The organism is Telluria sp. ZT3P39, from assembly GCF_059685935.1.
In genome coordinates, this window is the sequence record NZ_JCASIH010000021.1 from 1 (window position 1) to 56,034 (window position 56,034).

At 64.4% G+C, this 56,034-nt stretch carries 53 protein-coding genes, 6 tRNA genes and 1 pseudogene (1 of these 60 only partly in view); 15 read left to right on the forward strand and 45 right to left on the reverse strand.

Features of this window, described 5'->3' with window-relative positions; translation table 11 throughout:
* Positions 1-482: 482 nt before the first annotated feature.
* The 33 genes from AC56LR_RS17055 to AC56LR_RS17215 form a co-directional block, all read right to left on the reverse strand.
* On the reverse strand, positions 483-1,133 hold the full coding sequence (locus tag AC56LR_RS17055; protein WP_497132015.1) for an SGNH/GDSL hydrolase family protein: 651 nt from the start codon (positions 1,131-1,133) through the stop codon (positions 483-485).
* Between the two features lie 18 nt (positions 1,134-1,151).
* Entirely contained in the window at positions 1,152-1,727 is a 576-nt protein-coding gene (locus AC56LR_RS17060) for a hypothetical protein (RefSeq protein ID WP_497132016.1), read from the reverse strand.
* Positions 1,728-1,747: 20 nt separating this feature from the next.
* Positions 1,748-2,269, reverse strand: a complete 522-nt coding sequence (locus AC56LR_RS17065) for a YqiA/YcfP family alpha/beta fold hydrolase (protein ID WP_497132017.1) — start codon at positions 2,267-2,269, stop codon at positions 1,748-1,750.
* Positions 2,270-2,511: 242 nt separating this feature from the next.
* Positions 2,512-2,829 (reverse strand): hypothetical protein, encoded by a 318-nt coding sequence (locus AC56LR_RS17070; protein WP_497132018.1) that lies wholly within the window; start codon positions 2,827-2,829, stop codon positions 2,512-2,514.
* Between the two features lie 194 nt (positions 2,830-3,023).
* Positions 3,024-3,097 (reverse strand) — tRNA-Cys (locus AC56LR_RS17075).
* Between the two features lie 73 nt (positions 3,098-3,170).
* Positions 3,171-3,246: transfer RNA gene (locus AC56LR_RS17080), tRNA-Gly, on the reverse strand.
* A gap of 28 nt (positions 3,247-3,274) precedes the next feature.
* Positions 3,275-3,350: transfer RNA gene (locus AC56LR_RS17085), tRNA-Gly, on the reverse strand.
* Positions 3,351-3,405: 55 nt separating this feature from the next.
* Positions 3,406-3,481, reverse strand: a tRNA-Gly gene (locus tag AC56LR_RS17090).
* 71 nt (positions 3,482-3,552) lie between these two features.
* Positions 3,553-3,628, reverse strand: a tRNA-Gly gene (locus tag AC56LR_RS17095).
* 101 nt (positions 3,629-3,729) lie between these two features.
* Entirely contained in the window at positions 3,730-4,308 is a 579-nt protein-coding gene (pgsA, locus tag AC56LR_RS17100; protein WP_497132019.1) for a CDP-diacylglycerol--glycerol-3-phosphate 3-phosphatidyltransferase, read from the reverse strand.
* Positions 4,309-4,503: 195 nt separating this feature from the next.
* Complete coding sequence (locus AC56LR_RS17105) at positions 4,504-5,175, reverse strand: PEP-CTERM sorting domain-containing protein (protein ID WP_497132020.1); 672 nt, start codon at positions 5,173-5,175, stop codon at positions 4,504-4,506.
* Positions 5,176-5,487: 312 nt separating this feature from the next.
* Positions 5,488-7,380 (reverse strand): excinuclease ABC subunit UvrC, encoded by a 1,893-nt coding sequence (uvrC, locus tag AC56LR_RS17110; protein ID WP_497132093.1) that lies wholly within the window; start codon positions 7,378-7,380, stop codon positions 5,488-5,490.
* Positions 7,381-7,515: 135 nt separating this feature from the next.
* Positions 7,516-7,917 (reverse strand): holo-ACP synthase, encoded by a 402-nt coding sequence (gene acpS, locus AC56LR_RS17115; protein WP_497132021.1) that lies wholly within the window; start codon positions 7,915-7,917, stop codon positions 7,516-7,518.
* A gap of 10 nt (positions 7,918-7,927) precedes the next feature.
* Positions 7,928-8,695, reverse strand: a complete 768-nt coding sequence (locus AC56LR_RS17120) for a pyridoxine 5'-phosphate synthase (protein WP_497132022.1) — start codon at positions 8,693-8,695, stop codon at positions 7,928-7,930.
* A gap of 15 nt (positions 8,696-8,710) precedes the next feature.
* Positions 8,711-9,520 carry a DNA repair protein RecO gene (gene recO / locus AC56LR_RS17125; protein ID WP_497132023.1) on the reverse strand — a complete coding sequence of 270 codons (810 nt, stop codon included), beginning with the start codon at positions 9,518-9,520 and terminating at the stop codon, positions 8,711-8,713.
* A 32-nt stretch (positions 9,521-9,552) separates the two neighbouring features.
* The gene (gene era / locus AC56LR_RS17130) at positions 9,553-10,470 is read right to left on the reverse strand and encodes a GTPase Era (RefSeq protein WP_497132024.1); all 918 of its coding nucleotides are present in this window, start codon (positions 10,468-10,470) and stop codon (positions 9,553-9,555) included.
* Entirely contained in the window at positions 10,467-11,234 is a 768-nt protein-coding gene (gene rnc / locus AC56LR_RS17135) for a ribonuclease III (RefSeq protein WP_497132025.1), read from the reverse strand. The genes era and rnc overlap by 4 nt, the downstream gene beginning before the upstream one ends.
* Before the next feature lie 90 nt (positions 11,235-11,324).
* Entirely contained in the window at positions 11,325-11,699 is a 375-nt protein-coding gene (locus tag AC56LR_RS17140) for a DUF4845 domain-containing protein (protein WP_497132026.1), read from the reverse strand.
* 13 nt (positions 11,700-11,712) lie between these two features.
* Complete coding sequence (lepB, locus tag AC56LR_RS17145; protein ID WP_497132027.1) at positions 11,713-12,642, reverse strand: signal peptidase I; 930 nt, start codon at positions 12,640-12,642, stop codon at positions 11,713-11,715.
* Positions 12,643-14,436, reverse strand: a complete 1,794-nt coding sequence (lepA, locus tag AC56LR_RS17150; RefSeq protein WP_497132028.1) for a translation elongation factor 4 — start codon at positions 14,434-14,436, stop codon at positions 12,643-12,645. It lies immediately after the preceding gene.
* Positions 14,437-14,767: 331 nt separating this feature from the next.
* Positions 14,768-15,037, reverse strand: coding sequence for a glutaredoxin family protein (locus tag AC56LR_RS17155; RefSeq protein WP_497132029.1), 270 nt, complete (start codon positions 15,035-15,037; stop codon positions 14,768-14,770).
* Positions 15,034-16,494 (reverse strand): DegQ family serine endoprotease, encoded by a 1,461-nt coding sequence (locus AC56LR_RS17160; protein ID WP_497132030.1) that lies wholly within the window; start codon positions 16,492-16,494, stop codon positions 15,034-15,036. The genes AC56LR_RS17155 and AC56LR_RS17160 overlap by 4 nt, the downstream gene beginning before the upstream one ends.
* Positions 16,495-16,671: 177 nt before the next feature.
* Entirely contained in the window at positions 16,672-17,070 is a 399-nt protein-coding gene (locus AC56LR_RS17165) for a sigma-E factor negative regulatory protein (protein WP_497132031.1), read from the reverse strand.
* Between the two features lie 59 nt (positions 17,071-17,129).
* A complete protein-coding gene (gene rpoE / locus AC56LR_RS17170; RefSeq protein WP_489875497.1) occupies positions 17,130-17,732 on the reverse strand; it encodes an RNA polymerase sigma factor RpoE in 603 nt (200 codons plus the stop codon).
* A 61-nt stretch (positions 17,733-17,793) separates the two neighbouring features.
* Positions 17,794-18,276 carry a hypothetical protein gene (locus AC56LR_RS17175; protein WP_497132032.1) on the reverse strand — a complete coding sequence of 161 codons (483 nt, stop codon included), beginning with the start codon at positions 18,274-18,276 and terminating at the stop codon, positions 17,794-17,796.
* A gap of 167 nt (positions 18,277-18,443) precedes the next feature.
* Positions 18,444-19,691 (reverse strand): beta-ketoacyl-ACP synthase II, encoded by a 1,248-nt coding sequence (gene fabF, locus AC56LR_RS17180; protein WP_497132033.1) that lies wholly within the window; start codon positions 19,689-19,691, stop codon positions 18,444-18,446.
* 38 nt (positions 19,692-19,729) lie between these two features.
* Positions 19,730-19,969 (reverse strand): acyl carrier protein, encoded by a 240-nt coding sequence (gene acpP / locus AC56LR_RS17185; protein ID WP_020653257.1) that lies wholly within the window; start codon positions 19,967-19,969, stop codon positions 19,730-19,732.
* Positions 19,970-20,138: 169 nt separating this feature from the next.
* A complete protein-coding gene (fabG, locus tag AC56LR_RS17190) occupies positions 20,139-20,876 on the reverse strand; it encodes a 3-oxoacyl-ACP reductase FabG (RefSeq protein WP_497132034.1) in 738 nt (245 codons plus the stop codon).
* A gap of 35 nt (positions 20,877-20,911) precedes the next feature.
* On the reverse strand, positions 20,912-21,850 hold the full coding sequence (gene fabD, locus AC56LR_RS17195; protein ID WP_497132035.1) for an ACP S-malonyltransferase: 939 nt from the start codon (positions 21,848-21,850) through the stop codon (positions 20,912-20,914).
* 165 nt (positions 21,851-22,015) lie between these two features.
* A complete protein-coding gene (locus AC56LR_RS17200) occupies positions 22,016-23,002 on the reverse strand; it encodes a beta-ketoacyl-ACP synthase III (RefSeq protein ID WP_497132036.1) in 987 nt (328 codons plus the stop codon).
* A 24-nt stretch (positions 23,003-23,026) separates the two neighbouring features.
* Entirely contained in the window at positions 23,027-24,052 is a 1,026-nt protein-coding gene (gene plsX / locus AC56LR_RS17205; protein WP_497132037.1) for a phosphate acyltransferase PlsX, read from the reverse strand.
* A 200-nt stretch (positions 24,053-24,252) separates the two neighbouring features.
* Positions 24,253-24,435 (reverse strand): 50S ribosomal protein L32, encoded by a 183-nt coding sequence (gene rpmF, locus AC56LR_RS17210; protein ID WP_005666806.1) that lies wholly within the window; start codon positions 24,433-24,435, stop codon positions 24,253-24,255.
* Positions 24,436-24,666: 231 nt separating this feature from the next.
* Complete coding sequence (locus AC56LR_RS17215) at positions 24,667-25,164, reverse strand: YceD family protein (RefSeq protein ID WP_497132038.1); 498 nt, start codon at positions 25,162-25,164, stop codon at positions 24,667-24,669.
* A gap of 195 nt (positions 25,165-25,359) precedes the next feature.
* Between AC56LR_RS17215 and AC56LR_RS17220 the strand changes: the two genes are divergently transcribed.
* Both AC56LR_RS17220 and AC56LR_RS17225 read left to right on the forward strand, forming a co-directional pair.
* Positions 25,360-25,974, forward strand: a complete 615-nt coding sequence (locus tag AC56LR_RS17220; protein WP_497132039.1) for a Maf-like protein — start codon at positions 25,360-25,362, stop codon at positions 25,972-25,974.
* 23 nt (positions 25,975-25,997) lie between these two features.
* Complete coding sequence (locus AC56LR_RS17225; RefSeq protein ID WP_497132040.1) at positions 25,998-26,747, forward strand: SAM-dependent methyltransferase; 750 nt, start codon at positions 25,998-26,000, stop codon at positions 26,745-26,747.
* Positions 26,748-26,763: 16 nt separating this feature from the next.
* On the opposite strand, the gene AC56LR_RS17230 is transcribed toward AC56LR_RS17225, so the two are convergent.
* The 8 genes from AC56LR_RS17230 to AC56LR_RS17265 form a co-directional block, all read right to left on the reverse strand.
* Entirely contained in the window at positions 26,764-28,029 is a 1,266-nt protein-coding gene (locus AC56LR_RS17230; RefSeq protein WP_497132041.1) for an EAL and HDOD domain-containing protein, read from the reverse strand.
* A gap of 132 nt (positions 28,030-28,161) precedes the next feature.
* Complete coding sequence (locus AC56LR_RS17235; protein WP_497132042.1) at positions 28,162-29,424, reverse strand: 23S rRNA (adenine(2030)-N(6))-methyltransferase RlmJ; 1,263 nt, start codon at positions 29,422-29,424, stop codon at positions 28,162-28,164.
* 256 nt (positions 29,425-29,680) lie between these two features.
* On the reverse strand, positions 29,681-30,979 hold the full coding sequence (gene aceA, locus AC56LR_RS17240) for an isocitrate lyase (RefSeq protein ID WP_497132043.1): 1,299 nt from the start codon (positions 30,977-30,979) through the stop codon (positions 29,681-29,683).
* A gap of 372 nt (positions 30,980-31,351) precedes the next feature.
* The gene (gene clpB / locus AC56LR_RS17245) at positions 31,352-33,958 is read right to left on the reverse strand and encodes an ATP-dependent chaperone ClpB (RefSeq protein ID WP_497132044.1); all 2,607 of its coding nucleotides are present in this window, start codon (positions 33,956-33,958) and stop codon (positions 31,352-31,354) included.
* A 96-nt stretch (positions 33,959-34,054) separates the two neighbouring features.
* A complete protein-coding gene (gene crcB, locus AC56LR_RS17250) occupies positions 34,055-34,441 on the reverse strand; it encodes a fluoride efflux transporter CrcB (RefSeq protein ID WP_497132045.1) in 387 nt (128 codons plus the stop codon).
* Positions 34,426-34,914, reverse strand: a complete 489-nt coding sequence (gene moaE / locus AC56LR_RS17255; protein ID WP_497132046.1) for a molybdopterin synthase catalytic subunit MoaE — start codon at positions 34,912-34,914, stop codon at positions 34,426-34,428. Before moaE ends, crcB begins: the two co-directional genes overlap by 16 nt.
* Positions 34,911-37,547 (reverse strand): DUF349 domain-containing protein, encoded by a 2,637-nt coding sequence (locus tag AC56LR_RS17260; RefSeq protein WP_497132047.1) that lies wholly within the window; start codon positions 37,545-37,547, stop codon positions 34,911-34,913. The genes moaE and AC56LR_RS17260 overlap by 4 nt, the downstream gene beginning before the upstream one ends.
* A 66-nt stretch (positions 37,548-37,613) precedes the next feature.
* A complete protein-coding gene (locus AC56LR_RS17265) occupies positions 37,614-38,192 on the reverse strand; it encodes a hypothetical protein (RefSeq protein ID WP_497132048.1) in 579 nt (192 codons plus the stop codon).
* Between the two features lie 313 nt (positions 38,193-38,505).
* Between AC56LR_RS17265 and AC56LR_RS17270 the strand changes: the two genes are divergently transcribed.
* Entirely contained in the window at positions 38,506-39,210 is a 705-nt protein-coding gene (locus tag AC56LR_RS17270) for a hypothetical protein (protein ID WP_497132049.1), read from the forward strand.
* 42 nt (positions 39,211-39,252) lie between these two features.
* On the opposite strand, the gene AC56LR_RS17275 is transcribed toward AC56LR_RS17270, so the two are convergent.
* A complete protein-coding gene (locus AC56LR_RS17275) occupies positions 39,253-40,473 on the reverse strand; it encodes a winged helix-turn-helix domain-containing protein (RefSeq protein WP_497132050.1) in 1,221 nt (406 codons plus the stop codon).
* 124 nt (positions 40,474-40,597) lie between these two features.
* Here AC56LR_RS17275 and AC56LR_RS17280 point away from each other — a divergent pair, with 124 nt between their 5' ends.
* The 9 genes from AC56LR_RS17280 (at position 40,598) to AC56LR_RS17320 (ending at position 50,739) form a co-directional block, all read left to right on the forward strand.
* Positions 40,598-41,839: an exonuclease SbcCD subunit D C-terminal domain-containing protein gene (locus AC56LR_RS17280; RefSeq protein WP_497132051.1), complete on the forward strand. Its 1,242-nt coding sequence runs from the start codon at positions 40,598-40,600 to the stop codon at positions 41,837-41,839.
* Positions 41,836-45,597 (forward strand): AAA family ATPase, encoded by a 3,762-nt coding sequence (locus AC56LR_RS17285; protein WP_497132053.1) that lies wholly within the window; start codon positions 41,836-41,838, stop codon positions 45,595-45,597. Before AC56LR_RS17280 ends, AC56LR_RS17285 begins: the two co-directional genes overlap by 4 nt.
* 76 nt (positions 45,598-45,673) lie before the next feature.
* On the forward strand, positions 45,674-45,883 hold the full coding sequence (locus tag AC56LR_RS17290; RefSeq protein ID WP_497132055.1) for a hypothetical protein: 210 nt from the start codon (positions 45,674-45,676) through the stop codon (positions 45,881-45,883).
* A gap of 4 nt (positions 45,884-45,887) precedes the next feature.
* Positions 45,888-47,027, forward strand: coding sequence for a methyltransferase (locus AC56LR_RS17295; RefSeq protein WP_497132057.1), 1,140 nt, complete (start codon positions 45,888-45,890; stop codon positions 47,025-47,027).
* A gap of 44 nt (positions 47,028-47,071) precedes the next feature.
* Positions 47,072-47,148 (forward strand) — tRNA-Met (locus AC56LR_RS17300).
* 71 nt (positions 47,149-47,219) lie between these two features.
* Entirely contained in the window at positions 47,220-47,462 is a 243-nt protein-coding gene (locus AC56LR_RS17305) for a hypothetical protein (RefSeq protein ID WP_497132059.1), read from the forward strand.
* Positions 47,463-47,502: 40 nt separating this feature from the next.
* On the forward strand, positions 47,503-48,912 hold the full coding sequence (gene dbpA / locus AC56LR_RS17310) for an ATP-dependent RNA helicase DbpA (RefSeq protein ID WP_497132061.1): 1,410 nt from the start codon (positions 47,503-47,505) through the stop codon (positions 48,910-48,912).
* A gap of 175 nt (positions 48,913-49,087) precedes the next feature.
* The gene (locus AC56LR_RS17315; protein WP_497132063.1) at positions 49,088-50,215 is read left to right on the forward strand and encodes a serine/threonine-protein kinase; all 1,128 of its coding nucleotides are present in this window, start codon (positions 49,088-49,090) and stop codon (positions 50,213-50,215) included.
* Positions 50,212-50,739, forward strand: coding sequence for a TssQ family T6SS-associated lipoprotein (locus tag AC56LR_RS17320; protein WP_497132065.1), 528 nt, complete (start codon positions 50,212-50,214; stop codon positions 50,737-50,739). The genes AC56LR_RS17315 and AC56LR_RS17320 overlap by 4 nt, the downstream gene beginning before the upstream one ends.
* Positions 50,740-50,786: 47 nt before the next feature.
* Here AC56LR_RS17320 and AC56LR_RS17325 read toward each other — a convergent pair.
* Positions 50,787-51,234 (reverse strand): annotated as a pseudogene (locus AC56LR_RS17325) (IS5 family transposase); the annotation flags it as partial.
* A gap of 54 nt (positions 51,235-51,288) precedes the next feature.
* Between AC56LR_RS17325 and AC56LR_RS17330 the strand changes: the two are divergent.
* On the forward strand, positions 51,289-51,522 hold the full coding sequence (locus tag AC56LR_RS17330) for a hypothetical protein (RefSeq protein ID WP_497132067.1): 234 nt from the start codon (positions 51,289-51,291) through the stop codon (positions 51,520-51,522).
* A 213-nt stretch (positions 51,523-51,735) separates the two neighbouring features.
* The gene (locus tag AC56LR_RS17335) at positions 51,736-53,376 is read left to right on the forward strand and encodes a chymotrypsin family serine protease (protein WP_497132069.1); all 1,641 of its coding nucleotides are present in this window, start codon (positions 51,736-51,738) and stop codon (positions 53,374-53,376) included.
* 96 nt (positions 53,377-53,472) lie between these two features.
* Here the strand turns inward: AC56LR_RS17335 and AC56LR_RS17340 are convergent, their stop codons facing one another.
* Positions 53,473-54,048 (reverse strand): elongation factor P, encoded by a 576-nt coding sequence (locus AC56LR_RS17340; RefSeq protein WP_171081079.1) that lies wholly within the window; start codon positions 54,046-54,048, stop codon positions 53,473-53,475.
* 109 nt (positions 54,049-54,157) lie between these two features.
* Positions 54,158-55,348 carry an elongation factor P maturation arginine rhamnosyltransferase EarP gene (gene earP / locus AC56LR_RS17345; RefSeq protein WP_497132071.1) on the reverse strand — a complete coding sequence of 397 codons (1,191 nt, stop codon included), beginning with the start codon at positions 55,346-55,348 and terminating at the stop codon, positions 54,158-54,160.
* 430 nt (positions 55,349-55,778) lie between these two features.
* On the opposite strand from earP, the gene AC56LR_RS17350 reads away from it, so the two are divergent.
* Positions 55,779-56,034 carry the 5' portion of a hypothetical protein gene (locus tag AC56LR_RS17350; protein ID WP_497132073.1) on the forward strand. It continues 587 nt past the right edge of the window, so 256 of the gene's 843 nt are visible here — the first part of the coding sequence; it begins with the start codon at positions 55,779-55,781; its stop codon lies off the right edge, out of view.

A 56,034-nucleotide genomic window follows, 5' to 3' on the forward strand; every position in this document is an offset into this window, starting at 1 on the left:
GTAGAATCTTCCATGTGAGCCGGTTGCATGTTGATCTCCTAAGTCTAAGTTTCGAACTCTCAGGTTAGGACTCAATCTGCAAATCGGCTCACTTTCTTTTCATCATAGGATCTACGAGCAACCGGCGACTCTTAAATGATCGGCATTGCGCCATGCCCCGGAATACGCCACCGGATTTCCGCCCCCAGGCGATTTCGCCTGCGACCGCGATTTCACGACTTTCCAGGCGCCAGGCCGAGCGCATTCTGCTGCAGGCCGAGCAGCATAGCGCCTGCGTGCAATCGAGGCGATCCGCGCCTCGCTCCCCGACGCTGCCCCGGCGCCGGCCGATCCGGACGACGCCTTTTGGTAAGGCGGCCAGGTAGTGGCCTGAAGATCGCCCGGCTCAAGGCTCACACAGCCACACTGTTGCCTGCGAAAGATGATTGTGTACATCCTTATCCTGACGACCGTCTGCAGACCAAAATGATGGGCGGAAATATTCAGTGCAGGCCAGGTCCGAACATGACCGTTCGCAACGCTGCCGGGTCCTGCGAGCGCACCAGTTGCGCAATCGCGGCAGCGATCTTGCGCCCGCCCTGCTGCGACGGTTCGATCGGCGAAACGGGCGAATAATCGTCGGGGTGGTCGCAGACCAGGCGCAGATCGAGCACAGGCAGCCCCCGCGCTGCCGCTTCGCGCAAGATCACGTCGTTGAATACCGCCAGGGCGGTACGCAGGCCCGGCGACAGGCCCGGCACGCCGTCGTAGATGGTCGACACCGCCACCGGCAGGCCCGGTGCCGAGACCTCGTCGAGCATGCGGCGATACGCGACGCGAAATTCGCCTTGCCATGAGGCCAGGAGCTCTGCCGCCTCGAGCACCGACCCGACACGCGACTGCATGTAGCCGACCAGGCCCAGGACATCGTTGCCGCCACAGCTCACAAGGACGTTCGTGGACTGCGCCGGCCGATCCCGCAGGCGGCTTGCCTGGGCTTTCACGTCCGCCAGCACGTCGCCATCGCGGGCCAGCAGAATCACACGATGCCCGTCTCCCAGCATCGCCTGCAGTTGGGCCTGGACCTCGCCGCCTTTCGGCACGTAAGGGGCGTTGTCGAAGATCGAATCACCCAACAAGATAACGTGACGCATGCGAAGCTCCAGGACGCATTAAACCGGATGCAAGGTGTAGGCGTTGCCGTCGTCGATCTCGAAGAACAGTTCTCCGACCGCGGCATCCGGCCTGTCCTCCCACAAGGTGACGAGGGCGGCAAGTTCCATCACCAGTTCGCGCAGTCCGGCATTGCCGTCCATGGCCGCCTTCAATTCAGCGCGCGTCATCCCCGGCACGAACAGCGGCGCCAGCGCCAGCTTGCCCTCGAACCCGAGCGGGACCGGGCCGGCCAGTCGATCGTGGACCGCTTTCTGCAGCCGCTTGACGTCCGGGTGGTAGCGGGCATCGGCGACCGACAACTGGAAGGCCTTCGGTGCGTTGCGGCACTCGACCCGGCATGCGACGAAGCCCTGCTGCGGCTGTCCGACGCCGGCGGCGCCATCCAGGGCCAATGCGGCGGTCGGGCTGGCATACACGCTGTTGCGCCGGGAAGGCATGTCGTCCGGACGCGTGAACTCCCACAGGTTATCGACCAGATACGGGACGTTTCCCGGCAGGCGGGTGCCGGGGTGCCGCCTGTACACGCGCTCCGGATCGAAGCTGGCGTGAGGCACTGCGCGGAAGATTTTCATGGAGACTCCTGGAAAGATGGTCAAGACTGGCCGCGCGCTGCGACTCGTTCGAGAAAGGCGGCAAACAACTCGCACAACAAAGGAATGCGTGCGGTCAAGCGGTGGTCGCCCTGCACCAGGTGCAAGGTGCATTGCCGCAGGCGCGCAAAGCGAATCGCGCTGTCATACGGGATGACTTCGTCGTCCCAGCCGTGCACGATCTCGGTGTGCTCGCCCGGCACCACTGGTTCCTGGCTGGGATAGCCCGGCATGTACACCGCCGGCGCCAGCAGGAATACCCCGCGTACGGCGAGGCGTTGGGCGGCCTCGGCTGCCACCCAGCCACCCATGCTCGACCCGACCAGCACCAAAGGCCGGCGCTCGCCCGAGCAGGCGGCCAGGAGTTGATCCAGGCGCGCAGCGGGATCGGCCGTATGCGAATAATCGAGGCTGCATACCTCCCAGCCACGGTCGCGGGCGACGTCGGACAAGGCGGCGATCTTGCTGCCATGTGGTCCGCTTTCTTTGCCGTGTATAAAATGAACCAGGCCTTGTTCAGTCAATGCTGCCTCCATGAATAACGCGTTAGCGGTCAAGGCCCGTGCAGCTGGCCCGGTTCCGCCAGTTTATGCCGGCAGGCGACAGGCCGCGTCGCAAGGCTACCTGTTGACGATGTTCATCGAGTGCCGACGCCTGGAGACAAGCGTCAGCGTCAGCGCGTCCGGAATCGACAATCCATGCAAATCGAAGCCGGCCTGAAGTTCGGCGCTTGACGCACAGGCCCCGGCGCCGCAGGGTTTGTAGTTCACCAGACAAATTTCTTTTCTTGCGCCCAGTTGTCGAGGCCGGCCCTGACATCGCGCGCATCAGGATTCGCTCTGAACCGGAACACGGCTCGCCCTGCGTGTGGCTCCTCGGTCGCTATGCGAAAACCGAGAATTTCGCCGCCGAAGTGCGACAATTTGTCCTGCGCAGCGTGCAAATAAATTTTTCCACCGACGAGGCGTTGCGCGGTGTCTGGAACGATCGCCCAGAATCCGCTCTCCCACTCATTACGTCCCTTGTCCAGGCAGCTCAAATTTTCTGGAAAATCCCCTCTTTCGATGACGTGCAAAGCTGGCATGGCGATTCCTTTCCTGAGTGTGGACATTGAAGCGATCACGGCGTCGCGCCTACCGGGTCGCGGAATCAGCCCATCATACGCCGGTGACCAGGCGTTCTCGAAAGGCGCTGTGCCCGTTACATGTGGAAAACGCCCGTGGAAACGCGGCGGAGAAAACAAAAAGGGCCCCGGTCGGGGCCCTTCGCAGTAGGATCTGGAGGCGAGGACGGGAGTCGAACCCGTCTAGACGGCTTTGCAGGCCGCTGCATAACCGCTTTGCTACCTCGCCGGAGGTAATCTTGCTGCGCTGATGCGGCCGGTTAGCTGCCGTATCAACCGGGAAGGCGATCTTCCCTGAAATCTGGAGCGGGAGAAGAGTCTCGAACTCTCGACCTCAACCTTGGCAAGGTTGCGCTCTACCAACTGAGCTACTCCCGCTAAGGAGTCCAACTATGTGTAAAACCTTTGGAGCGGGAGAAGAGTCTCGAACTCTCGACCTCAACCTTGGCAAGGTTGCGCTCTACCAACTGAGCTACTCCCGCAATGGAGTCTTACTGATGCTGCTGCCAACTTCTGCGCCTGCTTATCGGAATAAACTGGAGCGGGAGAAGAGTCTCGAACTCTCGACCTCAACCTTGGCAAGGTTGCGCTCTACCAACTGAGCTACTCCCGCGTACAGAACAACGATTATCGCAGAACTTTGACATTTTTTCAAGATTACGGTGAATCGTGCAATCTGAAAACTGGAGCGGGAGAAGAGTCTCGAACTCTCGACCTCAACCTTGGCAAGGTTGCGCTCTACCAACTGAGCTACTCCCGCTTTGTCTACCATCCTGCTGCGATGTTGTCGCAACAGGCAGGCATTATAGAGATTCTATTCCATACGTCAAGGATGACGCAGAACATTTCTACAAGCCTCGTTTACAGGCTCGACGCCTTCTCCTTGATGAGCGGCCAGGCGCGGCGCAGGTAGTAGAACATCGACCAGACCGTCAGCACGCCGGCCAGCCACAGGAAGTATTCTCCCCAGTAGTGGGTATCGATCCCGAACAGCACGTCATGGTAGAGCAGCATCGGGATCGCGGTCATCTGGGCGGCGGTCTTGATCTTGCCGAGCGAGCTGACGGCTACCGACTTGGTCGCACCGAGCTGGGCCATCCATTCGCGCAGGGCCGAAATGGTGATTTCGCGGCCGATGATGATGAAGGCGATGATGGCGTTCACCCGGTCGAGCTGCACCAGCACCAGCAAGGCGCCGGCCACCATCAGCTTGTCCGCCACCGGATCGAGGAAGGCGCCGAAGGCCGAGGTCTGGTTCCAGCGCCGCGCCAGGAAGCCGTCGAACCAGTCGGTGATGGCGGCAATGGTGAACACCAGGGTCGCCGCCAGGTTGCGGTCGGCCAGCGGCAGCCAGTGGGTGGGAAGGTAGAAGACGCCTACAACGAGGGGAATCAGCGCTACGCGTAACCAGGTCAGGAGAATCGGGATGTTGAAAGGCATAGGAAAGCACTGATTACAGGAATGAAAGTTTGCGCCGCTAGTCTACATGGCTATTGCCAATTGGACTAGATGACGCGACCGTATCCCCGAGATTCCTGCCGATGTCCTGCCGCCCTGCCCGGCTTTCCAGAAGAATGCGAAAAAAAACTGCGCGGCAAGCCGCGCAGTCTCTCGTATCCGCCCTCTCGGGGCGGATTACCGTTTACGGCGACGCACGGCGACGGCAGCCATCATGCCCAGGCCGGCCAGCGCGAGCGAACCCGGCTCAGGAACATTGGCGGGCCGGACGTCTTCGCGCAGCAGTTTGATCGTGGCGGTCTGCATCCGGGTGCGTGCGTTCGACTGGTCGCGGCCGTCGAAGAACAGGTCATTCAGGGAAATCTCGTACTGGCCATAGGTGCCGAAGCCGACGGTCAGCGGCGTCCAGTCGATCGTGAAGTCGGTGACGTTATCCTGGGTCTGGCCCAGGTCTGCGACAGCGGTCGTGGTCACGATCTTGGTGCCGCCGCCAGCCGGGGCGGTGAAGGTAAAGGTCGCCGTCACGCCGAGGTTGTCCATTTCGCCGGCGGTGATGCCCGGCTGGTTGTTCGCCTCGCGGAAGATGATGTTGCCGATATTGAAGGTGTACGGCAGGCCGCCCACGGTCAGGTTGAAATTCTGGGTGAGGATGGCCGTGGTCGGGAACAGCACGTCCAGCAGGGTCGACGCATTGCTTTCGGTTGCTTCGACACCGTAGCCGGTGGCGTCGCCAGTGACCGTTGCTGCGGTGATGGTGAACGAAACAGGTGCTGCTTGCACTGCGCCCGCCGCGAATGCGGCAGCGGCAACAGTGGTGGTGATCAGGTTCTTGAGTAACGACGCTTTCATGGCACGATCCCTTTATGGTTATGAGTACTGCGTTGCTCTATAAGCATAGATCATGCCAAGAAGGAATAACCAGTAAATACAAGCACTTGTAAGTCGCAGCGGAAACCAGGACGCAAAATCGTCAAATTTGCCGACACCACCAAAAGGAAGAGAGAGTGTGAATTATGCTCATCGCATGAGTGGCGGGGGCATTGCCGGGGCTCAACTGGTGACGCCGGGCCTGGCGCGCCCGAGCATCGGCAGGAAGCGCATCCACGGGAAAGTGTCAGGGACTTCGTCAAAAAAGGGGCCGTGCTGGCGCCCCTGCTTCCTTCAATGCAGCTGCCGGTAGATCTCTTCGGCCAGCGTGCTGGAGATGCCTTCCACCGACATCAGGTCTTCCACGCTGGCATCCACCACCCCGCGCAGGCCGCCGAAGCGGGCCAGCAGGCGCTGGCGGCGCTTGGCGCCGATGCCTTCGATCTCTTCCAGGCGCGAAGCTTGCCGGGCCTTGGCGCGCTTGGCGCGCATGCCGGTAATCGCAAACCGGTGCGCCTCGTCGCGGATCATGGCGACCAGCATCAGCGCCGCCGATTCCTTGCCCAGCTCCTGGGGCGGGCGGGTGTCGGCGAAGATCAGGGTTTCCAGGCCGACCCGACGCGCCTCGCCCTTGGCCACGCCGACGATCATGCCGATGTCCAGGCCCAGTTCGACGAAGACCTGGCGCGCCATCTCGACCTGCCCCTTGCCGCCGTCGACCAGCACGATGTCGGGCATGACGCCCTCCCCGTTCGCCACCTTCTCGTAGCGCCGCTGAAGCACCTGGCGCATCGCCGCGTAATCGTCGCCCGGCGTGATGCCGTTGATGTTGAAGCGGCGGTATTCGCCGTTCTGCATCTGGTGGTGGTGGAACACCACGCAGGACGCCTGGGTCGCCTCGCCACCGGTATGGCTGATGTCGAAGCATTCGATGCGCAGGGTGTCCAGGTCTTCGCTGTCCAGCTGCAGGGCGTCGGCCAGCGCGCGGGTGCGCGCCTGCTGCGAGCCCTGTTCGGACAGCAGCCGCGCCAGCGCCAGCTCGGCGCCCTTGCCGGCCATCTCGAGCCACTGGCGGCGCTGCCCCTGCGGCTGGAAGATCAGGTTGATGCGGTGGCCGCACTGCTCGGACAAGGCCATGATCAGTTCGGGCTGGTCGAACTCGATGTTCAGGATCAGCGTGTTCGGAATGAACTGGCCGGAATAATGCTGGGCCAGGAAGGCGCACAGCACCTCGACGTCCAATGGGCATTCGCCCAGCGATTCGCCGACGTGCGCCGGGAAATAGGCGCGGTCGCCCAGGTGGCGCCCGCCGCGCACCATCGCCAGGTTGACGCAGGCGCGGCCGCCCTGCACCACCACCGCGATGATGTCGACGTCGGCGTCGCCCACGGTTTCCATGCTCTGGGCGTGCAGCACCTTGGACAGGGCCTGGATCTGGTTGCGGATGCTTGCTGCCTGCTCGAACTTGAGCTCCATGGCATAGGCCTGCATCTTCTGCTCGAGGTCGGCAAGCACCTCGGTCTGGCGCCCGCGCAGGAAGCGCGCGGCGTTTTCCACGTCGAGCTGGTATTGCTCGGGCGTGACCAGGTCGACGCAAGGCGCGCTGCAGCGGCCGATCTGGTGCAGCAGGCAGGGACGCGTGCGGTTGGCATACACGCTGTCCTCGCAGGTGCGCAGCATGAACACCTTCTGCAGCAGCTGCATCGATTCCTTGGCTGCCCAGGCGCTCGGGAAAGGACCGAAGTACTGGTTCTTCTTGTCCAGCGTGCCGCGGTAATAGCCCATGCGCGGGGCTTTGCCGCTAGAGATCTTGATGTAGGGGTAGCTTTTATCGTCGCGGAACAGGATGTTGTAGCGCGGCTTGAGCGACTTGATCAGGTTGTTTTCCAGGATCAGGGCTTCGGCCTCGCTGCTGGTCACCGTGGTTTCCAGGTTGGCAATCTGCCCCACCATCATCGCGATACGCGGGCTCGACTGGGTCTTCTGAAAATAGCTCGACACCCGTTTCTTGAGATTGCGCGCCTTGCCGACGTAGAGCACGTTCTGGTTGGCGTCGAGATAGCGGTAGACGCCCGGCAGGTCGGGCAGCTTGGCGACGGTATCGAGCACGCGCTCGCGCGCCGATTCGCTGGGCTTGACCGGCTCGGCGGCGTCTTCGTTCAATGTCGCTTTCAATTCTTCTTTCATGGCCTGCCAACTGTCCGGCCGCGCGCGGGGCGCGGGCACGGCCTTGCTCCTGGTGCTGGTGGTTCGGGGACGCGCCGGCTGCTCCTCCGGCGCGGATATGTGCTCTGCCTTGCCCACTGCTTTCCGTTTCAGCGACTAGGTCGCCAGGTCCTGGGTCACGATCACGAAAGCGACGCCGTAGTCGGCCTCGTCGCTGAGTGTCACCTGGGCGCTGAGGCCATAGTCTTGCATGAATTGTGCGAGCGCCCCACTGCAGACGATGATGGGCTTGCCGCCCGGTCCGTTCAGGACCTGGGCCGAGCGCCAGGTCATGGGCATGCGCATGCCCAGCCCGATCGCCTTCGAAAACGCCTCCTTGGCCGAAAAGCGGGTGGCCAAAAAGCGCAGGCCGCGCGTCGCGTTCCTGGCGCTGCGCGCGTGGTATTTTTCCAGTTCCTCCGCACCGAGGATTTTTTCGGCAAAGCGCGGGCCGCTGCGCGCCAGGGCCGCCTCGACGCGCGAGATCTGCACGATGTCGGTGCCGATGCCGTAGATCATTCCGGCTCCTTTACCGCGGGTACGACGTGCCCAGGCGCGCCGCGACCATGATCGCCTTCATTTCGCGCACGGCATTTTCCCAGCCCGCGAACAGCGCGTGGGCGACGATGGCGTGGCCGATGTTCAGCTCGTGGATGTCGGCAATCGCCGCGATCGGCTGCACATTCGTGTAGTGCAGGCCGTGGCCGGCGTTCACGCGCAGGCCGCGCTGCCTGCCTGCGTGCACCCCGATCTTGATGCGCTCGATCTCGCGCAAGGCCTCGTCGCCTTCGGCTTCCGCATAGCGGCCCGTGTGCAGCTCGATGACGGTGGCGCCCACCGCGCTGGCGGCCTCGATCTGGGCCGGGTCGGCATCGATGAACAGCGACACCCGGATGCCCTCTTGCTTCAGTTGTCTGGTCGCCGCTTCGACTTCCTTGAAATAGCGGATCACGTCCAGCCCGCCCTCGGTGGTGACTTCCTCGCGCCGCTCGGGCACCAGGCAGACGTCCTGGGGCCCCACCCGGCAGGCGAAGTCGATCATCTCTTGCGTGACGGCCGCTTCCAGGTTCATGCGGGTGGCCAGCATCGGGCGCAACGCAATGACGTCCGCATCCTTGATGTGGCGGCGGTCTTCGCGCAGGTGCAGCGTGATCAGGTCGGCGCCGGCCTGCTCGGCCAGCAGCGCCGCGCGCAGCGGGTCCGGATACGCGGTGCCGCGCGCATTGCGCACGGTGGCGATGTGGTCGATGTTGACGCCCAGGTCGATGACGGGGCCGGCGGGTTGCAGGAAGCTCATGGTCGGTTTTTCGATTTATAACTGCATCAGGTCGATCAGGATCTGGCGCGTGTTGAGCGGCGCGCCGCCCAGGTGGTGCGCCAGCAGGAAGCGCATCAGCTGCTTGCTCTGCGCCTGGGTGGCCGGGTCGGCGTAATCCTCGCGCTCCATGTCGAGCAGGGTCTTGCCCGTCACTACAGGCCAGACCTCGCCCATGGTCGCCGCGCGCGCGCCGCGTTCCGGATCCACCACATAGTCGCCAGAAGGAAGGACCGCCGAACGGGTGGTGGTACAACGACCGAGGTCGGCTGCCACGCCTGTTTCCTTAAGTAAGGCCCGTTCGAACTTTCGCAAGACGATGGGGACAGGTTCTCCGTGCGCGAGCTGGTTCAGGGTGGACACGTAATGGTCGAACAGGGCCGGATGCTTGTCGTCGCGCGCGATGAGCTTGACCAGCAATTCGTTGAGATAAAAGCCGCACAGCAGCGGGGTTTTTTCCAGCGGCAGCATGCCGCCCACCCATTCGGCGTCGATCAGGGTGCGCAACTCAAGCTTGCCGCTGAACGAGATAGACAAAGGCTGGAAGGTCTGCAGCACCCCGCGCAATTTGGAGAGCGGGCGCTTGGCGCCTTTCGCGACCAGGCCCACGCGGCCGTAGTCGCGCGTGAACATGTCCACGATCAGGCTGGTTTCCTTGTAGGGATAGCTGTGCAAAACGAAACCGGGCTGGCCGGTCACGCGGGTCTCGCGCAGCGGAGCGCGGCTGCGCCTGGCCGTTGCCGGGGCGGCCGACTGTACCTGGCCGGCTGCAGCGGGCGTGTCGATGGCGTCGTCGTGGCTGGGCATGCGTGGGGGTCGGTCCTCCGGCGCCTGTGGTCTTACTCGTAGCCGTAGGCGCGCAGGCCCGCTTCGTTGTCGGCCCAGCCCGATTTGACCTTGACCCAGATCTCCAGGTACACGGGGCCGCCGAACAGCTTTTCCATGTCCAGGCGCGACTGGGACGAGATTTCTTTCAGGCGGGCGCCCTTGTTACCGATGATCATCGATTTATGGGTGTCGCGCTCGACCAGGATCGCGCAGAAGATGCGGCGCAGGTTCCCTTCTTGCAGGAACTGCTCGATGATCACCGTGCTGGTATAAGGCAGCTCGTCGCCCAGCAGGCGGAACACTTTCTCGCGCACGATCTCGGCGGCGAGGAATTTCTCGCTGCGGTCGGTGATGTCGTCCGGGCCGAACACCGGCGCATTCTCCGGCAGGTGGCGCTTGATCTCGTTTTCCAGGGCATCGACCTGGAAACGCATCTTGGCCGACACCGGCACGATGGCCGTGAATTCGCGCAGCGCGGCGACCTTCTGGGCGAAGGGCATCAACACGGCCTTGTCCTTGACGCGGTCCGACTTGTTAATGACCAGCACCACCGGGACATCGGCCGGCAGCAGGTCGAGCACCTGCTGGTCGGCCGGGCCGAAGGTGCCGGCCTCGACCAGGAACAGGATCACGTCGGACGAGGTGAGCGTGTTCGACACGGTCTTGTTCAGCGTCTTGTTCAGCGCATTCGCGTGGCGGGTCTGGAAGCCCGGCGTGTCGACATAGATGAACTGGGCATCAATGCGGGTCTGGATGCCGGTGATGCGGTGGCGCGTGGTCTGAGCCTTGCGCGAGGTGATCGACACCTTGGCGCCGATCAGCACGTTCATCAGGGTCGACTTGCCGACGTTCGGACGGCCGACGATGGCGATATAGCCACAACGGAAATGTTCGAGGGTGCTGCCGGTGTCGAGACTATCGGTGTTCATGCTGACTTTGTTCCTGGTTGTTCCGGCGGCGTAGTAGCGTCCGTCTGGATGGTGGCGATGCCGGCCAGCTTGAGCTGGGCGGCACGCGGCTTGGCCTTGCGGGCGGCGGGCGACTTGACCAGGGCGGCCTGGGCGCCCTCGAGCGCCAGGCGGGCCGCGGCCTGTTCGCCGGCGCGGCGGCTGCCGCCGCGGCCGAACACCTGCACGTTCAGTTTCGGCACCAGGCATTCGACTTCGAATTCCTGGCTGTGGGCGGCGCCATGGGTGGCCACCACGTTATAGGTCGGCAGCGCAATGCGCTTGGCTTGCAGGAATTCCTGCAGCAAGGTCTTGGCATCCTTGCCAAGGGTGGCCGGGTCGACCGTGTCGAGCAGCGGGATATAGAAGGCGCGGATGGCGTCGCGCGCGGCATCGAAACCGCTGTCGAGGAAGATCGCGCCCAGCAGGGCTTCGAGCGTATCGGCCAGGATCGACGGCCGGCGGAAACCGCCCGATTTCAGCTCGCCCTCGCCCAGGCGCAGGAACTGCGACAGCTCGAGCTTCTGGGCGATCTCGAACAGAGATTGCTGCTTGACGAGGTTGGCGCGCAGGCGCGACAAATCGCCTTCGTCGAGGGTGTTGAAGCGTTCGTACAGGATCGAGGCCACGACGCAGTTCAGGATCGAGTCGCCCAGAAATTCCAGGCGCTCGTTATGCAGCGCGCTATGGCTACGGTGAGTCAGGGCTTGCTGGAGCAGGCCCGTATCCCGGAACGTGTAACCCAAGCGTGTTTGCAATAACTGGAGATTCATTGTGCTGTCGTGTGTTTGTCTAGCATCGTTTGCCGTCCTGTCGGTGGTGGTTCACCGCTTGCCTCATTCGGCAGCGCCCGGCTCGGTGCTGCCCGCATAGTCGATCACCAGGCTGACATTGCCCATCAGTGGCACCCGTTTCTCGTAAGCAAAGCTGATCTGCGTGTCGCCGCCGTCGCGGGTGATGACCAGGTCGCGGCCACGGATGGCGGTCACGTCGTTGACGCCGGCGCTCTTGTCGAAGGCTACCTGCATTTCGCGCGGCGTGCCGCCAGCTTCCTTGGCGCGCGCCATGGCGTCCTTGACCGCGCTGTATTCCAGGTAGGTCGGCACCAGCTTGAGCGCGAACACCACGGCCACGCCCAGCACCGCCAGCACGAAGATGAGGCCGGTCAGCGAGACGCCGGCTTCGCGAGTAAAGGATTGCTTCTGACGCATTGTGGTTCTCCGGTTACTGGATGCCGCCAATCCGTTTCGGATTGCCGAAATTCATCCAGACGACGATCGCCTTGCCAACAATGTTTTTGTCCGGTACGAAGCCCCAATAGCGGCTGTCGGCACTGTTGTCGCGGTTATCGCCCATCATGAAATAGTTGCCCTCCGGTACGATACAGGTAAATTTATCGTAGGAATAGTCACATGCTTCACGATGCGGGAAGTTCTCGACGGCGCCGAGGTCGAACACCTGCTTGCCGTTGGTGTTCAGGATCTGGTGCGGCACGGCCTTGCCTTCCCCGGCCAGGTTCTCGGTGAACTGCTTGTGGTAGACCGGATGCTGGTCGTCCAGGTAGTCGTCCATCGGGGTATAGGCTACCGGCTTGCCGTTCACGGTGAGGCGCTTGTTCTCGTAGCTGATGGTATCACCGGGCACGCCGATGACGCGCTTGATGTAATCCTGGCTCATGTCCTTGGGATACTTGAACACCATCACGTCGCCGCGCTGCGGGTTGCCGATGTCGATCACCTTCTTGTTGATGATCGGCAGGCGGATGCCGTAGGCGTACTTGTTCACGAGGATGAAGTCGCCCACCAGCAGGGTCGGCACCATTGACGAGGACGGAATCTTGAACGGCTCCCACAGGAAGGAGCGCAGCACGAAGACCATCGCGATGATCGGGAAGAAACTACCCGAGTATTCGATCCAGGTCGGCTGGCGCAGGCAGGCCGCCTCGATCTCGGCGCGCTTGCCGTTGCTGTCGACCTTGATGCCGTCGGCGGTCAGCTTGTTGGTGCGGGCATCGTATTCCGCCAGCGCGGCGTCGGCTGCGCGGCGGCGCTGCTTGGCGAAGATGAATACATCCAGGCACCAGATGATGCCCGTGATAACCATCAAGACGAACAGGATCAGGGCAAATTTGCCCAGGATGGGTTGCAGGTCCATTTATTTGTCTTCCACCTGGAGAATGGCGAGGAAGGCTTCTTGTGGGATTTCCACGGAACCGACCTGCTTCATGCGTTTCTTACCGGCTTTTTGTTTCTCGAGCAGCTTCTTCTTGCGCGAGATGTCGCCGCCATAGCACTTGGCCAGCACGTTCTTGCGCAGCGCCTTGACGTTTTCGCGCGAGATGATGGTCGCGCCGATCGCGGCCTGGATCGCCACGTCGAACATCTGGCGCGGGATCAGTTCGCGCATCTTGGCGGCGACCTGGCGGCCGCGGTAAGGTGCGTTGGCGCGGTGCACGATGATCGCCAGCGCATCGACCTTCTCGCTGTTGATCAGCATGTCGACTTTCACGACGTCGGCCGAACGGTATTCCTTGAACTCGTAGTCCATCGAGGCATAGCCGCGCGAGGTGGACTTCAGGCGGTCGAAGAAGTCGAGCACGATCTCGGCCATCGGGATTTCGTAGTGCAGCTTGACCTGGCGGCCGTGGTAGGCCATGTCCATCTGCACGCCGCGCTTGCCGTTACACAGCGTCATGACCGAGCCGACGTATTCTTGCGGCATGTACAGGTTGACGTCGACGATCGGCTCGCGCACTTCGTTGATCTTGGACGGTTCCGGCATCTTCGACGGGTTGTCGACGCGCAGGATCGAACCGTCGCGCATCTCGACCTCGTACACGACGGTCGGCGCCGTGGTGATCAGGTCCATGTCGAACTCGCGCTCGAGGCGTTCCTGCACGATTTCCATGTGCAGCAGGCCCAGGAAGCCGCAGCGGAAGCCGAAGCCCAGCGCCTGCGACACTTCCGGCTCGTACATCAGGGCCGCATCGTTCAGCTTGAGCTTTTCCAGCGAGTCGCGCAGCGCGTCGTACTGGTTCGCTTCGACCGGGAACAGGCCGGCGAACACCTGCGGCTGGACTTCCTTGAAGCCCGGCAGCGGGCTTGGGGCCGGACGGTTCGCCAAGGTCACCGTATCGCCCACTTTCGCAGCCGTCAGTTCCTTGATGCCGGCGATGATGAAGCCCACCTGCCCTGCGGACAGTTGCGGCAGCGAGACCGAGCGCGGCGTGAAGACGCCGATGTTCTCGACCAGGTTCACCGACCCGGTCGCCATCAGCAGGATCTTGTCTTTCGGGCGCAGGGTGCCGTTGACCACGCGCACCAGCATCACGACGCCGACATACGGGTCGTACCAGGAGTCGACGATCAGGGCCTGGAGCGGTGCATCGACATCGCCTTTCGGCGGCGGCACGCGCTTGATCAGGTCTTCCAGCACGTCTTCCACGCCCAGGCCGGACTTGGCCGAGCACATGACCGCTTCCGAGGCATCGATGCCGATGACGTCTTCGATTTCCTTCTTGGCGTTGTCCGGGTCGGCGTGCGGCAGGTCGATCTTGTTCAGGACCGGCACCACTTCCACGCCGAGATCCAGCGCGGTATAGCAGTTGGCCACCGTCTGGGCTTCTACGCCCTGCGATGCATCGACGACCAGCAGCGCGCCTTCGCAAGCCGACAGCGAGCGCGAGACTTCATAGGAGAAGTCGACGTGGCCCGGGGTGTCGATCAGGTTCAGGTTGTAGACCTGGCCGTCGCGCGCCTTGTATTGCAGCGCCGCGGTCTGGGCCTTGATGGTGATGCCGCGCTCGCGCTCGAGGTCCATCGAATCGAGCACCTGCGCATCCATTTCGCGATCCGACAGCCCGCCGCACAGCTGGATGATACGGTCGGCCAGGGTCGATTTGCCGTGGTCGATGTGGGCGATGATGGAGAAATTACGTATGTTGTTCATTAACAAAGCTCAAAACCAAAAAGGCCGCGGACAGTGCGGCAAGGCCACAATACGGCGCAGAACGCGGCACGGTGCGTGGCGCAATACGACGGATCAAATGCGAAAAGCGCTCCGTGGGGAGCATGCCGGTCCCCGGCCGAAGCGCTTCATCAAGCGGAAGAAAGGGCTTGCACACTGCAGACGCTTTTCCGACCCCGGTATTTTACCGGATTCCAGAGCGGAAAGCCCAGTTTAGGGCCGGGAAGGAGGCAGAAAGCCGGTTTTGGGCCGGGCCCGCGCGTATTTGCATGGTTTTGCGCCGGCTTTGGGCCGCCGGCGCCGCCAACAGGGCTCAGGCCGCTGCCGCGCAGCTGTCCGCCCAGGCGCGCGCCGCGGGCGCGTCGAGGAAGTAATGGCAGAGCTCCAGCCGGGCCAGGTCGCCGAACAGCACCGGCACCAGCTCGTCGAAACGCTCGACCAGCGCCGGGTCGGCGTCGACGTCGATGATTGCCACTTCGAAGCGCTCGCCCGGCCCCTGCAGGGCCAACAAGGCCTGGTGCAGGTCCTCGCACAGGTGGCAATAGCTGCGCGAATACAGGGTGAAAGGAATCACCCGCATCATGCGCGCGGCTTCACGACGACGTATTGCGAGACGTTTTCGCGGCGCACCAGCAGGGCCACCGGCTTTTTCGGGTCGAGCCTGGCCACCAGGGCGTTGAACTGCGCGGCGCCGGTGACCGGCGTGTTGCCGACCTGCGAAATCACGTCGCCCACACGGATCCCGGCCAGGGCCGCTGCGCCGTCGGCGTTCTCGACCAGCACGCCGACATCGACACCCAGTTCGGCGCGCTGGGCCGGGGTGATGTCGCCCACTACCAGGCCGAGCGCATTGGCGACACCCGGGGGCGCCCCCTTCTTCGGCGCCGGCCGGCTGGCGGCGATCTTTTCGTCCTGCAGTTCGACGATGGTCACCGGCAGCTCGAGCTGGGCGCCGCGGCGCCAGACGGTGACGCTGGCGCGGCTGCCCACCTTGGTGGCGCCGACCACGCGCGGCAGGTCGCGGGTGGTGTCGATGGGCTGGCCGTTGAACTTGAGGATGATGTCGCCGACCTTGATGCCGCCCTTCTCCGCCGGGCCGCCACTCTCCACCATGGACACTTCGGCGCCGCGCGCCTTGCCCAGGCCCAGCGACTCGGCCACGTCGCGCGTGACTTCGCTGATCTGCACACCCAGGCGGCCGCGCGTGACCTTGCCGGTGGATTTCAGCTGGTCGGCCACGCGCATGACTTCGTCGATCGGCACGGCGAACGAGATGCCGTTGTAGGCGCCCGAGAGCGTGGCGATCTGCGAATTGATGCCGATGACTTCACCGCGCATGTTGATCAGGGGCCCGCCCGAATTGCCCGGATTGACCGCGACGTCGCTCTGGATCAGCGGCAGGTATTCGCCGGTGTCGCGCGACTTGGCCGAGATGATGCCGGCGGTCACGGTATTGTCGAGGTTGAACGGCGAGCCGATGGCGACTACCCACTCACCGACCCGGATCTTGCTGGAGTCGCCGATGCGCAAATACGGCAGGTTGGTCGCGGTGAGCTTGAGCAGCGCGACGTCGGATCGGCGGTCGGCCCCCAGCACCCTGGCCTTGAATTCGCGGCGGTCGGTCAGCGTGACGGTGACCTCGTCCGCGCCCTCGACCACATGGGCGTTGGTCAGCACGAAGCCGTCGCCCGAGATGATGAAGCCCGAGCCGACGCCGCGCGTGACCTGCTGCTCTTCCGCGCCGCCCGGTGCCTGCGGCGCACCGCGGCGCCCGCGCGGGATCTGGCCCCCAAAAAAGCGGCGCAGGAATTCCTGCATTTCTTCTTCGCCCGGCACGCCCCCGTTGCGCTGCACGCGCTCGGTGGTGCGGATGTTGACGACGGCGGGACCGACCTTGTCGATCAGGTCGGTGAAATCGGGCAGGCCGGTGACGACAGGGGCCTGGACCGGGGCAGCCGCGATGGCAACGGGAGTGAACAAGGCGCTGGCGCCGGACATCAGCAGGCCTGACAGGATCAGGCTGGCAGTTTTACTGGTCATGGGGTCGAAGGTGAAGGCTGAGATTGACTTTATGGTAAGCCAAAACAGGGGAATTGTCGCGGGGTGCACGGTGAAGTAAGTAGGATGGTCGGCTCCGCCGACCGCGCGTTCAACCGGAATGCGCGTCGCCGCAATGCAAGCGTCATTCGAACGCGCGGGCGGGAGGACCCGCCCACCCTACAACTGCTTGGCAGCGGGGCCGGACTTGGCAGGCGGTTCAATCTCGACGGCTGGCTCCACCACTGCCACTGCCCCATTCACCGGGCCGTTGCCACTGACGACGGCCGGCGCGATGGCGGCCAGCGCGTCGGTTGGCAGCTCAGGCTTGCGCGGCTCGCGCCGCAGCGGGACGGATTCGGCGGCCAGGCGCTCGGCCAGCCGGGCGGCAAAGCCGGGCGACAGGGCCGGGCCGTCCGTTTCGGCGCGCAGGGTATCGCCGATCTCGTGATAGAGTCGCCAGGCCTCGATGCCGTCGCGCTCCCTTAACCCGGCAAGCGCCAGCTCGGCGTCGGCATCGGACAATTCGTCGTCCATGAAGGACGAAATCGTTTCGCGTATTTTTTTATTCGTGTCCATCTGGTTGCCTTGCCGCATCGGTATGTTCAAAATTACCCGCCCGTCTACGATCCCGCGACCTACCGGCGTTTGTCAACCGGGAAATCGAGCAAAGGGCGCAATTTCTCGGCAATGACTTCGCGCGCGCGGAAAATCCGGCTACGCACGGTACCTATTGGACACGCCATCACTTCAGAGATTTCCTCGTAACTGAGTCCTTCTATTTCGCGCAATACGATCGCCGTGCGCAGTTCCAGCGGCAATGCTTCCATCGCCGCGTTCACCGTATGGGCAATCTGCTTGCTCGCCAGCATTGACTCTGGCGTATTTATATCACGCAGGCTGTCTGCGTCCTCGAAGCCTTCGGCTTTTTCGGCATCGGCCTCGGTGGAGGTCGGCGCCCGTCTGCCTTGGGTGACAAGGAAATTTTTTGCCGTGTTGATCCCGATGCGATACAGCCAGGTGTAAAAGGCTGAGTCGCCACGGAAATGACGCAGGGCGCGATAGGCCTTGATGAAGGTCTCTTGCACCACGTCCTCGGCTTCGGCGGGATCGTGGACGAGACGCGACACCAGGCGCATCAGGCGACGCTGGTATTTCGCCACGAGCAGGTCGAATGCTCCCCGGTCGCCGGCCTGGACCCGTTCCACCAACAACTGATCACCCTCGCGTTCTGTCGTCACGGACCACGCCCCATCGGCTGCAGCGGTCCTCTTCCATAAGAGTTGGCCCGCTGCAATAAGTTCAAAGTATTTTGTGTTCTACGGATGAGCCGGCAACCTGCCCGCCAATGCCGCCAAGCGCCACCGCCAGGGCCCGGAATGCGCCAGGCTCCACACTGTCGGGCAGCACCACGACGACACGGCAGGCAATGCCCGCCGCGCCGTCCGCGCCCCCCAGCCGCAGCAGCAGGAGCCGCGGCCACAGCGTCGAACCAGGCAGAAGCGTCACCGGCACGCCGCCGGCTGCTTCCATCCCCACATCCTGTTGTACCGCCAGCCGTAGCTGGCCGGGTCCAGAAATATCAATCCGGTTCATCGCCGAAGCAAGCCACGCCGCATGCATCATGCATAGCCCGGCAAACAGCAGCGCGGCCGCCACAAGCGGCCCGCCGGCGAAGCGCGCGGGCGCTCCCGAACCCACGGCGAGCGCGGCCGCGCACAGGCAGGCGCCGAAGCCGGCGAGCAGCACACGCAGGCAGCGCGACGGCGCAACGACGACGGTCATCGCGATCGGCATAGGAGCGAAAAGAACAGGAGAAACCGGAAATGAAAGGACGCTGCCGGCCGGAGCCTCGAGCGGAAAATGCAGGAGAAGCGCAGGACCGAATGGTCCAGGCTGTCAGACGCCCATCCCGGTTGGACCGGGATGGGACCGCCCAAGTTCAGGCGAACTTACAGTTTTGCGAACACGAGCGTGCCGTTGGTACCACCAAAGCCGAACGAGTTCTTCACCGCGTAATCGATCTTCATGTCCCGCGCCGTGTTGGCGCAGAAGTCCAGGTCGCATTCCGGGTCCTGGTTGAAGATGTTGATCGTCGGCGGCGAGACCTGGTTATGGATCGCCAGCACGGTGAACACCGATTCCAGGCCGCCGGCGCCGCCCAGCAGGTGGCCGGTCATCGACTTGGTGGAATTGACCACCAGCTTGTTGGCGTGGTCGCCGAACACGCGCTTGATGCCGCGCACTTCGGCTGCATCGCCCAGCGGCGTCGAGGTGCCGTGTGCGTTGACGTAATGCACTTCGCTGGCGTTCAGGCCGGCGTTGCTCAGGGCCGAGACCATGCAGCGTGCCGCGCCACTGCCATCTTCGACTGGCGAAGTGATGTGGTTGGCGTCCGCGCTCATGCCGAAGCCGATGACTTCCGCATAGATTTTGGCGCCGCGTGCGACCGCGTGTTCGTACTCTTCGAGCACCATCACGCCGGCGCCCTCGCCCAGCACGAAGCCGTCGCGGTCCTGGTCCCACGGACGCGAGGCCGTAGCCGGGTCGTCGTTGCGGGTGGACAGCGCGCGTGCCGAGGCGAAACCGCCCAGGCCCAGCGGCGACACGGTCGATTCGGCGCCGCCGGCGATCATCACGTCCGCATCGCCGTACTCGATCAGGCGCGCCGACGCGCCGATGCAATGCAGGCCGGTGGTGCAGGCGGTGACGATGGCCAGGTTCGGACCGCGCAGGCCGAACTTGATCGAGAGATCGCCCGAGATCATGTTAATGATCGAGGCCGGCACGAAGAACGGCGAAATGCGGCGCGGGCCCTTGGCCGTATATTCTTCCTTGGTGGCTTCGATCATCGGCAGGCCGCCGATACCCGAACCGATGTTCACACCGATACGGTCGCGGTTTTCGTCGGTCACTTCCAGGCCCGAATCCTGCAGGGCCTGGATGCCCGCTGCCATGCCGTAATGGATAAAGCTATCCATGTGGCGGCCTTCCTTGCCCGGCAGGTAATCCTCGACGACGAAGTTCTTCACCTCGCCGGCGAATCGGGTCGTGAATTGCGACGCATCGAACTTGGTGATGTTGGCAATGCCCGACTTGCCAGCCAGCGCCGCATCCCATGCCTCGGCAATCGAGTTGCCGATTGGTGAAATGCAGCCCAGGCCGGTGACGACGACACGGCGGTTGCGTGAACGGCTCAAGCGATTCTCCCAGAAACTTTTAAAGCGCGAGCTACTACTTAGGCCTTGACGTGCGCGGTTGCGTAGTCGATGGCTTGCTTGACGGTGGTGATTTTCTCAGCCTGTTCGTCAGGGATTTCCATTTCGAACTCGTCTTCCAGTGCCATCACCAGTTCCACGGTGTCCAGCGAGTCAGCGCCGAGGTCGTCAACGAACGAGGATTCGATTTTGATGTCTGCTTCAGCAACACCCAGCTGCTCAGCGACGATTTTTTTAACGCGTTGTTCGATATCCGACATGTTATGGCTCCATTAGGTATGTGTTGCGGAAAGTGCGCGCATTTTATCAGGTTTGCGCGGTGAAAAACTACTTTCGGCGATTCCTGCTATTTCCACCGAAATTGCTGCTAAAAGATGTGAATACGCCGGTTCCACCGCAATGCCGCGATTGAAACCGCAGTGTGTCACATTAATTCATATACATGCCGCCATTCACGTGCAATTCGGTGCCGGTGATATATGCGGCCTGCGGACCGGCCAGGAAAGCCACCGCGTAGGCGATGTCTTCCGGCTGGCCCAGGCGGCCCAGCGGGATCTGTCCCAGCAGTGCTTCGTGCTGGCCTTCGCCCAGCCCTTTGGTCATGTCGGTGTCGATGAAACCGGGCGCCACGCAGTTGACGGTGATGTTGCGGCTGCCGATCTCGCGCGCCAGCGCGCGGGTCATGCCGGCCACGCCGGCCTTGGCGGCGGCGTAGTTCATCTGGCCCGGGTTGCCCGAGGCGCCCACCACCGAGGTGATATTGATGATGCGGCCCTGCTTGGCCTTCATCATCCCGCGCAGCACCAGGCGCGACAGGCGGCCCACGGCGTTCAGGTTGGTCGAGATGACGCTATCCCACTCGTCGTCTTTCATGCGCATGGCCAGGTTATCCTGGGTAATGCCGGCGTTGTTCACCAGGATTCCCAGGGACCCGAAGCCCTTCTGCACCTCGTCCACGACGCTGGCGCAGTTGGCGGCGTCGGTGACGTTCAGGACGAGGCCCTTGCCGCCGAATTCAGCCAGGTAATCGGTAATGGCCTGGGCGCCGGCTTCGCTGGTCGCGGTGCCGACGACTTTCGCGCCCTGGCGCGCCAGTTCCAGTGCAATGGCTTTGCCGATACCGCGCGAGGCGCCGGTCACGAGGGCAACTTGGTTCTGCAGGTTCATGCTTTTCCTCTTGTAATAATCTAGTTCGGGCAGGCTCAGGCCGCCTGCAGCGAGGCCAGCACGCGCTCGAGCGCGGCCTGGTCGACCAGGGCTTCGCACGCCAAGCCAGGGTCGATGCGCTTGGCCATGCCCACCAGGGTCTTGCTCGGGGCGCATTCGATGACCTGGGTGATGCCGCCGGCGGCCATCTTCTGCATGGTCTCGACCCAGCGCACCGGGCCGGCCGCCTGGCGCACCAGGGCGTCCTTGATCGCGGCGGGATCGTGCAGGATAGCCACGTCTACGTTGTTGATCAAGTCGATCTGCGGCGCGGAGAAAACGATGTTTTCCATGTAGTCGCGCAAGCGGTCGGACGCGGGCTTGAGCAGCGACGAGTGGAACGGCGCCGAGACGGACAGCTTCATGGCGCGCTTGGCACCTTTCGCCTTGGCGATCTCGCAGGCGCGGTCGATCGCCCCCGCATGGCCGGCGATGACGATCTGGGTCGGCTCGTTGAAATTGACGGCTTCCACGATCTCACCTTGCGCAGCCTCGGCGCAGACGGCGCGCACCTCGTCGGCCTGCAGGCCCAGCACGACGGCCATGCCGCCCTGCCCGACCGGCACCGCGTCCTGCATCGATTGCGCGCGGAAGCGCACCAGCGGCACCGCATCCTTGAACTGGATCACGCCCGCGGCCACCAGAGCCGAGTACTCGCCCAGGCTGTGGCCGGCGACCATCGATGGCGCCGGGCCGCCGGCGGCGATCCAGGCGCGGTAGACGGCCACGGCCGCGGTCAGCATGACCGGCTGGGTGTTGGTGGTGAGGTCGAGCTCTTCTTTCGGGCCTTCGGCGATCAGGCGCTTGATGTCGAAGCCGAGGGCGTCGGAGGCCTCTTGGACGGTCTGCTCGACGACCGGGTTGCCGGCGAAGCCGTTCAGCATGCCGACGGCCTGGGCGCCCTGGCCGGTAAACAGGAATGCGAATTTAGTCATTTTATTGTTCTCTATTCGGGTTGGTTTCGTAGGGTGGTCGGCTCTGCCGACCGCGCGTTCAACTCACGGATGCGATCTGATAACGCATGCACTGTCTGAACGCGCGGGCGGGAAACCCGCCCACCCTACGGATCGCCGCAACGCGAACGCCGCGGCACAAAACACTTACATGCGCGCGAGCACGGCGCCCCAGGTGAAGCCGCCGCCGACGCCTTCCATCAGGACATTGTCGCCCTTCTTGACGCGACCATCGCGCACGGCTGCATCGAGCGCCAGCGGGATCGAGGCGGCCGAGGTATTGCCGTGCTGGTCGACGGTGACGACCATCTTTTCCATCGGCAGGTCCAGTTTCTTGGCGGTGCCCTTCATGATGCGCAGGTTGGCCTGGTGCGGGATCAGCCAGTCGATGTCGGACGGCTGCATCTGGGCATGCGCCAGCGCTTCCTTCGCGACTTCTTCGAGCACGGTGACGGCCAGCTTGAAGACGGCCGGGCCGTCCATGTACAGGAAGCCGCTGCCGGCGATCGCGCCGCCGGCCAGGTTGCCCGGGATCGACAGGATGCCCGCATGGCTGCCGTCGGCGTGCAGCTTGGTGGCCAGGATGCCCGCTTCGTTCGAGGCTTCCAGCACGACCGCGCCGGCGCCGTCGCCGAACAGCACGCAGGTGGTGCGGTCGGTGAAATCGAGGATGCGCGAGAATACTTCGGCGCCGATCACCAGCACGCTTTTATACATGCCGGAGCGGATGAAGGCGTCGGCGGTGGCGACCGCATAGACGAAGCCGCTACACACGGCCTGGACGTCGAAGGCGGCGCTGTTATTGCCCATGCCGAGCTTCTGCTGCACGATGCAGGCGGTGCTCGGGAAGCTGCCGTGGTAGTCGGGGGTCGAACTGGCGACGATCACCAGTTCGATGTCGCCGGGCTGCTTGCCGGCCATTTCCAGCGCCTTGAGCGCAGCCTGCACGGCCAGGTCGGACGAGTTTTCGTCGGCGGCCGCATAGTGGCGGCTGGAGATGCCGCTGCGCGACACGATCCATTCGTCGGACGTCTCGACGCCCTGCGCGGCCAACTGGGTTGCGAGCTGGTCGTTGGTGACACGGTTGGCCGGCAGATAGCTGCCGGTGCCGGTGATCTTGCTATACACAGTCATTGCTCCACCATCCTGCTGGGTTGGTTACGCCTGGCGCTCTTCGCCTGGCGAGGTCGGCATCAGTTCGGCGATCAGCGCCGACAGCTGCTCTAATACATCGTATTTTGCCGCATCGTAGGCACGCTGGAGCGCCCACTCGAAGGCATAGGCATTCGCCCCGCCATGGCTCTTGAAGACCAGGCCCTTCAGGCCGAGCAGGCCGGCGCCGTTATAGCGTTCCGGATTAAGCTTCTTGAGCGATTTACGGGCCAGCAAGGCGCCGGCGATCGAGAAGATATTTTCCTTGAACACCGATTTAACGAAGCGCGACAGGCCTTCGACGGCCTTGAGCGTGACGTTGCCGACGAAACCGTCGCAGACGACCACGTCGACCGTGCCCTTGAAGATGTCATTGCCTTCCACATTGCCGTGGAAATTGAGCTTGCCGCGCTCGTGGTCGGCACGCAGCAGTTCGCCGGTGGCCTTGACCATGTCGTTGCCCTTGATGTCTTCGGTGCCGACGTTGAGCAGGCCGATGGTCGGGCGCGGAATGTGTTCCATGGCCGAGCACAGCACCGAGCCCATGATGGCGAACTGGTGCAGGTGATGCGGCTCGCAGTCGACGTTCGCGCCCAGATCCAGCATATAGGTCGGGCCGTTCTTCTGGTTCGGCATGATCGAGCAGATCGCCGGACGGTCGACGCCGGCCATGGTCTTGAGCACGTAGCGCGAGATGGCCATGAGCGCGCCGGTATTGCCGGCCGAGACGCTGGCATTGGCGCTGCCGTCTTTCACCAGCTCGACCGCGACGCGCATCGAGGAATCTTTTTTCTTGCGCAGCGCGATCTCGAGCGGGTCGTCCATCTCGACGACTTCAGTGGCGTTCTTGAGCGTGATGCGGGGATGCGCCTCGGCGCGATGTTTTTTTAATTCTGCGCGCAGGATCTCTTCGCGGCCCACCAGGAACAGGTGGACGTCGGCGTGTTTTTTCAAAAACGAGATGGCTGCGGGAATGGTAACTGAGGGGCCGTGATCGCCACCCATGCAGTCAATGGAAATTGTGATGGTCATTTGCTGGGAGATGCCGGCTCACGCAAAGCGGGCGGCAGTGGGGATCGGGGCATGGCTCGTGGCCGGCCGCTGTCCGCGCAATACGGGCTGACGTGCACCCTGGTGGGGGCCGCAGTAAACCGGAATGCGAAAGAAAAAGCGGCGCCACGCAGAAAACATACGTCGCACCGCTTTCATGGTACTAAAGGACAAGACGTCGATTACTCGTCGTTCTTGGTCTTCAGGACTTTGCGACCACGGTAGAAGCCGTTCGGGCTGATGTGGTGACGCAGGTGGGTTTCGCCGGTGGTCGGCTCGACTGCCAGGTTTGGTGCGGTCAGGAAATCGTGCGAACGGTGCATGCCGCGCTTCGACGGGGACTTCTTATTCTGCTGAACTGCCATGATGACTCCTAATACATAAGTTCTAAAATTTTAACACAACCGATGCGCAAATACATGCAGATCGAGTATCCCATCGGCAATTTTCCAGTCTTTCGACTTTCGCTTGCCTACATGTTTGCTGCTACTTCAACTGCCCAATGCCATACTCGATGACTGCACGCGTTTGACACGTCCTGCTTCATGCTGCGGTGACACAGCACTACTTGTTCCTGCTACTGATTCGGTTACTGCTTATTCTGGTTTGAGGGTCTTCAAGCCGGCGAACGGCGAGACCTTGTCGGTCTTCAGGGCGTCCAGGAGCTTGGTGTCCGGACATACCTCATGTTTCGGTGCCTGCGGCAGGGCCAGCAGGGCTTCGTCTTCCAACAACTGGCGGATGTCGCAGTCATGGCTGCCGACAATCACGTCGATGCTCTCGTCGTCGAGGATTTCCTCGATGCTGTCGGCTTCTTCGTCGTCCTTGCCCAATACCAGCATGGTGGACGAATCGAGCTCGTATTCCATCGGACCCAGGCAGCGCTGGCAGACCAGCTTCACGGGACCGGCGACCTCGAGGGTCAGCGACGGATAGCCTTGCCTGGTCTGGCCGCCTTGCATGGACCAGCGGATCTCGCCGGAGTTGTCGGCGCAATCGGCTGCCAGGCGGGTCATTTCGGCCACGGGCGTCACGCCATCGCGGTGTCCGTCATTCCGGCAAAACTCGAAGGCGTCAATGACAAAAGCGCTCATTTGGAAAACATCCCCGGAAAACCTGCGATAATAACAGGCTTATCCCCGCAGAGTCAAAGACTTGCGTCGTTTTTGCCCGGTGCGTGTTGCGCGCTCAAGCAGCGCCACGCAATTCCCGGGCATTCATGAGGTTTGCTTGCCGGGATGGCTTATTTATCTGCCTTGCTTATAGTTCCCGAATTTCGACAGCCCCATATGATACCAAGTTCCGCGCCGCCGCGCCTCATTCTTGCTTCGAGTTCTGCCTACCGGCGCGAATTGCTGGGACGCCTGCAGCTGCCCTTCGAGGCGATCGCCCCCGATATCGACGAAACCCCGCAGCCCGGCGAAGCGCCCCAGGACACCGCCCTGCGCCTGGCGCGCGAGAAAGCGGCCTTCGTCGCGGCGCGCCATCCCGGCGCACTCGTGATCGGCTCGGACCAGGTGGCTACGCTCGACGGCCTGCAGATCGGCAAGCCCGGCACCCATGCCCGGGCGCTGGAACAATTGCAGCTGATGCGAGGCCGGCGCGTGGTCTTCCATACGGCGCTGTGCTTGTGGGACAGCCGCGCGGCCGATCCGCTGCTTGCTGCGCAAGTCGAGAACGTCCAGGTCTTCGTGGACTTCCGCGATGTGCCCGACCTTGAACTCGACGCCTACCTGCGCATCGAGCAGCCCTATGACTGCGCCGGCAGCGCCAAGAACGAAGGGCTGGGCATCGCCCTCTTGGCCCGCATCGAATCGAACGACCCGACCGCCCTCACCGGCCTGCCCCTGATCGCCTTGACCGGCATGCTGCGCCGCGCCGGCGTGCGTATGTTCGGCCTGTAAACACCCTATCACTTTCCTCAACGATGCCCGGCACCCTCTACCTGATCCCGAATACCCTTGGCCCCACCGAAGCCGCCTCCGGCGCCCTCGCCGCCCTGCTGCCCACCCAGGTGCAGGCCGTCACGGCCAGGCTCGACTATTTCGTCGCCGAAAACGCCAAGACCGCCCGCGCCTTCCTGAAACTGATTGCCATCGACCATCCCCTGGTCAAGCCGCTGCAGGAAATCGACATCGCCGAACTGAACGTGAACACCCCGCAGGCCGCGCTGGCGCAGCTGCTGGCGCCCCTGCTGGCGGGACGCGATGCGGGACTGGTCTCGGAAGCCGGCGTGCCGGCCGTGGCCGATCCCGGCGCCGACCTCGTGCGCCTGGCGCACCAGCACGGGATTGCCGTGCGGCCGCTGGTCGGGCCGTCCTCGCTGCTGCTGGCCGTCATGGCAAGCGGCCTGAACGGCCAGAGCTTCGCCTTCAACGGCTACCTGCCGACCGACGCCGCCCTGCGCAGCAAGCGCATCCGGGAACTGGAAACGCGCTCGCGCGCGGAAAAGCAGACGCAATTGCTGATCGAGACGCCGTACCGGAATGGACAGATGCTCGAAGCGCTGGTGGCGTCGTGCCAGCCAGGCACCCTGGTGTGCGTGGCAACGGATCTCACCCTGGCGAGCGAGTCGGTGCAAACCCTGACGGCGGCGAAGTGGAAGGCACAACTGGCGGCCGGGAAGGCGCCGGATTTTCACAAGAAGCCGACGGTGTTTTTGTTCTTGGGGCAATAGCCGCGCGCGTGGACGGCTAGTGCACCTCGTGCGTCAACTCCCGCACCCAGTCAAACGCCGCCAGCTCGATCTCGCGGATCTGTGCCACCGTCAAGTCCAGCTTGCGCAGCGCGCTGGTGAGCTTGCAGCCGCCGTCGGCCGCCTCCAGCAGCTCCGCCACCTTCAGCATGGTCCCGAACTGCCCTTCGCGCGCCAATAGCGCTCCACGCACGTCGTCCGCCACCTCGACATTGTCGAGGATGTCGCACATCGGGATCGAAAACAGCGCATCGGCCAGCGACATGATGCCCACCGTAAAAGCGCGATCGGCGCTGGCGGCATCGTGCGGGCGCACCACCAGGGTCATCAGCTCGAGCAGCTTGCCGCGCGTGGTGGCCAGCTGCAGCAGCGGCGAGGCCAGTTCGACGCCGCCCGCGGTCGTGTAGAGCAGGATCTGCAGCCAGCGCTGCAACTGGCGCCGGCCGAGCTGGCTCAGCGCCTGCGACAGCGATTCGATCTGCGGTCCCGGCGCAGCGCGGCTGTTGACCAGGCGCAGCAGGTTCAGGCTGATCAGGGCGTCGCGCTTGACCGCCGATTCGATGGCCTGGCTGTCCGCATCCGAGCCGACCAGTTCCAGCAGGCGCAGGATGGCCATTTCCGACGGGGTGATCTTCTTGCCCGACAAAATCACCGGGCGCGCAAAGTAATAGCCCTGGAAGTATTCGAAGCCCAGGTCCATGCACAGCTTGAATTCGCCCTGCGTCTCGACCTTTTCGGCCAGCAGCTTCTTGCCGGTACGCTTGAGCGACGCCACCAGACCCGCAAGCTCGTCGGCGCGCACGGCCTTGACATCCACCTTGATCACGTCCACCAGTTCCACCAGCCGGTCGAGCTCGGGCGAATGCTCGACCACGTCGTCGACCGCGAACTTGAAACCCAATTCCTTCAACTCGGCGATCCGTGCCAGCAACTGCCGGGTCGGCTTGACGGTTTCGAGGATTTCGAGGATAACTTTATGCGGAGGCAGGAAGCGCACGAAGTCGCTCATCAGGACGACTTCGTCCACGTTGACAAAGGCTAACTGCTCGCCAACCACCTGCTCCATGCCGAGTTGCGAGGCGTGCGAAATCACCGCCGCCGTCGCCGCAGCGTTATCGGTCAGCTTCGCATCGTCATCCTCACCGGCTGCACGAAACAGCAGCTCGAATGCTACGAGGTGCTGGTCACGGCCGAGGATGGGCTGACGTGCGAGAAAAAAATCGTTGGACGGCACGGATGCCGCTGCCGTTACTTCGGCATGCATCTAAACTCCTGGGAAACGTTAGGGGCGCGCATGAGCGCGCCATGCTAGCGGGGGAAGGCCAGCATGGAAACTATACTACAAAAACGCCAACCTTAGCATTTTTGCATCGAATCGCGGGTCGGCGCTGGCTTGCTAGGCCTTGCCGCCCTTGCCGCTTTTGCCGGCCGAACGCGGTGCGCCAGCTGGTCGCGGGCCATCCTTGCGCGGGCTGCTGGTACGCAGGCCGGTGCTGCTGCCTGGCGCCACCGGGCGCTTGCTGGCGGCGGCAGTTCCCTGCCCTTGCGGCCTGGCCTGGGCGCCGCCATCCGGATGCCAGACGCGGCGCGCGCCGGTCTTGGGCGCCGCAGCGCCGCCGGCCGCCTGGCCGACCGCGCGCGGATCGTCCTCGCCTTCGCGCACCATGCTCTGGCCCGGCAGGCGCAGGCTGCCCTTGCCCGACAGCGGGCTGGCGCGGCGGGCATTCCCCACCGGCACGCGCGGACCGTCGGCGGCCATGCGCGCCGCCGCGCCGGTCACCTGGGTGCCGGTCTCGATGGTGAAGCGCGCGCCGGCATCCTTGCCCAGCGCCTGCACCAGCCAGGGCAGGGTTTCGCGCAGCATCGGCTCCAGCGTGTAGGGCGGGTTCAGGATGAACATGCCGCTGCTGGCCAGGCCGAAGCCGTCCGGGCCGGGCGTGGACACGGTGAGGGTCACGTTCAGCCATTCCTTGGCCGGCAGGCGCTTCAGACGGTCGGCGAACTGGCGCGACTCCATGCGCTGCAGCACCGGATACCAGACCGCATAGATGCCGGCCGGGAAACGGCCCAGGGCCTCATCCAGCGCCTCGCGCACTTTCTTGTAGTCGTCCTTGATTTCATAAGGCGGGTCGACCAGCACCAGCGCGCGGCGCGACGGCGGCGGCAGCAGTTTCTTGAGGCTCTGGAACCCGTCGCCATGCTCGATCAGGACGCGGCGGCCGCGGGCGCGCTCGCCCTGCTCCGCCTTGTGCTCTTCGACCTTGCGGAAGTTCTGGGCCAGGATGCGGCAATCCGACGGGTGCAGCTCGAACAGGCGCAGGCGATCCTCGGCACGCGACAACTGGTCGGCCACGTAGGGCGAGCCCGGGTAATAGCGCATCTTGCCGCTCGGGTTCATGCCCTTGACCAGCGCCAGGTAAGGCGCCAGCGCCGGCGGGACATCGGTGGCATTCCACAGCGGGCCGATGCCGGTGTTGTATTCGGAATTCTTGCTCGCCTGCGCACCGTCGAGCGCATACACGCCCGCACCCGAATGGGTGTCGATATAGGTGTAAGGCACGTCCTTCTGGTTCATGTACAGGTGCAATTGGACCTGGACAAAGTGTTTGAGGACATCGGCGTGGTTACCCGCGTGGTAGGCGTGGCGGTAGCTCAACATAAGCTGGAATTCCTGAGAAAAGTGGCGGCGCTGCGTGAACGTAAGCGGCGTAATTGTCGCCATTATCCACTACATCGGCTGTTCGTAGGGTGGGCGGCTCGTCCGCCCGCGCGTTCAACCCCGGTATCCGGGCCTGCTCCGTGGCGTGCGCCGGTTCGTTGAACGCGCGGGCGGGAGGACCCGCCCACCCTACGAAAAAGCCGCAGGCCCTCGCGGGCACTGCGGCTATGTCGACACGTCTGACTCTTCGCTGCGCTTACGCGACTTTCTTCTCGTCGAAGAATTGCTCGTCTTCCGTCGAACCGTGCAGCGCGGTGGTCGAGCTCTGGTTCTGCTGGATGGTCTGGGTGACGGCGTCGAAATAACCGGTGCCGACTTCGCGCTGGTGCTTCACGGCCGTAAAGCCCTTGTCGGCGGCGGCGAACTCGCTTTCCTGCAGCTCCACGAAGGCCGACATGCCGCGGCGCGCGTAGCCGTGCGCCAGATTGAACATGCTGTAGTTCAGGGCGTGGAAGCCGGCCAGGGTGATGAACTGGAACTTGTAGCCCATGGCGCCCAGCTCTTTCTGAAACTTGGCGATGGTCGCGTCGTCCAGGTTCTTCTTCCAGTTGAACGACGGCGAGCAGTTATAGGCCAGCATCTTGCCCGGGAATTTGGCGTGGATCGCTTCGGCGAAGCGCTTGGCGAATTCCAGGTCCGGCTTGCCGGTCTCGCACCACACCAGGTCGGCGAAGGGCGCATAGGCCAGGCCGCGCGAAATCGCCTGCTCGACGCCCGGCTTGACGCGGTAGAAGCCCTCGACGGTGCGCTCGCCGGTGCAGAACGGCTGGTCGTTGGGGTCCACGTCCGAGGTCAAGAGGTCGGCGGCTTCGGCATCGGTACGGGCGATCACCAGGGTCGGGGTGCCCATCACATCGGCTGCCAGGCGTGCGGCGTTGAGTTTTTCGACGGCCTCGCGGCTCGGGACCAGCACCTTACCGCCCATGTGGCCGCATTTTTTCACCGAAGCGAGCTGGTCTTCGAAGTGCACGCCCGCGGCGCCGGCGTCGATCATCGATTTCATCAGTTCGTAGGCGTTCAGCACGCCGCCGAAGCCGGCTTCGGCATCGGCCACGATCGGCGCGAAGTAATCGATGTCGTCCTTGCCTTCCGACCATTGAATCTGGTCGGCGCGCTGGAAGGTATTGTTAATGCGGCGCACCACCAGCGGCACCGAATTGGCCGGGTAGAGCGACTGGTCCGGATACATCTCGCCGGCCACGTTGGCGTCGCCCGCCACCTGCCAGCCCGACAGGTAGATGGCTTTCAGGCCGGCCTTCACCTGCTGCATGGCCTGGTTGCCGGTCAGCGCGCCCAGGGCGTTCACATATGGCTCGTTATTGACGAGGTCCCACAGCTTTTCGGCGCCGCGCTTGGCGAGCGTGTGCTCGATGCGCACCGAACCACGCAGGCGCACGACGTCGGCCGCGGTGTAGTTGCGGGTGACGTCTTTCCAGCGCGGATTGGTGTCCCAGTCTTGTTGGAGTTCACTGATTTGCTGTTCACGAGTTGCCATGGTGTTTCTCCTGAATGAAAAAGCTGATTGCGAGAGGAATCCGTTGAGACAATCATAGATCATTTTGTGCGCAGCACAATAGGTCTTATATAAGACATATAAACTATTTTTTACCGTTTGTTTTCAAGCGCTTGCAATCGACATTTCATGATGCGGCATGAAATTTCTCAGAATGGGAATGGATGACGGTCTTTTTTTGCTGCATTTTCCGCCATACGGCAAGATAGTTTCACATCGTGAAATACGGCGCCATCGAATGCGTCACATAAACCCTCGAACGACTGAAAGTGTTGTGCAAGCGTCGCCAATATAAAAAAAGCGCGTGCCCTTGCAGGTACGCGCTTTTTTCTCCGGCGGCGCCGGTGGCCTGGCTTACTTCGCCAGTTCCACCCCTTCCCCGAACACCAGCTGTCCACCGCGCACCCGCACCGGGATCGTATCCTTCGGCCCGAATTTGCCGGACAGGATCGCCTTCGACAGCGGGTTCTCGATCTGCTGCTGGATCGCGCGCTTGAGCGGGCGCGCGCCGTAGATCGGGTCGTAGCCGGCTTCCGCGATCTTCTGCAGCGACTCTTCGTCGAGGTCAAGCAGCATCTCCATCCTGGCCAGCCGCTCTTCCAGGTGGCGCAGCTGGATGCGGGCGATGGCGCCGATGTTCTTCTCGTCGAGCGCATGGAACACCACGATCTCGTCGATCCGGTTGATGAACTCGGGACGGAAATGCCCGCGCACCTCGGCCATCACGGCCAGCTTCACGACGCCCGGTTCGTCGGTGTCCATCGACTGGATCTTGTGCGAGCCCAGGTTCGAGGTCATGACGATCACCGTGTTCTTGAAGTCCACGGTGCGGCCCTGGCCATCGGTCATGCGGCCGTCGTCCAGCGCCTGCAGCAGCACGTTGAACACGTCCGGGTGCGCCTTCTCGATCTCGTCCAGCAGGATCACGCTATACGGCTTGCGGCGCACGGCTTCGGTGAGATAACCGCCCTCCTCGTAGCCCACATAACCCGGCGGCGCGCCGATCAGCCTCGCCACCGAATGCTTCTCCATGAATTCGCTCATGTCGATGCGGATCATCGACTCCTCGGTGTCGAACAGGAAGGAGGCCAGCGCCTTGCACAACTCGGTCTTGCCCACGCCGGTCGGCCCCAGGAACATGAAGGAACCATACGGGCGGTTCGGGTCCGACAGGCCGGCGCGCGAGCGCCGGATCGCATCCGACACCGCTTCGATCGCCTCGTCCTGTCCCACCACGCGCTCATGCAGCTTCTCTTCGATGTGCAGCAGCTTGTCGCGCTCGCCCTGCATCATGCGCGACACCGGGATGCCGGTCGCGCGCGAGACCACTTCGGCGATTTCCTCGGCGCCGACCTGGGTGCGCAGCAGCTTCGGCTTGCTCGCGTCGCCATCAGCGCTGGACGCTGCTTCCTCGGCTTTCTTGAGCTGCGCCTCGAGGTCCGGCAGGCGTCCATACTGGAGCTCGGAAACCTGCTGCCAGTTCGACTGGCGCTTGGCTTCCTCCATCTGGAAGCGCAGGCGCTCGATCTCTTCCTTGATATGGGTGGTGCCCTGCACCGCCGCTTTTTCCGCCTTGAGGATCTCCTCGTAGTCGTTGTACTCGCGTTCGAGGCGCAGGATCTCCTCGCCGATCAGCTCCATGCGGCGCTGCGAGGCTTCGTCGGTTTCCCGGCGTACGGCTTCGCGCTCGATCTTCAGCTGGATCAGGCGGCGCTCGAGCTTGTCCATCACTTCCGGCTTGGAGTCGATCTCGATCTTGATCTTCGAGGCCGCCTCGTCGATCAGGTCGATCGCCTTGTCGGGCAGGAAGCGGTCGCTGATATAGCGGTGCGACAGCTCGGCCGCGGCGATGATGGCCGGGTCGGTGATCTCGACCTTGTGGTGCAGCTCGTACTTCTCCTGCAGGCCGCGCAGGATGGCGATGGTCGCCTCCACGCTCGGCTCGTCCACGATGATCTTCTGGAAGCGGCGCTCCAGCGCGGCGTCCTTTTCCACGTACTTGCGGTATTCGTCGAGCGTGGTCGCGCCGACGCAATGCAGCTCGCCACGTGCCAGCGCGGGTTTGAGCATGTTACCCGCGTCCATCGCGCCTTCGGCCTTGCCGGCGCCGACCATCGTGTGGATCTCGTCGATGAAGACGATGGTCTGGCCTTCGTCGTGCGCCAGTTCCTTCAGCACGGATTTCAGGCGCTCCTCGAATTCGCCGCGGTACTTGGCGCCGGCCAGCAGGGCCGCCATGTCGAGCGAGAGCACGCGCTTGCCCTTGAGCGAATCGGGCACCTCGCCGTTGACGATGCGCTGGGCCAGGCCTTCGACGATCGCGGTCTTGCCCACGCCCGGCTCGCCGATCAGGACCGGGTTGTTCTTGGTGCGGCGCTGCAGCACCTGGATCGCGCGGCGGATCTCGTCGTCGCGGCCGATCACTGGGTCCAGCTTGCCCATGCGGGCGCGCTCGGTCAGGTCGAGCGTGTATTTTTTCAGCGCCTCGCGCTGGCCTTCGGCATCCTGCGAGTTCACCGTATCGCCGCCGCGCACCGCCTGGATGGCGGATTCCAGCGCCTTGCGCGCCAGGCCGTGCTCGCGCGCCAGCCGGCCGGCGTCGGCCTTGTCTTCGGTCAGGGCCAGCAGGATCATCTCGGACGACAGGAACTGGTCGCCGCGCTTCTGCGATTCGCGGTCGGCCAGGTTGATCAGCGCGACCAGCTCGCGCCCGACCTGCACGTCGCCGCCGGTGCCGCTCACCTTCGGCAGGCGTTCGAGCGCGCTCTTGAGCGCGTTCTGCAGGCCGCCGACGTTGACCCCGGCGCGCTGCAGCAGCGAACGGGCGCCGCCGTCGTCCTGGTTCAGCAGGGCGACCAGCAGGTGGACCGGGTCGATGTATTGGTTATCGTTGCCGACCGCCAGGCTCTGGGCATCCGCCAGCGCTTCCTGGAGCTTGGTCGTCAGTTTATCTTGCCGCATGGTATTGCTCCCTAGTGGTGTTCTTGACTGAGGAGCAAAGTTGGGATGGCTGCACGCTTTTCAAGATGCCAAAAGGTGTAGCCAGGGTTGAGCGGTTCAGGCGCGCAGGGCGCGCCAGGTTGCAAAGCCCGCGACGCAGAACAAGACCGAGCCGAGCAGGTGCAGCACCGTATGCGCCAGCGCCCAGCCATACTCGCCGCGCTGGAGCAGCACCACGGATTCGCCCGAGAAGGTGGAGAAAGTGGTCAGCCCGCCGAGGAAGCCGGTAATCGCAAACAGCCGCCATTCGGGCGCAAGGTGCGGATGCGCGGTGAAGAAGCCGAGCGCCAGCCCGACCAGATAGCCGCCGATGAGATTGGCCGCCAGCGTGCCGGCCTGGACAAAACCATGCAGGCTGCCGAGCCAGATGCCCAGCCCCCAGCGCAGCCAGGCGCCGATGGCTGCCCCGAGACCTACCGCCAGCCAGCTCAATGATTTACCCACTTGGCCTTGGCCGAATCGTCGCTGCTGCGGGCGTCGACCCAGCGCGCGCCCTCCGGGGTTTGCTCCTTCTTCCAGAACGGGGCGTCGGTCTTGAGGTAATCCATGATGAATTCGCAGGCCGCGAAGGCTTCGCCGCGATGCGCGGAGGCGCAGGCGACCAGCACGATCTGGTCCAGCGGCGCCAGCGGCCCGATGCGGTGGATGACGAGCACGCCGAACAATTCCCAGCGCGCACGCGCCTGGGCGACGATGTCTTCCAGCGCGCGCTCTGTCATGCCTGGATAGTGCTCGAGCTCCATTTCAGAGACAGAAGCGCCTTCGTTGAGGTCGCGCACGGTGCCGACGAAACTCACCACGGCGCCGACCCGCCCCTCGCCTTCGCGCAGGCGCGCGATCTCGCGCGACAGGTCGAAGTCCGCCTGCTGCACCCGGATGTCAGTGACGCTAGCGCTTGGGATGGTGCTCCCTGTCATCGGCCGTCCTTCGCGTGGCGCATGAGCAGTTGCTCGATACGGGTTTCGGTGCGGGCGTCAGCCACGGCCGGCAGTCCCAGGAGCGCGCGCAATTCGGCAGCCGGACCGCTCTCCGCCTGCTGCTGCCCTGCCTTGTGGCCAGGCTTGTGACCCGACTTGAGCGAGCTTTGCAGCACTTCGACCTGCAGCTTGAGGCGCTCGCGGGCGAACTCGGCGCCGCTGTCGATGCCGGCCCCGATCTCGAGCCGCAGCAGTTCGTGCAGCAGGCGCTCGCGGTTGGCCGCCAGGAGCTGCGCATAGCCGGCGCGGTCGCCCTCCAACGCAGCGAGCGCCGCGTCGAAACGCGTGCGCAGCACGGCTTCATAGCCGCCCTCGAGCGGCAACAGCGCATCCCAGCGCCCGCGCCAGTCCGATGGGTTGGTCTGGGCGTCCGGATTGACCAGGGCCGCCTCGAGCGCCTGGATCAGGCGCAGCTTGTCGCGCACGGCGCCGGCCAGCGCCAGCCCGGCGGCGCGGCGCGCCACGTCGGCATGGTGCTGCACCGCCGCCACCGCGGCGTGGTAGCGCTTGTCGATGCGCACTTCGTGGGCGCGCGGCACCGGGCCGATCGCCTGCCACTCGCTTGCCGCCTCGCGCATCAGCTTGCCGGCGGTGGCCGGGGTGGCCTCCGGCGCCGCCGCTTCCAGGCGTGCACACAGGGCTTCCTTGGCGGCCTCGTGGGCGCGCCGTTCACTGTCGGCGGCATGCGCGTGCTCCTTACGGCCCGCAAACAAGGCGTCGCAGGCGGCGCGGAAGCGCTGCCACAGCGCCTGCTCGGCCTTGCGCTCGAGCGGCAGCGCGCGCGCATGCTCCTGCCAGCGGTGCTGGAGGTCGCGCAGGCGGTCGACCGCATGGCGGTCGTGCGGGTCGAGCCCGAGCGCCTCTTCGATCAATTGCTCGCGCACTTCCATTTCGCCCTTGCGCTGCTGCTCCAGCGGGCGCTGCAGGGTATTCAGGGCGCTTGAAAACAAGCCGTCGAGGCGTTTCTTTTCCTTGCGGTCGACCGGCCCCAGATGGCTCCAGGCGGTGCGCAGGCGCTGCACGGTGCCGGAGACGTGCTTCCAGTCGGCCTCGCCCGATTCGAGCCGGGCGATCTCGCCTTGCGCTTCGTCGACCAGCGCCTGGCCGCGCGCGGCATTCCCGTGGCGCTCGTCGGCCAGGTGGCGGAAATGGGCCGCGGCCGGGGCGTAGGCCGTGGTGCAGGCGGCGTCGAAACGCTCCCACAGCGAGCGCGGCGCCGGGCCGGACAGGCTGTCGAGCGCCTTCCAGCGCTCGCGCATGCTGCCGACCTTCTTGGCCAGCTCGCTCATTGCCAGGCTTTGCATGGCCAGGGTTTCCACCGCCTTGATCAATTCTTCGCGCGAGACATTGCCGCCCCAGCGCGCCCAGTCCGACAGGCGCTTGAGCTCGGCGCGCACGTGGGCCAGCCGGTCGGCTTGCGCCGGCAGCAGGCGCAGGCCCTTGTCCTTGCTGTCCTTGAGCGATTTGTCGAGTTCTGCGGCAGTGCCCAGGGAACCTTGCTGCAGGGCAGCTTCCATGGCGTCGAGGCGGTCGAGGAAGTCCTGGTCGGCGCCCTTGTTCTGGGTTTTTTGCGATGGTTTTTGCGCGGCGGCTGCGCCCCCCGCGGCCGGCGCCGGCTCCTTCGGCTTGCGCGCTTCCTGCGGCAGGCTCCCCAGCAGTTCGTCGAAGCGGCGCTGCAGCTCGGCGCCCTGCGCACTGGCGGGCAAAGCCGGCAGGCGCTGCCATTGCTTGCGCAGCGCGTCCGCCTTGAGTTCGGTGATGGCTTGCGCCTGCCACTGCAGCAGCGCGGCTTCGCGCGCGCCGAGGGCGGCCTGGTCTTGTGCGAGCGTGGCCAGGCTGGCGCCAAGGCGCGCATGTTCGGTGGCGAAATCGGCCACCAGGGCGCGCGGCAGCGCGGCGTGGCCGGGGGCGACCAGCGCCTCGGCCTGCTCGCGCCCCAGCGCGTCGAGGCGCTCGCCGAACGCTGCGGCGTCAAAACCGCTGGATTCCAGCTGGCGCAGGGCGGCAAGGCGGTCGATCATGGCGCGCTGCAGCTGCACCTGGTTTTCCAGGCGCTTACCCAGTTCGGCGCGGACGGCGTCGAATTCGACGTTCAGCTCGGGCGCGACGATTACCCCCCATTTACGATCGAGCTCGGCCACATGGTTCGGGGTCAGCAAGTCGTCGTTCAGCAGCGTGCGCGCCTGGGCCAGCGCTTCGTGCCCGCGGCGCAGCTCGGATTCGTGGTGGCGGATGGCGTCGAGGCGCGACTGCATCATCTTGGCGACGCGCCGGTCGAGGTTGCGCATGGCCGTGTGCACGCGCTCGAGCTGGGGCCGGCTGTGGACCAGCTCGGCCGCGCTCAGGCGCAGTTCGGAAAATTCGGAAGACAGGATGAAGGCGACGGCGGCTTCTTCGTCGCCGTCCAGGTGCTTGAGCTGTTCGGCCTGCTGTTCGCGCGGCGTCGGTGCGCCGGCGGCCCCGCCCGGGCGGGCAGGCTGCGCCGGCTGCGGCGCCTGGCCGGGCGATCCCTCAGCGGCAGCGCCGGCCGCAGGCTTGTCGCCACCTTGCCGTTTGAATAGGAATTCGAACATGATGAAATCGCACTTCCAAAACCCCCATCATAGCAAAGAACCAAGGCGGCGCCCGTCCGCCGACGCTCAATGCGTGACGTAGAGCGAGGCTCCCGCGGCCGCGCTGTGCCGCATGGAATTCCGGGGCATGGCGCCGCCTGGCGCCGGCGCCGGCGGGGTGCGATTCTCGTGCTGCCAGGCGTCATGGGCCAGCATATGGTTGGCGATCGCAAACCAGGATTCGCTCGGGATGTGCATGCGCGCCACCGGGAACAATTCGCGCTCTTCGCGGTCGAGGCGCTCCAGCAGCAGCTTGCAGCATTGCTCCAGGGCGGCGCCGAAACTCTTGTCCTGCACGGCCGCCGCGGCGTGGGCGTCGGCCCGGGCCTCGATCGCCGCCATGGTCAGCGCATCGAGTTCGGCCAGCAGTTCCCCGGCGACGCCGGCGCGGCGCAGGGCCGGCACCACGAACTTGTCGAGCTTGCGCCAGTAGCAATTGTCGAAAGCCACGCGCAAGGCATCGCAGGCCAGCTCGAACTGGCGCGGCGTGGGCGCGGCGTGCTGCGCCGCGGCCGGGCGCCAGCGTTCCAGCAGCGATTGCAGGGCCATGCGGGAACTGGCCTGCTCGATGGACAGCGCGACCAGCGTATAGGTTGACGTGAGCATCTTGTCTCCTCTCAGAATGCCGCCGCCAGCATGGGGCCCGGTCGGGGCCGCATTGACTTGGCTGGGGAAGCTTTTGTTAGTGGCAGGCGCGCAGTATTTATTCTTGTCGCTGGCCTGTGGGATCTCGTAGTGTAGAGACATGTCCCATCACGGGTTTGAGGTGGCGCAAGCCCGGACCGGTGGACTTTGGAGACATTTTGGTGGCCGTGTTGTCCAAATAAGATCGGCCTCAGTCGAGTTCCAGCTCCTGTTTTCCCTGCAGCACGAACGCTGGTTCTCTCTGAACGCCGACTGACGAAAATAGGGGCCCGCGATGAAGAAAGACGAACGCACCTTGTTTCTGGCAGGCCTGGTGGGGGTCGGCGCGATTATTACCCTGATCTCGTTTGTACCTTGTCCAACTCGCACTCAGGGCTGGTATTTCTTAATCGCACTCGGGCTCATGGCTGCCCTGGTGGCAAGCCAGATACCTGGCGTTTTACATATCACGCTCGACCCAGGCGCTTCTTCCAAAATCAAGTCCGGAGGCGCCATCGCGGTTTTCGCAATGGTCGTTTTCCTCAAGCCGGCAGCCCTTGGCGCCACTGAAGCAGAAAAGCAGTTTTCCAATACCTCATGCCAGGGTCCGGTGCCCGAAGGAAAAGAGCTGGATCAACGTGCCCTTCCCGATGATTTAAATCCAAGCAAGGAAGGGACGATCAAGAGCAGCGAATCGCTGGGGCGACCCGTCAGGTTCATCTTCGACTACCCCCACGGGGAATATGCCGGACCGCGTCACTGGAGCCAGGTAAAGGAAGGAGTTTGGATCGAAACCTATCCAGACGGTAACATTTTTAGTGCCTTTCGAGAAATCGGAAGGACCACACACGATGGATGCGAAGGCATCGTCGTCGAACGCCAGGACAATGCAGGTTTCAAAGTTTTCATTCCCGACAGGGACTGTCAAAACATGCGCCTATGGTGGCAAGCAGGATCAGGAGACTGGAATTTCCTGGGGAAGATGACATCGGTCGAGTAAGCGGCGGGACTTATCCATTTGCATAAGCACAGACACTTCCAATCACGAAAATACGCTTCCGAGCCGCTCCCCAAATGCTTCCGGTAATGCATGGGTGAGGCGCACGTCCGGACAGCCGTGCCAGCGCGCGCAACGCTGTATCGCGGCCGCGACATCGCCCACCAGCCGGTCGCTGGGCCGCACGCCTGGCTCGAGCACGATGCTGCGCAACTCGAATTCGCCCGCCTTGCGGTGCGCCTTGGCATCCACCCTGCCCACCAGCGCGCCGCGGCGCAGGATCGGCAGCGTGAAATAGCCGTATGTGCGCTTGTGGGCCGGCGTATAGCATTCGAGGCGGTAGTCGAACCCGAACAGCTCGAGCGCGCGGCGGCGGTCCCAGACGATGGGATCAAAAGGCGACAGCAAGGTCGTCAGGCTGGGCGACAGCCTGCCCGCGGCCGCCCGCTGCGCCAGTTCCGCGTGATCCGGGTGGATATAGACCGGCTCGTCCCAGCCTGTGACGCGGGCGCGCAGCAGCAGGCCTTCGTCGGCCAGCGCAGCCGGATCGGGATGCGGACGCCGGGTGCGGTGATAATCGGGAATCCACGCTGCCTTCGCCACTCCGAGCGCGCGCACCGCCTGCAGCACGAAGCTGCGCCTCGCCTCGCCCACTGCCGGCATGCGGCCGTCGTGCCATTCCGGGTGCACCCGTTCGGCCAGATCGTAGATGCGCTGGAACTTGTGGCGCCGCGCGATCATCAGCTCGCCGGCCGTGAACAGCACTTCGAGCGTGCGCTTTTCCGGCTTCCACTCCCACCAGCCGCCGCCCTTGCCATCGCTGCGCCCGAAATCCGACGAGCGCACCGGCCCGTTGGCGCGCACATGCGCCAGCAGCGCCGCGACCTCGGGCGCGCGCTCGCGCATCCAGGTGGCCGAATACTTCCAGCCCATCGCTTCCGGATCGAGCATGCGGTGGCGGTACAGGCCATAGTCTTCGATCGGCAGGAAGCAGGCTTCGTGCGCCCAGTATTCGAACAGGCTGCCCTCGGCGAGCAGTTCGTCCAGCCAGGCGGGCTCGTAGTCGCCCAGCCGGCTCCACAGCACGAGATAGGGACTGCGCGCGACCACGCTGATGGTATCGATCTGCAGCATGCCCATGCGCCGGATCGCGGCCAGCACGTCGGCCTTGGCTGCCCGCTTGCGGCGCGGGGCCAGCATGTCCTGCGCCGCCAGGTGCAGGGTACGTGCGGCGCCCAGGGACAATTCGATAGTCGGTGTCAGCATGCTTGCGTTCATTTGAGGATTCTCATGACGATTCAATACTACTGTAAAAATACACAGTATTTGTTGGGGCGGGCGAGCAGTCTGCGATATAGTAGGCGCCAACCCCGAACTTTCCATTTTAACCATGCGGCTGCTGCACACCTCCGACTGGCACCTCGGCCAGACCCTGCACAATTTCGACCGGTCCTACGAGCACGGGTGCTTCCTCGACTGGCTGATCGATACGATCGTGAGCGAAGAGGCCGACGCGCTCCTGATCGCGGGCGATATTTTCGACAACGCCAATCCCTCGTCCGCCGCCCAGCGCCAGCTGTATGGTTTCCTGCAGCGGGCAAAGGCGCGTGCGCCGCATGTCCAGATCGTCGTCATCGCCGGCAACCACGATTCGCCAGGCCGCCTCGAAGCACCGGGTCCGCTGCTGGAAGCGCATGGCACAGTCGTGATCGGCAACGTGGTGCGGGATCGGGAAGGCGTCATCGACCTCGAGCGCCTGATCGTCCCCCTGCGTGGCAAATCGGGGAACATCGAAGCCTGGTGCCTGGGCGTGCCTTTCCTGCGTCCCGGCGACGTGCCGAAAGCGGACGCCGAAGGCGACGCCTACCTGAACGGCATCGCCCTGCTTTACCAGCAGGCCTTCGAACTGGCGCGGTCGCGCCGCCTGGACGGCCAGGCAATCCTGGCGATGGGCCACTGCCACATGGTCGACGGGCAATCCTCGATCGACTCCGAGCGCCGCATCGTCATCGGCGGCACCGAGGCGCTGCCCGCTTCGATGTTCGATGCGGAGATCGCCTATGCCGCCCTTGGCCACCTGCACCTGGCCCAGCGCGTCGGCAAGAAAGACCATCTGCGTTATTCCGGCAGCCCCTTGCCGCTCTCGTTTGCCGAAGTCGGCTACCAGCACCAGGTGCTGCGCATCGACCTCGACGGCCCGGTGGCGAAAGAAGTCACACCCCTGTTCGTGCCGCGCGCGGTCGACCTGCTGCGCGTGCCACCGAAACCGGCGCCGCTGCCCGAGGTGCTGGCGGCACTCGACAAGCTCGAGCTCGATCCCGACCTGCCCCCCCATTGCCGGCCCTACCTGGAAGTGCGGGTGCTGCTCGACGGCCCCGAGCCGGGCCTGCGCGCCCAGGTGGAGGCGGCCATTGCCGGCAAACCGGTGCGCCTGGCCAAGATCGAACCAACCCGCAAAGTGGTCACGCGCGAAGACGGGGCCGACGCGCTCACCCTCGACCAGCTGGCCCAGCTGCAACCAGACGACATCTTCCGGCGGCTGTGGCAGCAGCGCTTCGGCGAAGACGCGCCGACCGAGCAGTTGTCCGCCTTTGCCGAACTGATGCTGCCCGGCGACGCGGAGCACGCATGAAGATCCTGCGCATCGCGGGACGCAACCTGGCGTCCCTGGCGGGAGACTTTTCCGTCGACTTCGCAGCAGAACCGCTGGCATCCTCCGGCCTGTTCGCGATCTGCGGCCCGACCGGCGCCGGCAAAAGCACCCTGCTCGACGCGCTTTGCCTGGCTTTATATGGCAATACCCCGCGCCTGCAACAACGCAGCAGCCGCGGCGCCCTGCCCGACGCCGGCGGCGAATCGGTCTCGACGACCGACGCCCGCAATCTGCTGCGCCGTGGCGCAGCCGAAGGCCACGCGGAAGTCGACTTCGTCGGCAACGACGGCATCGCCTACCGCGCGCGCTGGAGCGTGCGGCGCTCGCGCAACAAGGTCAGTGGGCTGCTGCAGGCCTCGAACATGACCCTGCACCGCCTGCCCGAGCTGGCCGCGCTGGGCGGCACCAAGACCGAAGCCCAGGCCGAAATCGCGGCGCGCATCGGCCTCTCGTTCGAGCAGTTCACGCGCTCGGTGCTGCTGGCCCAGAACGAATTTTCGGCCTTCCTGAAAACCGACGAGAACGAACGCGGCGAGCTGCTCGAAACCCTGACCGGCAGCGCCGTCTACAGCGAGATCTCGAAGCGCGCCTACGAGCGCTACAAGCAGGAACAGGATGCCGTGCGGCGCCTGACGCTGCGCCTGGCCGACCAGACCCCGCTGGCGCAGGAGGCGCGCGCCGGGCTCGACTCCGAACGCGCCGCCGCCGAGGTCGCACTGCAGGCGGTCGACATGCGCCGCGCCTTGCTCGAAGCGCAGCTGCGCTGGCACCAGGAACGCGAACGCCTGCGCCTGAACGAGGCGCAGGCGGACAGCCTGCTGCTGGAAGCGCGCGTCAAGGCCGAGGCCGCGCGCGAGCGGCGCCTGCGCCTGGCCACGCTCGACGAGGTGCAGGGGGCGCGCCCGCTCATGGCGGAGCTGGCCCGGCTGGACGCGGAACGCGCGCAACTGGAAGCGCTGCTTGCCAAGGGCCAGGGTGAACTGGCGCGCGCTGCGGAGGCCTCGCGCCTTGCGCTGCACGAAGTGCACACCGCCACGCTCGCGCAGGCAGCGGCCGACGCGGCGCAACAAGGCGCTGCCGCGCAACTCGATGCCGCCAAGGCGCTCGACGCGACCATCAACACGCTGCAGGAGGCGCATGCGCAACTGACCGACCGGCGCGCCCTGGCGGCGCTGGACGCCACGCGCACCGCCGACCTGCTGGCCGCCGCCGGCGCCCGCCTGGCGCAGACGCGCGACGCCGAGGCGCGCAGCGCCGCCTGGCTGGACGCGCATCGCCGGCATGCGGGGCTCGCCGCCCAATGGCCGCGCTGGGACAAGCTGTTCGTCCAGGCCGCCCAAGCTGCCGGCGCCGAGGGCGCCAATCTGGCCGCACTGGCGAAAACCGAGCGCGCGCGCGTGAATGCCGCCGCCACCCTGGAAGCGGCGCTCGATGCCACCGAACGCGCGGGCGTGCGCATCGCCGAACTCGAGACCGCGCGCCAGGCCGCCACCGCGGCCCTGGCCGCCTTCGACCTCGACGCCCTGCACGGGGAACGCCAGGGTCTCGAAGCAAGACGCGAAGCGCTCGCCGCAGCCGCCAGGATCGCCAAAGGCTTGCAAGCGGCGCGCGAACACCTGGCGCGCATCGACGCCGACATCGAACGCACGCGCGCAGCGCGCGCCGCCGCCGAAACGCAACTGGCGGCCGCCGCCGCCGCCGCGGAAGGCCTGGCCAGCGCCGCCGCCCAGGCCGAACATGCCTTGAGCGCAGCCGAGCGGGCCGTGGCCGGCAATGTCGAAGATCTGCGCGCGGCCCTGGCCGAGGGCGAACCCTGCCCGGTCTGCGGCAGCCAGGCCCACCCTTACGCGCACCAGGACGCGCGCCTGCATGCGGTCTTCGACCTGCTGCGCGGCCAGGTCGCCGAGCGCCGCGCCGGCGTGCAACACAACCTGTCGGAACAGGCCACACGCCGCGCCCAGATGGCCGCTGCCGGCGAGCGGCTGGCCTCGTTGGGCGACGAACGGGTCACGCTGGTGCAGGACATCGGCGAACTCGATGCCACCTGGCGCGATAATCCCGTGGCCCGCGATGCGCCACCCGAGGGTGAGCGCAAGCCGTGGTTCGAAGCGCAGATGAACGCCGTGCGCGAGGCCCTGCTGGCCGTCGAGACGCGCCAGCAAGCCGCGCGCCGCGCCGCCCAGGCACGCGAGGCCGCGCAGACGGCTTTCGACGCCGGCAACGCCGAGCACCTGCGCGCGCGCGACCTGGCCCAGAACGCGCGCAATTCCCTCGCGGCGCTGGAGCTCGAGCACACCACCTTCAGCACCCGGCTGGAGCACGACCGCGCCGCGCTCGGCGCCCTGCTGGCCGAACTCGATCCGGTGCTGGCCGAAGCCGCCGGGGACGGCTGGCAGGACCTGTGGCGCCGTCATCCGGCACAGTGGCAGGCCGCGCGCGCACTCGAGGCCCAAGCCTGGACTGCGCAAGCGAGCGAGTTGGCGGAACACCGTTCCGCGCTGGCCACTGTCGAAGCCGCACAACGTGAAGCGGCCGTGCGCGCCGAGCATGCGGCCGGCGCGGCCCGTGCGGCCCAGGAAGCGTTTGCGCGCAGCGAAGCCGAGCTGCGCGAACGCCGCCAGGCGCGCGCCTCCCTGTTCGATGGGCGCGCCGTCGGCGACATCGAACAGTCCTTGCGCCTTGCCATCACCGCTGCGCGCGAGACCCTGGCCGCGCGCCACGCGGCCGCCGGCGAAGCGGCCCAGCACGAGACGCGCGTGCGCAGCAGCTTGAACCAGGCCCAGGAACGCATTGGCGCCGTGCAGGACGATGCCCGCGACGCCGCCGCCAGGCTCGCCGACTGGATCGACGACTACGCCGCCCACCACGGCGAACTCGAGCCCGTGGAAAACCAGGCGCACCTGGCCAGCCTGCTGACCGTCGGCGCGTCCTGGCTGGCCGAGGAACGCGCCGCGCTGGCCGAACTCGACGCGGCGCTGGCCAAGGCCGTCACCGTGCTGGCCGAGCGCAAGTCGCAGCGCGACCTGCACGAGCAAAGCGCCCCGCCCGATGGCGCGATGCACGACAGCGCCGGCGTGGCCGACGCTTTGGCGACGGTGCTGGAAGAACGCAGCGCCGTGAACGAGCGCGCCACCAGCCTGCGCCTGCAGGCGGCGCAAGACGACGAGCGCCGGGTCAAGGCGCAATCGATGCTGGCCGAGATCGAACGCCAGCAGGCGATCGAGACGCGCTGGGGACGCCTGTCCGAACTGATCGGTTCGGCCGACGGCAAGAAATTCCGCAACTACGCCCAGCAGTTCACGCTCGATGTCCTGCTCGGCTACGCCAACAGCCACCTGAACCAGCTGGCGCGGCGCTACCGACTCGAACGCGTCGACAACGCCGGCGCCCCCTCGCTGGCCCTGATGGTGCGCGACCAGGACATGGGTGGCGAAATCCGCTCGGTCAACTCGCTCTCGGGCGGCGAGTCCTTCCTCGTCTCGCTGGCCCTGGCCCTCGGCCTGGCGTCGCTGTCCTCGAACCGGGTGCGGGTCGAGTCGCTCTTCATCGACGAAGGCTTCGGTTCGCTCGACAGCGACACCCTGGGCGTGGCAATGGACGCGCTCGACGCGCTGCAGTCGATGGGAAGGAAAGTGGGCGTGATCTCGCACGTGCAGGAGATGACGGAGCGGATCGCCGCGAAGATCCAGGTGCGGCCGGCCGGCGGTGGCAGCAGCGCAGTGAGCGTCGGCGTGTGATGGGGGCGGCAGCCGCCAAATCCACGTTCCGCCCCGTTGTACAATGGCGTCCTTTGCGACCACCACCAAGCCCACCATGAAGCCCGCCCGCACACTCACTTTCAAATGCGCCAAGTGCGCCAAGCCCGTCACCGTTTACCTGCAAAAGGTTTCGGCCTGTTCGCATATCCAGCCTTACCAGGGCATCTGCGGCTGCGGCGAAGCCAAGCGCCATGCGACCGGCAATCCGGATGCGGTGAAGTCCTTCGTCGAGTCGAGCGACGGTAACTGGCATCATCACCATTAATCCGATGAAGCGCATCGAATGGGTGGAAAACGGCGAGCCGCGGTCGGCGCTGTGGCGCTCGGAAAGCGGCTGGCCGGCGCCGAAGAAAGTCGTCATCGCCGACGACACGATGACGGCCGACGCGGCCTGGCGCCTCGCGCTCGACGGCACCGCCCTGCTCTGGCGCGGCGACTTCCAGAATGCGCGCCAGCTGGTGCAGGCGCTGGCGCGCCGCATCGATCATAAAGGCGCGCGCACCAAACGCGCCAAGGCCACCAAGGCCGCACCGACGCTGCTGGAAAGCTTCCACCGCCATCGCCTGGCGCAGCTGCAGCGCGCCCGCACGCTGGCGATGCTCCTGATCCCGTTCGAGGCCGACTACACGATCCCGCTGCGCCGCGCGCCCGACGTGCGCCAGGCCTGCACCGAGGCCTACGGCGCCGCGACCGAGCCCTTCGTGGTGTCGCTGCGCGAGCTGCTCGGCCTGATCGGCGCGCATGAGTGGCGCAGCAAGGGCGTACCGATTGCGGCGCTCGACGACCGCATTCACCCCTGGTACGGCGTGTTTTCCCCGGTGCGCGGCGAGTATGTCGAGCTGGTGGCGCAGGCGCCGCTGCCGCAAGGCGCCAGGCTCGCCTTCGATATCGGCGCCGGTACCGGCGTGTTATCCGGCGTGCTGGCGCGGCGCGGCCTGCGGCGCGTGATTGCAACCGATATGGATGCGCGGGCGCTTGGATGCGCACGCGAGAACATTGCGCGCCTGGGACTCGGCAGCCAGGTCGAGATCATCCAGGCCGACCTGTTCCCCGACGGCCAGGCTGACCTGGTCGTGTGCAATCCGCCCTGGCTGCCCGGCAAACCGAGTTCCGCGATCGAGTATGCGATCTACGATCCGGACAGCCGCATGCTGCGCGGTTTCCTGAACGGCCTGAAAGCGCATCTTGCGCCGGGCGGCGAAGGCTGGCTGATTCTCTCGGACTTCGCCGAGCATCTCGGCCTGCGCACGCGCGAACAGCTCACCGGCTGGATCGACGCCGCCGGTCTGGTCGTCGAGGCACGCCACGACGTGCGTCCGACACATGCGAAAGCGATGGATGCGGATGACCCGCTGCATGCGGCGCGTTCGCAGGAAGTGACCTCCTTGTGGCGCCTGCGCGCCGCGTAAGCAACTTCATTTGCATCCCGCGGCGCGAAGCAGTACAATAGCGCTGCGGGGTGGAGCAGTCTGGCAGCTCGTCGGGCTCATAACCCGAAGGTCACAGGTTCAAATCCTGTCCCCGCAACCAATATCGTACAAAAGCCCGACTCCTGCAGCCGGGCTTTTGTTTTCTGCGGCAGCAAAAAGCAGCACGAGCCGATGAGAGACAAGAAAGACAACGCGACGATCGATTTGCCCGGCTTCGAGCCGGTCGACCCGCCCGCACCCGTTGTCGAAGCACAGCGCGCCACTCCCAGGGCCCGCCGCGTCTCCCTGAAACAGGAACAACTGGATCTGCTCGGCCTGCTGGAAGAAACCGACACCTCCGGCCTGCCTGCCTGGCGCCGTGACGACAACCTAGACCTGACCGGCTTGCCGGTATGGGCGCCGGCACCCCGGTAGTCCGCACATCGGTCTCCCTTTGGCCAATCCTCGGACTACCATGCAAACCCAATCGTTTACCTCGCTGCCGCTCGCGCCGCGCTTCCTCGACAACCTCGCCACCCTGGCTTACCACGAGATGACGCCGATCCAGGCCGCCTGCCTGCCGTCGGTGCTCGAAGGGCGCGACCTGATTGCCCAGGCCAAGACCGGCAGCGGCAAGACCGCCGCTTTCGGCATCGGCCTGCTGCACAAGCTCAATCCCGCCTGGTTCGCCATCCAGGGACTGGTGATGTGCCCGACGCGCGAACTGGCCGACCAGGTGGCCAACGAACTGCGCCGCCTCGCGCGCGGCGTCGGCAACGTCAAGATCCTGACCCTGACCGGCGGCGTCGCCATGCGCCCGCAGATCGCTTCGCTCGAGCACGGCGCCCACATCGTGGTCGGCACGCCGGGCCGCATCCGCGACCACCTGGGGCGCGCCACGCTCGACCTGTCCAAGGTGCAAACCCTGGTGCTGGACGAAGCCGACCGCATGACCGACATGGGCTTCTACGACGAGATCGCCGGCATCGTCAGCGCCTGCCCGCAGCGCCGCCAGACCCTGCTGTTCTCGGCCACCTATCCGGACGACATCCGCTACGCCACCGCGAAATTCCTGAACGAGCCGCTCGAAGTGGCCGTCGAAAGCCAGCACAGCGCGACCCAGATCGAACAGCGCTTCTTCGAGGTCGGCTTCGAGGGCCGCGACGAAGCCGTCGCCAAGCTGCTCAAGCATTACCAGCCGGTGTCGACCCTGGCCTTCTGCAATACCAAGATCCATTGCCGCGAGCTGGCCGAGACCCTGCGCGCCCAGGGCTTTTCCGCGCTGGCGCTGTACGGCGAGCTGGAACAGCAGGAGCGCGACGAGATCCTGGTGCTGTTCGCCAACCGCAGCTGCTCGGTGCTGGTGGCAACCGACGTCGCCGCGCGCGGCCTGGACATCGCCAACCTCGACGTCGTGATCAATGCCGACGTCTCGAAAGACCCGGAAGTGCACGTGCACCGCATCGGCCGCACCGGCCGCGCCGGCGAGACCGGCCTGGCCCTGACCCTGGCTGCGCCGAACGAAAAGAAATGGGTGCGCCTGGTCGAGGAATACCAGGACATCAAGGTCGACTGGCACAAGCTCGAGGACCTCGGCGAGCACCAGGAAGCGGCTGCGCCGGCGCCGATGGTCACGCTGTGCATTTCCGGAGGCAAGAAGGCCAAGCTGCGCCCGGGCGACATCCTCGGCGCCCTCACCGGCGACGCCGGCTTGACCAAGGAACAGGTCGGCAAGATCAATGTCACCGAGTTCAACAGCTATGTCGCGCTCGACCGCCATGCCGCGCATGCCGCCATCGCGAAACTCAACGACCGCGGCGCGCCGAGCCCGGAATTCGGCGGCATCAAGGGCCGCTATTTCAAGATGCGCTTCCTCGAGGTCTGAGCCCTGCCCGCGCGGCCCGGCCGCGCACTTGGCCGAGTTGTAACAGAGATGTAACAGCTCCGCACGGTTGGCTCAGCAGCGCCACCCCTGCGGGGCAAATCTGGCATGATTTGTCAAAATACAAATACCGAGCCAGGACACAGATTCCTTCCGCGTCACGGCACGGTCCCACGCCATGATGACGAGCACACCAGTAACCAAGCAACAGCAGGCCGACGGACGCACCGTGCGCGAGGTCGTCGAGTTCAACCAGGAACTCGTGGGCGAGGTCTGGTGCCGGCGCGTGTTCCGCCAGATCCTGCAGTCGGTCGAACTGCAGTACGCGATGCAGATGCCGCACCGCCCCATCAGTCCCGACACCGTGCTGATCCTCGATTCCGGCGACCCGATGCTGCTGCCGGGGCCGGAGTCCGGCGCGCCGTGGACCGAAGCCGGCGACATGCACGATCTCGCCGCCGTCGTCCACTACGCCATCACCCGCGAAAATCCGCCGGCGGCCCCGCTGCTGGGCCGTGCGCCGGGCGGCTATAGCGACAGCTTCCTCGCGGCCGTGGACCGCTGCCTGGCGCCGGATCCGCAAGCGCGCCCCCAGAACATCGAACAATTACGCAACCTGCTCGGCATCGTTCCGCTCGGCCCGGCCGTGCCGGCGCAGTCCTTCGAGGCCTTCCAGGCGGCTTCTGCCCAAGCCGCGCCTGCCGCCGCCGAGCCAGAACCCGCTTTCCTGAAAGAGCCGGCGCCGGCCGCCGAGCGCGGGCGCCTGCAGCGCTGGCTGATGCTGGTCGCCGCAGCCACCGTGCTGCTCGGCGCGCTGGGCGCCCTGCTGGCCTTGCTGCACGGGGCCGATTCGCGCGATACGGTCACGCTGGCCTTGCCGGCCGACGAAGCGCCGGCCCAGCCTGCCCCGGCCGCGGTGGCAGCCACCCCGGCGCCGCCTGCGTCCGCGCCCGCTCTCCTGCCTGATGCACCGCCGCCCCTGGCGCTGGCGCCTGGACAGGCGCAGCCAACCATCCCGCCAACGCCCGCCATTGCCGCGGCCGATGCCCAGGCGTCGCGCCAGGCCCAGGCCGCGGCCGGCGCCGGCGCCACCTACAAACTCCTCATCAAGCCTTGGGCCACGATCGACGTCAACGGCGCCAAGCTCGGCGTGAGCCCGCCGCTCAAGCGGCTCACCCTGCCGCCGGGCCAGCACACCATCCGCATCGCCAACCCCAGCTTCCCCGAGCGCATCGTGACGGTGAACGCGGTCAAGGGCGGCGCGTCGGTCATCGAACTGGACTTTACCGAGGAGGATACCGAGTGACTACCCGCGCCCGATTGCAACCACACAGCCTGCGCGCCTGCGCCCTGCTCGCCCTGCTGGCCCTGGGCGGCTGCGCGGACCTGAATGCGTTGATGGGTGGACCCGATTCCGGGCGCTCCCGTCCGCGCGTGGACGAACGTTCGCGCGCCCGCAGCGACCGTGCCGACCGCACGGACCGTAACGAACGTCCCGAGCGTCCCGCCGCGCGCGCGGAAAAGCCGGCGCCCGACCGCGACGACAATGCGCTGCGCGAAGGAATCGCGCTGTACCACGATGGCGAATACAACGCCGCCATCAAACGGCTGAATTCGGGCGACATGAATGGCGGCTCGGTACGCAACCGTGTCAGCGCCCTGAAATACACCGCCTTCAGCTATTGCGTCACCGCCCGGCCGGTGCCCTGCCGCCAGGCCTTCGAGCGCGCCTTGCGCATCGATCCCTCGTTCGACCTCGCCCCGGGCGAACATGGCCACCCGCTGTGGGGACCGGTGTTTACCAAGGCGAAACAGGGCGCGGGCCGCTAGGGTGTGTCTGACTTAGTTCAGAGGAGCCATAACATAATTGTTGCCACGATCACAGATGGACGTTTGCGTGGGCGCCCTCGGCCTGGATGGGGCACGCAGACGGCGTCGAGTACCGGCCCGATCTGCGTTATGCCCCCCCTTTTTCTGCTGACGGCAACTTCTTCCGTGCCCCGGAAGCACCGCGGTGTGCCTTGACATGAGTGGCATCGAACGCGGCACCATCCCAATCGATCAGCCCGGCTTCATCGGCCGCCGCCTGCATGATCTTGAGCAGGCGCTGCCATTGCGTGACCACCGGACGAACCGGTCATAACAGGTCTGCCAAGGCACGTAACGGGGTGGAATGTCGCGCCAGGGCGCACCGGTTCTCAAACGCCACAAAATCCCATTGATCACATGCCGATGCTCGACATAAGCATGGCGATGGTGCGGACTGGGCGGCAGATGTGGCGCCAACTGACGCCACTGCTTTTCGGTTAGGTGAGTTCGGCTCATCGCCATCTGACCTTCCCTTTCTCGCTTCGTTCAGTCAGACACACCCTGGCTCTCTTGACCGCGGTCGGCCAGATCGAGAGCTTCGAGCAAGAACTCGACCAGAAAAGCATCCAAGCCGCGAGGCTTGAAGTCGAACTCGCTTCTCTCAAGGCGCTCAATGCCGAAACGGCCGCTGAACTCGAAAAGAAACTGAGAGCGGTTGAGCTAGTGAATCGACAACGCATCCGGGATGTGGGTGAGGTACTGGGTATGCGTAAGTTGCAACTCAGCGAACAGCCAGCAATCTAACCCTTCGTTCGAGCCGACAGCCACCGGCAAGCCGGCGTCTGCGGCTCAACTCAAACGTTGGGCCAACGAGCATCGTCTTTGTGTAATGCCTCGGCTGCGAAGTCTTCTGTGGGAATGCGTGGGGTTGGTAGCCATTAACGCGGTGGATGTAGGCCGTGCAGGTTGGTAGTTAGCCCAGAAAATACATCACAAAACAGACTAAGGAGAAAGATCATGGAAATGAAGCTTACAAAACTGTTTTTCCGTATTTTGGCAGTATGTTCTATGCTACTTGTTACTCTTTTCTTAGGGACAACACGTGCTCAGCCTGTATCTGACCATCCCCAACCCCAAACGCTTGATGATCAGTTCGCTGCTGTAGCGCAACAAGTCCCAGAGTTCGGCGGGATGTTTCTCAGTAGCGAAGGGTCAAGGCTTCAGGTCTACCTCACCACTGTCAGCCCAGGCAAGGTGGCGGCTGTTAAAACAGCCATAGTAAAAGTCTTTGGTCCTGACACCATACCGAGGGGCGGGATTGAGCCGAAGAGAAGCCGGTATGGATTCTCGCAACTCAGAGAATGGTACATTAAAATGGTGGGGGCTGTTTTGAAAATTCCCGGCGTTATATGGACTGATATCGATGAGGCAGACAACAAATTGGCAATCGGCGTAAGCCGGCACCAAGATATGGGACAGGTTCGAGATACGCTCCGTGGAATCGGTATCCCACCCAACGCAGCCAAAATCGAAGTGACCAGTGTCGTGCTTACGACGCACACGCTTCAGAACCAGTTTTTCCCAAAACAAGGCGGCAACCAGGTCGGCAAAAATACTGGTGGTTCCTGTACTTTGGGTTTCAATGCCTTTAGATCTCTCGTAAGGGGCTTTGTTACGAATTCACATTGTACGAATGTCACTTGGGCCGTCGACGGAGGAACCTTCTTTCAACCAACAACTGGTTATCCGCCGTCGATTGGTACTGAAATGGTGGATATACCAGGCTCTCCGTGCTCCCCACCTTTCCCTGTGGGTTCTGTATGCAGATGGAGTGACAGTGCCTTCATCCAATACGATCGCAACATTCTTCCTACCCCTTGGGACTTTGGGATGATTGCAAAAACAAATGGCATTACAACTGTATCTGCAACCCCCATTCTAACCGTCGACCATGTTACAGGGTCGGGCTGGAATATGGGTCCGGGGAGGTTTGCGTTTACCAGGCCGTCTTCTCAGCCATATCTGTCCGGCCTCCAGTTAAACAAGGTGGGCAGAACACTGGGATGGACGAATGGGAATATCATGAGCACTTGCGTAGATTATTCCGGATTATGGGGGTCCAATAGTGTCCTACGATGTCAGTATGCAGTTGGGAACCTAAGTAATGGGATAGTGAATTACGGCGATAGCGGCTCACCCGTTTTTCGGGTCAGCAATCTTGGCACACAGGAGGTTGAACTGTATGGAGTCCTTTGGGGGGGGCAGACCTCTAACCAGTATCCGCAAGACCCATCCCCTAGCTATGCTTTTAAGGCATTTTTGTTCAGCCCCATCACGAGCGTCCAGGCGGATCTGGGGTTGCTTGATACCCAGCTCTGCGCATGGACTGTGAGCTGGTGGGACGGCACGCAAGTCCAACCGAGTTTCGATAGCCGCAACTGTTTTGTGAGGAATGCACCGATCGGCTCAATGCCCTTTGTAGTTTTGACCACGAGGAAATATTACATTAAGGCGGCGTCTTCGGGTCCGCCGTGCCCCATCGGCATTCTCGACGCTACAAACGGAAGCTGCTACATGGGCACGGCGCCCCAAGGCACGTCCCCGTTCATCTGGCCCCCCACTGGGCTTCAACAGAACTTTTACTATGGCTACCAATAACGGACGGCGCCTGCCTGCGGCTTGCTGGCGCGACGCGATCTGCAGGCGAAAAAAAACGCTGCTCGAAGGCAGCGTTTTTTCTACAAGGCCGTTCGCTTAGTTGCGGACGACGCGCTTGTATTCGTTGGTGCGGGTGTCGATCTCGATGACGTCATCCTGGCTCACGAACAGCGGCACCATGACGATGTGCTGGTGGGCTTCGATGGCGTTCTCGATCTTGGCTTCCTTCAGGACGTTGCCCGAAGTGTTGCCCTTGACTGCCGGCTCCGAGTAGATGACCTGGCGCGCGATGGTGGTCGGCAGTTCGACCGAGATGGCCTTGCCGTCATAGAACACGGCTTCGCATTCCATACCGTCTTTCAGGTAGTGCAGTGCATCGCCCAGGTTCTCTTCTTCGATTTCGAACTGTTCGTAATCGGCGTCCATGAAGACGTACAGCGGGTCGGCGAAGTACGAATAGGTCACCGGCTTCTTGTCCAGCACGACCACGTCGAACTTGTCGTCGCCGCGGAACACGTTTTCCAGTGGCGCATTGGTCAGGAGATTCTTCATCTTCCACTTGTACGTGAAGCCCGTGCGGCTCGAACCGTTCACGTCCGAACGCAGCACGATGAACGGCTTGTCCTCGACCATAATGATGTTGCCAACACGAATTTCTTTAGCGGGTTTCATAGTAGTTTTGCGTAAAAAGTAAGTTGCATTAAATCAGCGATGGCCAAGGAGCGAAGCAGCTAAGGGCCTACGTTTGATCATGTGTATTTCGTTCCAGACTAACCGCGCATTATACCGGAATTTCCCCGTCCAACCTCAGTGAGCGGGCAAATTCAAGCAGGTTAGTCGTCAAATCGCCATGCGCCAGCACCTGGCGGCGCCATTCTCCTGCACGAACGGCAAGCTGCGGCAGCGCCGCGTGCAGATCCTGCCATGCGGCCGGCATCGACCCGATCGCGGCCGCGCCATTCCAGCCGAGCGCAAACGCGTCGAGCGCGCCGGGCCCGGCATAGCGTCCCAGGAAGGCGCGCAGCTTCTTGTGGTGCAAGTCCTCATCCTGCGGATAGATGTGCCAGACGAAAGGCCGGTCGGCCCATTGCGCGCGCACGAAGGAATCCTCCCCGCGCACGAAGTTCAGGTCGCAAGCCCACAGCAGGCGGTCGTAGTCTTCCTGGGGCACGAAGGGCAGCACGCGCAGCGTCAGCCTTCCCCGCGTCGCATGGCTGCCGGCGCGCGGCGTGGCGCCCAGAAAAGCGCCGACCGCCTCGACCGCCACGCCTTCCGGCACCAGGCAAGTAACCGGCTCGTCCCCCGACGCCCAGGCCTGGAGCAGCCCGGCCACCGGTGCATGCGGATAGCAGAACAGCGTCACCTTCAGGGCATCGAGCTCGTCCCTGGTGACGCCGAAGCCCGCAAGGAAGTTTGCCACGGCCTCGACATCGGCCTGGAAGGCTGCCCGTGCTTCGTCGAGTCCGGCTTCGTGCAGCAGGCCGCCGGTCTTCGCGGTAAAGCCGGGGAAGAAGAAATGCTTGGTCAGCTTCAGGCGCGGGTGCATCGACGGCAGGCGGTGGCAGCCTTCCACCCATTCTTCGGCCGTCAAGCCCTCCAGGTTGAACCATACCGGGCGCGGACTGCGCTGCGCCATCGCCGCGATATAGCCGGGTGGCAGGTCGACGGCGAAGAATTCGATCACGATGTCGGCCACCTCGCCCGGGGTGAAGCTCCCGTCCTGCCCGGCCCAGTGGCGCACCAGTACGCCCGCCACCTCCTGCTCGCCGGCCTCGACGTCGACGGTCGGGCAGATGCGGTGAAAGCTGCGCAGGTCGTCGACCCACAGCGTCACTTGCACGCCATGCTCGCGCCACAACTGGCGCGCCAGGCGCCAGCAGATGCCGATGTCGCCGAAATTATCGACGACCTTGCAGAAGATCGCCAGCGTGGACGGGGAATGCGGATGGGTGGGTGATACAGGCAGGCTCATGCGGGAAGGCGGTGGACGCGGCGAAGCGCCCTATTTTAACCGATTTCATCTGCGACTTTTTCTGCCGGGAAGCTTGCCGGGCTCAGGCGAGAAGCTCTCCTCGCCCCGGCCAAACGGTAGGACTTTCCGGTGCATTTGCAACCGTGAAGCGCAGGTCTTTTGCGCCATCACAAGCCGGGGCGTGATGGACGGATATGAGCCGGCCCAAGCCCAAACTTCACCATGGTGGCCTAGTCCAACGCCTACCTGCAGGGAGCCCGGCCGCGAAAAACCGGCCCCCTGCCCTCCATTCGCACGCTGCCCTTTCCAGTGCGCGGATGCCATGTCAGCAGCCGCCCCCCGCCGGTGCGTAAGGGCGCCGGCATCAGGCGCCTCGGCAGCCGGATGCCGTACCGGTATCGGCGGCCGCAACCACACGAAGGAGATCAACATGAATGAATATCAACAGTACGGCCTCGGTCAACAACTGGCTCCCCAGGGTTTCCTGGGCGGGATGTTCGGTGCACCGCTGGGTGGGATCATCGGCAAAGGCATCGGCGGCCTCTTCGGCAGCTCGAACCTGGGCGGCCGCATCGGCGAAATGGCGGGCGGCCTGGGCGGCGGCCTGCTGCCCTTCGGCGCCGACCCGGCCAGCGCAGCCTATGGCGGCCAGCCGCAGCAGCTGCAACAGCTCCAGCAGCTGCAAC

Excerpts from the sequence above, each read along its gene's own strand:
- AC56LR_RS17055 (WP_497132015.1), bottom strand. The coding sequence starts at position 1,133 with ATGCGTCACGTTATCTTGTTGGGTGATTCGATCTTCGACAACGCCCCT.
- AC56LR_RS17060 (WP_497132016.1), bottom strand. The coding sequence starts at position 1,727 with ATGAAAATCTTCCGCGCAGTGCCTCACGCCAGCTTCGATCCGGAGCGC.
- AC56LR_RS17070 (WP_497132018.1), bottom strand. The coding sequence starts at position 2,829 with ATGCCAGCTTTGCACGTCATCGAAAGAGGGGATTTTCCAGAAAATTTG.
- pgsA (WP_497132019.1), bottom strand. The coding sequence starts at position 4,308 with ATGCCTTTCAACATCCCGATTCTCCTGACCTGGTTACGCGTAGCGCTG.
- AC56LR_RS17105 (WP_497132020.1), bottom strand. The coding sequence starts at position 5,175 with ATGAAAGCGTCGTTACTCAAGAACCTGATCACCACCACTGTTGCCGCT.
- uvrC (WP_497132093.1), bottom strand. The coding sequence starts at position 7,380 with ATGAAAGAAGAATTGAAAGCGACATTGAACGAAGACGCCGCCGAGCCG.
- acpS (WP_497132021.1), bottom strand. The coding sequence starts at position 7,917 with ATGATCTACGGCATCGGCACCGACATCGTGCAGATCTCGCGCGTCGAG.
- AC56LR_RS17120 (WP_497132022.1), bottom strand. The coding sequence starts at position 8,695 with ATGAGCTTCCTGCAACCCGCCGGCCCCGTCATCGACCTGGGCGTCAAC.
- recO (WP_497132023.1), bottom strand. The coding sequence starts at position 9,520 with ATGCCCAGCCACGACGACGCCATCGACACGCCCGCTGCAGCCGGCCAG.
- era (WP_497132024.1), bottom strand. The coding sequence starts at position 10,470 with ATGAACACCGATAGTCTCGACACCGGCAGCACCCTCGAACATTTCCGT.
- AC56LR_RS17140 (WP_497132026.1), bottom strand. The coding sequence starts at position 11,699 with ATGCGTCAGAAGCAATCCTTTACTCGCGAAGCCGGCGTCTCGCTGACC.
- lepB (WP_497132027.1), bottom strand. The coding sequence starts at position 12,642 with ATGGACCTGCAACCCATCCTGGGCAAATTTGCCCTGATCCTGTTCGTC.
- lepA (WP_497132028.1), bottom strand. The coding sequence starts at position 14,436 with ATGAACAACATACGTAATTTCTCCATCATCGCCCACATCGACCACGGC.
- AC56LR_RS17155 (WP_497132029.1), bottom strand. The coding sequence starts at position 15,037 with ATGATGCGGGTGATTCCTTTCACCCTGTATTCGCGCAGCTATTGCCAC.
- AC56LR_RS17160 (WP_497132030.1), bottom strand. The coding sequence starts at position 16,494 with ATGACCAGTAAAACTGCCAGCCTGATCCTGTCAGGCCTGCTGATGTCC.
- AC56LR_RS17165 (WP_497132031.1), bottom strand. The coding sequence starts at position 17,070 with ATGGACACGAATAAAAAAATACGCGAAACGATTTCGTCCTTCATGGAC.
- AC56LR_RS17175 (WP_497132032.1), bottom strand. The coding sequence starts at position 18,276 with ATGACCGTCGTCGTTGCGCCGTCGCGCTGCCTGCGTGTGCTGCTCGCC.
- acpP (WP_020653257.1), bottom strand. The coding sequence starts at position 19,969 with ATGTCGGATATCGAACAACGCGTTAAAAAAATCGTCGCTGAGCAGCTG.
- fabG (WP_497132034.1), bottom strand. The coding sequence starts at position 20,876 with ATGAACCTGCAGAACCAAGTTGCCCTCGTGACCGGCGCCTCGCGCGGT.
- fabD (WP_497132035.1), bottom strand. The coding sequence starts at position 21,850 with ATGACTAAATTCGCATTCCTGTTTACCGGCCAGGGCGCCCAGGCCGTC.
- AC56LR_RS17200 (WP_497132036.1), bottom strand. The coding sequence starts at position 23,002 with ATGACTGTGTATAGCAAGATCACCGGCACCGGCAGCTATCTGCCGGCC.
- plsX (WP_497132037.1), bottom strand. The coding sequence starts at position 24,052 with ATGACCATCACAATTTCCATTGACTGCATGGGTGGCGATCACGGCCCC.
- rpmF (WP_005666806.1), bottom strand. The coding sequence starts at position 24,435 with ATGGCAGTTCAGCAGAATAAGAAGTCCCCGTCGAAGCGCGGCATGCAC.
- AC56LR_RS17215 (WP_497132038.1), bottom strand. The coding sequence starts at position 25,164 with ATGAGCGCTTTTGTCATTGACGCCTTCGAGTTTTGCCGGAATGACGGA.
- AC56LR_RS17220 (WP_497132039.1), top strand. The coding sequence starts at position 25,360 with ATGATACCAAGTTCCGCGCCGCCGCGCCTCATTCTTGCTTCGAGTTCT.
- AC56LR_RS17225 (WP_497132040.1), top strand. The coding sequence starts at position 25,998 with ATGCCCGGCACCCTCTACCTGATCCCGAATACCCTTGGCCCCACCGAA.
- AC56LR_RS17230 (WP_497132041.1), bottom strand. The coding sequence starts at position 28,029 with ATGCATGCCGAAGTAACGGCAGCGGCATCCGTGCCGTCCAACGATTTT.
- AC56LR_RS17235 (WP_497132042.1), bottom strand. The coding sequence starts at position 29,424 with ATGTTGAGCTACCGCCACGCCTACCACGCGGGTAACCACGCCGATGTC.
- aceA (WP_497132043.1), bottom strand. The coding sequence starts at position 30,979 with ATGGCAACTCGTGAACAGCAAATCAGTGAACTCCAACAAGACTGGGAC.
- clpB (WP_497132044.1), bottom strand. The coding sequence starts at position 33,958 with ATGCGGCAAGATAAACTGACGACCAAGCTCCAGGAAGCGCTGGCGGAT.
- moaE (WP_497132046.1), bottom strand. The coding sequence starts at position 34,914 with ATGACAGGGAGCACCATCCCAAGCGCTAGCGTCACTGACATCCGGGTG.
- AC56LR_RS17260 (WP_497132047.1), bottom strand. The coding sequence starts at position 37,547 with ATGTTCGAATTCCTATTCAAACGGCAAGGTGGCGACAAGCCTGCGGCC.
- AC56LR_RS17265 (WP_497132048.1), bottom strand. The coding sequence starts at position 38,192 with ATGCTCACGTCAACCTATACGCTGGTCGCGCTGTCCATCGAGCAGGCC.
- AC56LR_RS17270 (WP_497132049.1), top strand. The coding sequence starts at position 38,506 with ATGAAGAAAGACGAACGCACCTTGTTTCTGGCAGGCCTGGTGGGGGTC.
- AC56LR_RS17275 (WP_497132050.1), bottom strand. The coding sequence starts at position 40,473 with ATGCTGACACCGACTATCGAATTGTCCCTGGGCGCCGCACGTACCCTG.
- AC56LR_RS17280 (WP_497132051.1), top strand. The coding sequence starts at position 40,598 with ATGCGGCTGCTGCACACCTCCGACTGGCACCTCGGCCAGACCCTGCAC.
- AC56LR_RS17285 (WP_497132053.1), top strand. The coding sequence starts at position 41,836 with ATGAAGATCCTGCGCATCGCGGGACGCAACCTGGCGTCCCTGGCGGGA.
- AC56LR_RS17290 (WP_497132055.1), top strand. The coding sequence starts at position 45,674 with ATGAAGCCCGCCCGCACACTCACTTTCAAATGCGCCAAGTGCGCCAAG.
- AC56LR_RS17295 (WP_497132057.1), top strand. The coding sequence starts at position 45,888 with ATGAAGCGCATCGAATGGGTGGAAAACGGCGAGCCGCGGTCGGCGCTG.
- AC56LR_RS17305 (WP_497132059.1), top strand. The coding sequence starts at position 47,220 with ATGAGAGACAAGAAAGACAACGCGACGATCGATTTGCCCGGCTTCGAG.
- dbpA (WP_497132061.1), top strand. The coding sequence starts at position 47,503 with ATGCAAACCCAATCGTTTACCTCGCTGCCGCTCGCGCCGCGCTTCCTC.
- AC56LR_RS17315 (WP_497132063.1), top strand. The coding sequence starts at position 49,088 with ATGATGACGAGCACACCAGTAACCAAGCAACAGCAGGCCGACGGACGC.
- AC56LR_RS17335 (WP_497132069.1), top strand. The coding sequence starts at position 51,736 with ATGGAAATGAAGCTTACAAAACTGTTTTTCCGTATTTTGGCAGTATGT.
- AC56LR_RS17340 (WP_171081079.1), bottom strand. The coding sequence starts at position 54,048 with ATGAAACCCGCTAAAGAAATTCGTGTTGGCAACATCATTATGGTCGAG.
- earP (WP_497132071.1), bottom strand. The coding sequence starts at position 55,348 with ATGAGCCTGCCTGTATCACCCACCCATCCGCATTCCCCGTCCACGCTG.